The sequence below is a fragment of the Flavobacteriales bacterium genome (assembly GCA_016715895.1).
Lineage (GTDB): Bacteria > Bacteroidota > Bacteroidia > Flavobacteriales_F > PHOS-HE28 > PHOS-HE28.
In genome coordinates this window covers 1-52,065 of record JADJXH010000005.1, presented here as the reverse complement: position 1 = coordinate 52,065, position 52,065 = coordinate 1, and the positions used below count along the sequence as shown (strand labels likewise).

Sequence of the window (52,065 nt, the reverse complement as noted above, 5' to 3'; positions counted from 1 at the left end):
GGGTTCAGGTGATGGGCAAGGCTGGCCAGATAAGGCCGCGCCCGCTCCCAGTAGTTATCCGTACTACTTGCCACCAGATAGATCATTGATTAAGTCCACCCACTGTCGCGCCGATTGCTCGACGTTGTAATTGGCGGCTACGTACTCGCGCCGGTCGTGCCCGGCTTCCATCGCGTTTATGGCGTTCGGCAGGTCGTAATAGCTTTCGCCGGTGATGACCTGCAACCCCGCCGCCAACCCCGTGACCGTCCTGTTGTTGCTCTTGACGCGCCCCCACGGCCCCGGATAGGGCGGCAGCAGGGCGATATGATGCGCCGCCAACGTCTCGGCCTCGGTGTCCAGTGTCCATCGCTCGTAAGTGACCGGCAGAACCGCGTCGAGACCGGGGAAATGTAGATCGGGCGCGTCGTCGAAAATGGTCAGCGATATATCATGGCCGTCACCCCGCCAGCGCATCAGGTTGACCACGGCGGCGAAAAGGGCGAGCCGGTTGGCGGCTATTCCGTACCAGATGAGCTTCACCGGCTCGCCGGGCACGTAACGAAGCGGCGGGTCGAAATGCGATAGCTCCACCCGGTCAGGGATGACTGTCATCTTTTTGGTCTCTGTGCCATTTACAGCCGCCCACGCCCCCAAGTCAACGGCCAGCGGTAAGCTGGAGGCGACGATCCAATCGACGTTGTTGACCGCCTCTATCGCGCCTGTCTTGTCAAACCACCACGAGGGGTCACATACATCCCAGACGACAATCCTGCCCAACGCCCGCAACTCGACGGCCAGCGTCGTGGCAATCAGCTTCTGGAATACGTACACCGCCGCATCGGGTAGCTTGCCCTGCTTCACCTCGGCCATCGTGACCACGGTCGCATCGGCTATATACCGCGCGGGCCAGTAGGCACGCATCCGGCTACTACCCCATTCGACCGGCCCCGCCGTGACGAAACAAATGCTATTCATGTTTCAGGGCCTCTATGCGCTCAGCCCACAGAACGCGCCCGCGGTCGGTAGCGTCGTAGACCTCGCGCATTGTGGTCGCGTAGGTGCTCGCGCCCTGCGCCGCGTAGTCCGACGGATGCAAGACGTAATTCAGCATGTGGCCGGGTCGCACGTCGGGGTCGCCCCATAAGTCGTATCCCGCCGCCCGCGCCATGACCGGGTAGCGGATGTCACTGCCCACCGGCCGCCGGTCGTATTGCCCCCGCAATGGGCGCAATAGTTGCTGAAGTGTGTCAACGTCCCCCGCGGCCAGCGCGCCCATGACCTCGGTCAGGTCATAGGGCCACATTGCCATTTCATCCTCGATGACATCCCATTCGCCGCGCAGTACCTTTTGCCGCGTATCCTGAACCACGTCCCGATGAATCAGGACACAGCCCCAGCCCGACGCCCCCAACGGGTGCAAACGCCCCTGCTCCGGGTCTTCGAGAAACGGACGCAAGGGCCACTCGTCACCGGGATGGAACCAGACCGGCAAGAGCGGGCTGTGCCGCCGTTGCAGGTAGTAACCGCTCACATACGGCACGCCGTGCGACCGCAGCTGCTCCAGTGTGTCGGGCGAATAGACCATGTCGCCGTCGAGCATGAGCAGCCACTCATGCTCGCTTGCTATGAATCTGTTAAAGTGCTGCTGCCGAACCTCGTAACCCTTCGTGCCCCGTCCAAAATGGAGGCTGTCGCCGGGTCGTTTGTCCAGCAGTTCGATGCTGTCGCGGCATTCGCCATATTCGATACCGCCCTCAGCAACTCCGATATAACACGTTCCCATTCCCTGCTCCTAAGTCTGGGCCGCGGGGCTGTGGCCACGTCAATAGCGCGGAGCAGGATACGGATTGACGTAACCACAGCCCCGCGGCCCAGACCAACCCACTACTCGATCACGTCCGACCAGAAGTAACCGAGGTCGGCGGCCACCACGCACTGATCCCACTGCTCCTTGTGCTGCAGAACGTCGGCATGACGCGCGTCGTCACGATAGCGATAGATCGTGCCCTCGCCGCCACCGGCGGCCCACGTAAACGTCTTGCCCGCCGTGGCGTCGAAAATGCCCGCGCCGGGGTTGTTGTAAATCAGCAACGCCTTGTCGGCGATGATCGGCGAGGCCGTGAAAGTGCTCGCCTCGTTAGTGGCGTCATAGTTCGCGCGGCAAACCAGAATCTGATTGACGCCCAGCACCGCCGTCAGCGACGACGCCACCAGCGCGTCGGTCGTCGCCATGACGTATTTCAGGCGGTCAACCACGTCGGGATGAATCATCAACGCGCGGTAAGCGTCGTAACCGATGATCAGCGTGTTGGGCACGTAGCCCGTCGCGCCGGAGATCGCGTCAGACGCCAGCAGGATGTCGCCAATGGGGTCGCCGGAGGAAGAATTGTCCCATTTGCGAGCAGAGGTTAAATCCGTGCCCCAGACGCCGGTCTTCATGAAGTCGGCGGCGAATTGCAACTCCTTGCGGAGCAGCGACTTCTGAGCCAGAAACTCGATGGCCACGCGCTCCAGTTCCATCGGAATCTGCGAGTTGGCGCGAACCTCGTCAGCGAGAGCGTAGTCGGCGGCGAATTGACGGGTCGCGTATGTCCCCTTATCCACGCCGAACTCCAGCCGGGCAAACGGGTCGCCGGGCGCGCGGTCGCGCAGCCCGTCGGTGAAAAAATACTTCTTGGTCAGCTTGGCAAAAGAGCCGCTGTCCGAACTCACCGGCACGGAAGGAAACGCCCGACCGGCGACAAAGTTGGCCGCCGATTGCCGGTAGCCGACCATCATGTTGGTCAGCACCGGCTCGACCAATTGAACATCGTTAATCGTTGGAAGTGCCATGTCTTAACTCCATCCCTCCTAGTAGTTCGTCAGGGCGACGAAGACCTCAAACAATTTGCCGCTTGCTCCGACGGTCACGGCGCGACCAATCATCGATGCATTGGCCGTGGTACTCACGATGCATTGCCCCGTCGAATTGCACGTCACCCACGAGCCGCGAGGAATGTCTCCGCCCGCGTAGGCTTTGGTCATACCGGCGGCCACGACCGAAGCCGCCTCATTGGCGACCGGGTCATTTTGCAAAATACCGATATTGGCCGCCGTCTTTGCCCCGACCTTGACCTGACCGGTCGTGTTAAGGGCCACGGCGTGGTACTGCTTGCCGGAAAGGTCGGCGGCCGCCGTCAATCCGTGAATCCGAAGATTGTCTCCGCTGTTCGCTGTCATTGTTATTCTCCTATCGGTAGGCAGCCGCGATCAGGTCGGGCTGTGTCGCGCGTACCCGCGCCATTGCTTGCACATAGTCCATCTTCTCGGCTGCCATCACAGACTTGATGGCCGCGTCAAGTTCCATCACGGGGTCGCCGCTGGGGGCTTGTCCCTCGTGCCCGACGTTGGCCGTCAGCGCACTCACGCGGGCCTGCTCAGCCAACGCCTTAAACCGGCGCATCAACTCGCTGGCCGTCTCGTCGGACAGCCCGGCCAGCAAGGCGGGCAACCCGTCGTCATCGGCCAGCGAGGTCTCGGCCAGTTCGGCGGCGAAACGCTGGACACGCTCGGCCTGCGCCGCTTCGCTTTCCATTCGGGCGATTTTTGCCGCGAGGTCGTCGCGCTCGCTCTCCACCGCCGTCAGCCGGTCGGTGTCCACCGTCGCCACAGGAGCGGGCGGGGGCGTTTCCTCAGGCACGCGGCCCAAAAGTCGATCCAGCCAGCCAACCGGTACAGTTACGGTTTCTCCACTCATTTTCTGTTCTCCTTGTGTAATGTCGGCTGTATACAGGGCCGCCGCCTCGCCCAAGTGGGGCGTGTGCAGCAGCGCGTCGCCAATGATGAGCGGCCCGTCCTGTACATCCCCCGTCTGCGGGTCTTCCAGCCCGCCTTCCCAGACAATCTCAGGGCTGTGGTAGCGAAACGCCCCACGAGCCAACGCCGCCGCGCCTTCGTCGTTGTATTCCGGCACGGCATACAATCCGTCATCGCGCACTTCCAGTGCCACGATATGGCCACCCGCCGGGGTCTCGTCCTTGTGCGATCCCAGCTTTATCGGCGGGCGAAAATGCGGCAAACGGAAACGCGCGGCCAGTTCCCGCGTGACCTCGCGCTTGCGTCCGTTCTTCACAAGTTGCCCAAACGGCAACAGGCGGAAGGGTTCCCCCGCCGCCACGGTCACAAAATCGGTAATTACGTATTCACTCATAGTCGTAAAATGAGAAAAGCCCAGAGCCGCTCCCCTTAAAGGAGCGACGCTGGGCTTATAGCCTCAAACTGTTTCCAGTCGCGTCAACGGGCGGCCAATTGGCCAGTGATCAAGTCATCCACCCGTGAGGTATGAGATTTCAATTCATTCTACAACATGACCGCGCCTTGCGTCAAGTATCCTCTCCATCCGCTGCTGTAATGACGTGCATCCGCCCGCAAGCCGGGCAACGAATCTCGATGTACGCGCCGGGCGGCAAATAGCCCACGAACAACAGCCGGGAGCAATCCGGCGCGCGATGCCGGTACTCCCGCCGCATCCCGTAACGCGACGGCGTAACTGTCACCCTGGTGATCCCCGTTGTGTCAATCATCGCCCGTCCAGAAACGCGGCCAGCCTCTTTGACATTGCCTCGAACAATCGTTCAATGCCCGGCTTCGCCTTCTCTCCGACTTTCTTCAGCGTCCACCATCGCCCCTTGTGCATCCATGCCTGGGTATCATCACCGATGACGTATGGCGCATATTCCAGCCGCGTGCCCAGCCGCGCCTCGTAGCCGCCGCCAATGCGCCGCGTCTCGTAAATCTCGGCTTGCCCGTCCAGCCCGATGCTGCGGCCCATCGTCCCTGTGCGAACGTAACCGCTACCCGACGGCGGGGAGGGGTATTGCGGTACGCTGCCCTGAACATGCAACAACGATTGTTTCATCGTTTGTTCCATCTCGCGCTCCAGCCGTTCCGGGTAGTTGCGCATCCGCTGGGCAAGGTCAGGCGGGTTGAATGTCACCTCGATGTCAATCTGTGTCATGGCGTGCCTCCCATCGGGTCGAATAATCCCGCCGCCGCCTCGTCATCCGATAGCGCGGCGAGGACTACAGGGGTTAGCCAGCAACGGCAGCCGGGATGCCCTGGCGGCACGATCACGGTCATCGGCGCCCTCAGGGCTTTGGCCAGTTCGGGGTTGGCGGCCAGCACCGCCGCGGAAAACTCCCAGCCCCCGCGCAGGTCAACGTAGGAGCCGTGCAGCTTGCTGCATATCGGGCATACCATCTCGTCTCGCGCCGTCTGCCAGCGTTTTCCGTCCACCACGCCCGACGCCTTCCACGCCATGACGTTGCCGCTGGCGTAAATGCGCGTCACTTCGGTCACGGCGATCATGTGCGCGCGACGGTCGTCAAACAGCCCGCGCAACCGTAGCTCCAGTTCTGGCAACGGCGCGCCGGATTTGACCCAGCGGGTTATCTCGTCCGTCACGCCGCGCCGGGTCGTCTCGTTCACCGCCCACGCCCACGGGTAGGCCCCCTCACTGGTCAGACCGGGCAAGGGCTTGTCACCGAGATACATGTCGAGCCAGTCCAGCGCGTCCTGATTGTACGCTTCCCAGTCTATCGAGATGCCGCCGATACGACCGGCGTCGCCACCGGCCAGCAGGATGTTCATCGTCAACTCGGCGAACTCGCTGCGCAAGCCCGACAAGTACCGCCGCCACCATTCCACGGAGTAGATGCTATCGGCCATGTTCGCGCCTCGCCTGTCGCATTACATCGTTCTGTTGCCGGGCCAGAAACACCGCCATTTTCTTTTGCCACTGCCTCTCCCACTTCTGCCGGGCCGCGTCATCGCCGTCGGCGGCGTATTCCTCCGGCTCAACCTCGGCGGTCTGCCGGTCAATGGTTGGCATTGTCATTGCCTGTCGCGCTGCCTCGGCGCGGGCAGCCTGGGCCTCGTCACGGTCGGCCTGAATTGTCTCCACGTCCCGCACCGGCAAGCGAAAGATGGAGCGCAACCAGACCTCGTCATCCGCCGACCACGTCAGGAACCCGCTTTGCCCGATTTGCCCCAGCGCGGTCGCGATTTGCTCCGGCTTCAGCCCGCCCGCGGGGCTGTGGGTCAGTCGCACGCCGTGCGGGTCGAGGCCGTTAAGGCTCAACAGCCGCTCGACCGCGAACTTGGTAAACGTCTCGGCCATCGTGTCGGCCACGGCGTTTAACGTCAGGGTGAAGAAGTCCTGCGAGCCGGAGTAGGTGGCCAGCGCGCCGATGTTGTCCATCCCCAACATGATGAACTGCGCCAATGCACTCATCAGGATGCGCTTGTCATAGCGACTAATCACCGCGTCGGTATTGTTCGCCCCCGTGCCGCCCGACGCCGCGAGCCGGAAGTCCCAGCCAAACGGGATGACCAGCCCCGCGTTGCTGTCGTTGCGCACGGACTTGGCCAACTGCCGGGCGCGGCCCACGTCGGTGTCTTCGCTGTCGCTTTCCGTCGTGTCAGCCCCCTCCGGCAACTGGACAATGGGAAGGCCCGCAAGGTTGCGCTCGATACCGATTGCCTCGACGTGCTGAATGTTTTTGGCGTAATACCACGACGGCCACGCCGGGCGCAAGATGCTGAACCCCTCAGGATTGCCACGCGCCCGGCGAAAGCGATAGATGACCATGCGCTCAATAGGAACGGGAGCGGGGTTAAGGTGCGGCCATTGCTGAATGCCCGCCATGCCTCCATCTTCATCGTACAGCCACCGCTGTAATGTGTCATGCCCCAGCGGCCGAAACTTGCGCCACAGGATGCGCCCGTCACGCTGCTGGTAGGTGATTGAAAACATCGACCACCCGTACCACAGGAAGTCGAGCGCGTCAGTCACGTGGTCGTTCCAGCTATGGGACAATGCGCCAAACGATTCGTTGAGCAACTCCAGCCGCGGGTCGTCCTCGCCCTCGTCGCTTATGAACTGCCAGTCAATATCGCGCAGCGGCATCTCGACGGCCAGACGCAACGCCCCAACCGTCGCGCTGTTGTAGAGCATCTCCCTGACCCGCTTGGCCTTGTTCGCCGCGCCACGCCACTCGTCAAGAAATTCGTCGCCCGATTCCCCCCAACCGCTGGTGTTCAATCCTATATCGCCGATGTCGTTATACAGATTTTGCTTCGCCATTAGAACCTCTGCCACCTGCTTTGTTGTGCCGCCTGTCGCGGTATGGGGGCCGGTTGCCTGTCCACGCCGTGCCACGCCAATGCCAATGCCATAACCATATCGTCATGCAAACCCGACGGCGCGCTGTAGCTCATGCCGCCGGCCAGCCGCTTGCCCTCGTAAGCCTGAAGCTCTCCCACCTGAATCGGGTCGGGCAATATCCTGATTGTCCCGTGTTCAAACGCCGATTGCAACGCCTGAATAAGCGGCTGTTTCGTCGCCGCCGACGTATGGAAGGGGACAATGCTCATGCCGCGGCCGCGCAAGTGGTCAATCACCGGCTGGCCGATGCTGTTGTCCTCGATGATCATCGTCTGGACATTCCAGCGATTATAAGCGGCATGAATACGATCTTCGAGCGCGGTATAGCCGACGCGGTTAAACCGGTCAATATAGACCTGTTCGCGCGTCCGGGCGTCAAGAATGCTGATCACCGTGAAGTCAGCGGCGTCGGCCACGTCAACCCCGGCGACATAGGCGCGGCCGGAGACCGGGCCGTCGAGGGGCGTGGCCGTAGCGCATTCCATGACGCGGTGAAAGACGCCGCCTAGATCGTCATGGAATATGCCGAGTATCTCCTGCTCAAATACCCGCTCCGGCATGGACTGCCACATCTGGACAATCTCAGAGAAGGGCACGTCGGGATTTTCCAGCGGGTGCGGGTCGTGTACCAATTCGCCATCAACCACCTTGACGCCCCGCGTCGGTATCTGCCACGCCATGTAATCATCATGGTCTTGTGCCTTGCTAAATTCCTGATGAAACCAGTTACGCCCCTTCGGAGTGCCAATGCCCCACGCCCAACCGCCGGTATCAATCAGCATCGGCCGCAAGACCTCGATCCATGCGTCACCCTTGATAAAAGCCGCTTCGTCCATGACCACGCCATCGGCCGTGTAGCCGCGCACATTGTCGGGATTGTCCAGGCTGCGGAAAACGATAGTGCCGCCCATCTGTGGCAGTTCGTATGTCATCCGGCTCAGGTTGATTGTCCCTGCCGCGCCTAATGCTCGCTTGACTTCACCCATGCCGATACGCACCTGATCATACGTCGGGGCGCCCCAGATGTAAGTGCCGCCCCGGATAGCCGCCTCCACGACAATCGACATGGCGAGGGTTGTTTTCCTCCAGCGCCTCCCCGCCGATAGCCAGTTGAATCGGCGGGCGTGGCTCAATACGTGCCGCTGGCCGGGGTGCGGGTGGGGGAGCTTAATCCTACCCTTCGCTCTCATTGCGCCAATCATTGATGTATTCAACCTGGATAGGTGCGCCGTCCACACCGGTAACCTCTTGCCGTTCCCCCCAGCCCCGCCGCTTGGCTTCGGGCGATGCCTTCAACGTCCAGATGACGGCCGTCATGTTGCGGTCAAGAACCTCAGCCCGCAATGCGCTCTCGGCCATGTCCACCAGTGATTCCCGCTCTTCCTGCAGCACCTGCTGCAACGCCGGAGACCGCGCAATGCGGGCGTGGAGCGACGTCCGGCCGATGCCCAGCCCACGCGCCGCCGCTGTGACGTTGCCCGCCGCCTTGCGAATGGCGTCCTCGATCTGGACAACCGATGGCCGCTTTTTTATGGGGTGTGTGATTTTGTCAGATTTCGCGGCCATTAGTCGATTAACTCCGGCGTGATACCGAAGGCATCACTGTACCGCTGCAACGCCACCGCCACATACCCCGGCGAAATCTCAACCCCCCGACACACCCGCCCCGTATTCTCCGCCGCAATGAGAACAGTCCCGGAGCCTGAAAACCAATCCCCCACAATCTCGCCCTCACGGCTACAATGTATGATCGCGAACTCAGGTAACCTCACTGGTTTTTGACTTATATGTATCCGGTTAGCTCCCGGCGATGCCTCGGCTTGTGGGATATCCCAAACATCGCCTATGCTCCGATCCTCGATTTTCCAAAGCTCATAATCCTTTATTCTGCTTGCGAATCTGGCGTTAAAACCAGTGTTCAACGCATACAGAATGAATTCGTGCTGGGGCCGAAAATTCGCCCCCATCCTCATCGCACCATGAACCCAGACAATCAGATTCTTGGGATCAATCTTTCCCAACCCAAACAGCATCGGATAACTACGCCAATCACAACAAATAAATAAGGCCCTTCCACGCTCCACACAGGGCAAGGTAGCATCTAACAACTTCTCATAAAACGGGCGAATCATCCCAAAGTCTGTAATCTCTAGTTTTCCTGTCGAACTTGCAAAAGTAGCAAATGGGGGATCAGTAAACACCATCCCCGCCATCTTCCCCCCCATCACCCGCTCCACCACATCCCCATCCGTACAATCCCCACAAATCAACCGATGCTCCCTCCCCGCCGTCCGGCTCGACAATCGCCATATCTGCCCTGTTTCCACCCCCCACTTCACCCGCAGATCCTCCGCCCGGTCAATCTTCGGCTCGGCGTCCTGCGGGTCTTCCTGTGGCGGGTACAGCCCCGCCCCCTCAGCCAACTCCGCCAGCATCTGCTGCACCGCCGCCTCGCCACTCTGCACGCTCGATAGCAGCGCGTCAAGCGCCCCGGCGTCGGCCGTCGCCATTGCCGCTAAAGGGTCGTGGGTAGCGAGAAGGTAGTCGGCCTCGGCGTCGTCAACATCCAGCACCAGCACCGGCCACGTCTGCGGGGCGGCGTCTTTGCGTAGATGGCCGTCAATGACGACCAGCGCCCCGCCCTGCCGCTGGCTGCGGTAGGCTAACAGAGCGCCCGCAATGCCGACTTCATTGAGGACGCCTTTCAGCGCCTCAGCCTGGGCAGCCGGATGTTCTCTCCAGTTGCCGGGGTGTTCCGTCAAGTCGGCAGTCTTGATATATTCAAGTCCCAAGATGCGATTGCGGTAATTTGTCATAGCATAACGTTACGTCAAGCGCCCCTCCCTGCCCGTATTATGCCACATCCCTACATACAGCGTCAACACAAGCCTGTCTATCACCAGCAGGAACACATATACAGATGTGTCTATATGTACCATTTTGCTCATATTGGCTATTGACAATCATATCGAAATGACATATACTGTGTACATAGTTAAGCGAGCAAAAGGAGAAACGAAATGACGCAGGTAACATTCAGTGACAACCAATTTCAAGCAGCGCACGGACGCAAGCCGAGAGGCACGGGCAATTGGTGGTTTCGTTTCAGTGGCAACGGGCGCAGTGAGCAAAATTGGCACGGAACATTCAGCGAGGCAAAGAAACAGGCTATGGCCTTCGCAAAACAGAACGGCTTTGACCGGGTGGAAGTGGGTAGCTGAGATAGGCAGACAGGTAAATAGGAGAAACGAAATGCACGAATACAATGGCAAGAAATACGCGACCGCAGGAACCTTGGAGGGTGTGGTAACCCTCAAGGTGAAAGCACAGGAGCAACTATGACCCGCAAGCGCGATCACAATGAACGGCTACACTTTGCGATAGAGGAACTAAAGATGGCCGGCAATGACTATCAGCCGACCCGGCTGAGCATCCGGCGGGCCATGATGGAGAAATACGGGTGCAGCCACGCCGCAGCCTATCGGACAGTGACGAAGGCGGCGCGTATGCTGAAGGGGCAGCCCGTCGCGGGGTGGGGTGGGCGGCGCGAGGGAGCGGGCAGACCACCCAAGGCAAGTGAAGAGAGTAGCGCGAGTTAGCGGCTAAAGTCGTGGTGATAACAACACAAAGCGGCTACTTGGGGGAGTAGCCGCTGCGCGACAGGGGGACGGCGAGACGCAAACTGAAGCATCTAAGTATTTGACAAAGTACCATGTTGTATTATATAATAACCTTAGTGGGATAATCCACATGGAGGTGTTGTCAATGGCAAGAGAGAAAGCCCTCGATAGGGACCAAAAGAATATCCGCCTATCCTCAGCCCTTCGCGCTGAACTGAGCGCGACCGCCAAGCGAGAGAAACGAACCGAGAGCGCCGTCATCGAAGCCGCCCTGGAAGAATATTTCCAGCGGGGAGAATCAACCGGCCTCCCCGACGAACTCATCCTCGCTGTTGAGGAATATCTGGCCCGGCAAGGGTATCACCCCGCGACAGGGTGAGCAAGTTGAAAGGCAAGGTGAGACCATGAGATTGGCAACACGCCATGACGCAATCCAGATAAGCCGCGAGTGCGATATTTGCGGCGAGACGTTTCAGAGCAAAAACCCACAGGCCGCGTTCGCAATGGCCGCCGGAAAGCTGCGCGTCTGCGATACCTGCCGCCGGGCCGGGGCGCGGACACAACTCCCATACAGCGAGTACATCAAATCCGACGGCTGGAAGGAGCGCCGTCTGCGGGCGCTGGCTCTGGCTGAGAACCATTGTCAGGTGTGCCACGCGGAAGCGCGGCTCGACGTCCACCACAACACGTATGAGAGGTTAGGCCACGAACGCGACGCCGACCTCGTGGTGCTGTGTCGTGGATGCCATGACCTATTCCACAATGACGGCCGTCTGCCGTACTAAGGGGATGGGTTATGAGCGTAAAGGTAATGAGCGCCGTATGGGAATACGGCCCAACAGATTCAACCCAGCGATTCGTGTTATTGGCATTGGCCGATAACGCCAGTGACGACGGCGGCAACGCCTATCCGTCGATACCGGAGATAGCTCGCAAGTGCGCCCTGTCTAAGCGAACTGTCATCCGCGCCCTCGATGCGCTTGTCAAATCCGGCTATCTGATTCGCCGTCGCCGCCAGGACACGTCCAACATGTACCAGATAATCCTCACATCGTTGGTAAGTGACAAAATGACACATCCCGTAAGTGACAAATTGGCACATTCCAGTGTGCCAATTTGTCACATTGGAATGTGTCAGGATGACACCCCAGGGGGTGACACTGTGTCACCTAAACCATCCATTAACCATCCGATTAACCATCCTACTACTACGCCGCCCAAGCCGGAAGAAGTAGAAGTAGTTTTAGATGCCCCGGTTCTCGCCCTTGCTGAGCACTTCGCCACGAAAGCGGGAATCGTAGCCGGCGTGCCTGATGTCCATGCGTCGATGTACCAGGACTATTGGAAACCAACGCTGAGCGCCATCTTGAACCGGGTTGGCGGCGATGAAGAAATGGCGCGGGTAGTGGTTGACGCCTCGATTGCGTTTTGTTGGGGGAAGGGTACGAACACGAGCGGGAAAACCTACCCGCTATCCAACCCGCACAGCATCAGGAACATCTACATTAACCGGGCCTCCGAACTGTCGGCGCACGCCGTCACCGCCGACGACGATTCCATCTGGCAGCGCGCTATTCAGGCTATCACCCGCCGCGACTACTCAGACGAGCGGCTCAAAGCGGCTATCCGGGCCATCGGCGGCAGCGACCGCATCGCCACCGCCAACGGCAAAGACACCGACTATCTCAAGAGGAATTTAGGCAATGAATATCGACGAATATCAGCCCCCGTGTGACGTGGAGGCGGAGCAAGCCGTGCTTGGCTCATTGCTCATCGACCCTGACGCCTATTACGACGTGGCCGAAATCCTGGAGCCGACCAGTTTCTACCGGCCGCCGCATCAATGGATTTACGAGGCCATCGGCAACCTGTACGGCCGCAGTGAGCCGCTTGACCTGTTGACCCTGTCCGCAGAATTGCGGCGTATCGAGCGGCTGGAGGATAGCGGCGATCAGCCCTATATCCTTGACCTTCTGAATACCGTCCCCACGTCGATCAACGTCGCCCACTACGCCGGTATCGTGGCCGAGAAAGCCGCCCGCCGCCGTCTGATTCACGCCGCCGGACAAGTCGCCAAAGTCGCCTACAACCAGGCTCTGCCGATTGATGAGGCGTTCGCCTCCGCAGAGGCGGCCGTATTCGACGCCGGCAACAATGCCAATCGGGGAACCGTCCTATCACCCCGGCGATACATGAGCGACTACATCGACAGCTTCATGGCCGATGTCGTGTCAACCGATACGCCGCGCATTATCGGCAGCGGCCTTCTTGACCTTGACCGCTTCCTCGGCGGGTTTGAGCGGCCGCATCAATACCTCATTGCCGGGCGCACGTCGATGGGCAAGTCGTCACTGGCGCTGGGCATCGCCCTGCACGCGGCCATGAAACAGGGCAAGCGGGTGCTGCTATTCAGCCTGGAGATGAGTCAGGAGCAAATCACAAACCGGCTCGTATCACTCATGACACGCATCCCCGTGGAACGCCTGAAACCGGCCCGACGGCGGGAACTATCCACCCAGGATCAGGCGCTCGTCATGAAGGCCGGGGGTAAGCTGGCCGATAGCAGTATCTACATCGACGCGACGGCGGGCATACGGCCGTCGGATGTACGCGCCCGCGCCTCGCGTATCTTCGCCGCCCACGGCCTCGACATGGTGATTGTTGACCATATGCACATCATGCCGGCCAACCAGCCGACCGGCAATGAGGTGCAAGACCTGGGCGCTATCGCAATTGACCTCGCCAACATCTATAAGTCGCTCAACGTGGTGGGATTGACACTGGCGCAACTGAACCGGGGCGTTGACGCGCGGGCAATCAAGCGGCCTATGCTCTCGGATTTGCGACAGTCCGGGCAAATCGAGGAAAACGCCTATGCCGTGCTCTTTATCCACCGCGACAGCTATTACGACGATACCGCCCCTGTTACCGACGCTGAGGTCATCATTGCCAAAAACCGCGACGGGGCAACGGGCAGTGTCACTATCGGATGGAAACCGGAAATGGCGACGTTCGTCAGCCGGGCACATCCGGGAATGGAGACATTATGAGTAAATCGACAATATCCCAGGCCCTCGCCGTGACGCTCTCCGGCGCAGACGGCCCCGACGAGACGAAAGACGCCACCATCGCCCGGCTTCAGCGGCTGGTCGTCAGGCTGTCGGCGCGGTTGTGGGAGGTGCCGTCATGGCGTGTCAGGGCAGGAGGGAGGTGACGCGATGAGCCGCCTGTTGCCTGCGGCCATGCTGCTGGCCGCGCTCGTTGCGCCGAGGACGTCGCCACAAACCGGCTACGTCTCGCGCTATGACCCCGGCGTGTTCGAGGGGGTTGTCGCCCATCGGTTCGCCAACGACTGGTGGCGCAACACGCCGCCGGACGACTGGCAGACTGTTGCCGGTTACGCGGCGACAACCGATTGCGATCAGGTTGGCAAGGTCGTGCTCATGCGGCCCGTCGGTGCAGAGACGTGGGAGCGGGTGCTCGTGGGCGATTGCGTCGGCGACGTCCAGACGATGGACTGGATGCTGGACAACAACATTGTGGCCGAACTGGACTACGAACTATTCACCCGCTGGGCATCCGAGTACGGCCTGCCGCTGGCTGTGGAAATGCGATCGGAGGGAGTCCGTTATGATTACGCTCTGTGGAGGTATTTATGAATCACAAAATTGAGGTGAGTCGTTGCCGCATTCTGAGCGGCTACATGGCGTTGGCGCGGGACAGGAATAACCAAATTATACAGGTGATTTTCGGCGATTCGCCGGACGCGGCGCGGGGCAGGATGCGCCGATGGTTCAGCCGGGCGGGAGAATCGAGATGAGCGCGTCCGGCCTGGAGGAGACGCTATTGTTTTATCTGCGCATTAACGACATGCCGGCGCCGATGACTGAGTACAGGTTTCACCCGCGTCGTCGCTGGCGGTTTGACCTGGCATGGCCGGAGCATCGGGTCGCTGTCGAGATACAAGGCGGTATCTACATGGCGAAATCCGGCCATAACACGGCCGCCGGAATCACCCGCGATTGCGAGAAGGGCAACGAGGCAATTGTCACTGGTTGGAAGGTACTGCATGTTACTAGGGAGCAAATCGAGAACGGCGCGGCGATTGACTGGATACGTCGGGCATTGATGGAACAGGCGACCGAGCCGCCGCCATTCTGAGGTGTAACATGAGCGACAAAAACGCATGGCGGCGCTGGTGGTTCCAGACCGACGAGCTACGGGCAATGCGCGACCTGAGCGCGGCACTGACGGCGCTGTCGGCGTTAACCGCTGAATGGGAACCGGCGTGATTAGGTTCCATTTTCGGCGGGCTTCACGACGCCAATGGCACGCAACGCCGTTTCAACCTCGCCGCTATCGGCGCGGTAAGCCTCGGCCAGCGATTCAAGCATGTCACGGACGGACGGCTGGCCGTAATACGTACCATGCCGACTGACCTGGAAGGCCAGAGCCTTAGCCAACTCCATAAGCGAATCCCTGGCCTCTACGGCAAGAACCGGCCGATAGTCTTTAATCTCTTGTTTTGCATCTCTAGGTGACATATGTACATAGTAAATCAATCAATCTTGAAAGTCAATAGTTTTGGGTATTGACAACTATGTACATAGATGCTATACTATGTACATAGTTAGGAATTAAGCGAACAGGAGTACACAGAGATGATAACACAACCCGCAACCCAAGACCTATCCACCGCCATCCAGACAGCCGCCGCCCGCATCGCCGCCCGTCACCCGCACCTGGCGAGCATGGCCGACAAAGCGGCCGAGTACGCCGAGCGCGATAACGGCGTGCTCGTCCTGTCGGCCAAGTTGGTACACGTCCGCAACGCCGCTGGCACGACCTACCGGCTCACATACACCCCCGACAATGGCTGGCAATGCACCTGTCCGGCGTTCGCCCGGCGCCCGGCGGTCATCAATGGCCGCTCCTACTGCAAGCACATCATGGCAATGGCCATCCACGAACGCATCAATGGAGGCCTCCAATGAACGGACGTGACGACGAACTGGACATCTACGGGCCGCAAGACGACGACGAATGGCAACAGCAGGCCGAAGAAGAGGCCGCGCTGGCTGACTACTACGAGACCCTGTACTGGTTTCTGGCCGGTACGAGATAAACAGCAACCACAAGGAGAATCTATCATGACACTGGCCATCATCGAGGAGGCGGAGGCGACTATCCGCGACACTATCAAAGCCCCCGGCCTTACCCTTGAGCGCGTGGTCGAAGTGTGTGGCACATACGGGGCATCTTTTTCTTACCGGGTCAATCCCACGGCGACGATGGGATTTGGAACGCCATGGTATCGCACATTATCCGAACTGCTCAGCTCAGTCCTGGACACGCTGGAGCACATTCAATCAAAAGGAGAAATAGACGTGAACATATTTTCGACAGATTTATTCGAGTGGTTGTCGGCTGAAATGATCGGCCACAACAAAACAGTCTCGATGACTATCAAGGATGTATTCGAGGACAAGGTCGGGGGGCCGCGTGGCGAACAGACGAAAATAATCGTTTCGTTTGTTGAACGCCCAAAGAAGCTCATCCTCAACAAAACCAATGCTCGGGCATTTGCCGCGTCTCTGGGTGCAGAGACAGACCGCTGGCGTGGCGCAACGGTTACGCTAGGCGTGGATATGGTCAAGGTCGGCGGCGGGAATGTTCCGTCCATCCGCGTCAGAGGGGCAACCCCGGCGGCGGCAAAAACGAATGTGCGCCAAAACGCTGTGGATGTCCAGAGTAACGGCGTCGCCCCGTCCGCACAAGACGACATGTTCGGGGACACGCCCGTCGCCGTCGTCGCCAACGGAGCTTACGAGGAATAAGCGCTAACCCCGCTGCCCGACTCGTGACGTGGCTTGTACCGGCACAGCATCGGCCACGGCAATCATGACCAGCTAGACGGTCAGGCGGCGGGGGACTTCAGGAGACAACACAATGACCACAATCTTTTTATCCTTCCTCGGCATTCTCGCTTTCATCGTCCTCCTGTTCATCATCGAGCGGATTTATTACGCGCTCTTTCCTGAAAAGGACGAGCGATAAGGTTGATTCACTCCGGCGGCCAGTCAAAGCCACCGGATGAAAACCGGCATGGGGCGACTTGCCCGTAGCCGGAAAGGGCGCGGACTGTCTGGCATGTGTTCCACGCAACGGTAGTTAAGAGACCGCCGCCTGAGTCGTATTTGCGCCCGACGGCTCAGGCGGCAAAGCCGGAGGCAGACGAAATGAACTGGAACGAAACGCGAAGACAACTGATTGAGTTGGGAGTACCGGAGGGACGGCTGCCGGAGGAATGGCAACCATATATTGATTTGAGCGGTCTTGACCTTTCCGGGGCAGACCTTTCCGGGGCAGACCTTTCCGGGGCAGACCTTTCCGGGGCAAACCTGCGCAGGGCCTACCTGCGCGGGGCAGACCTGAGCGAGGCCGACCTGAGCCGGGCCGACCTGAGCGGGGCCAACCTGAGCAAAGCAAACCTAAGCAAGGCTTTCCTGAGCGAAGTAAACCTGTTCGATGCCAACCTGAGATGGGCCAACCTGAGCGAGGCCAACCTGACCGGGGCCAACCTGAGATGGGCCAACCTGAGCGGGGCCTACCTGCGCGGGGCCGACCTGAGATGGGCCAACCTGCGCGAGGCAGACCTGAGATGGGCTAACCTGAGTGGGGCAACCCTGAGCGAGGCTAACCTGAGTGGGGCAACCCTGCGCGAGGCCGACATGGTCAATATTGATCTGACCGGGGCCAACCTGACCAGAGTTATCACCCAGCCCGTGGCACGTAAAGAACAAAAATGAGGCAAATCATGGAACTGTTACTGCTCATTGCCGGGGCCGCCGTCGGTCTCGGCATTTTGTACCTGATATGGCGCGGCCTGCGGGGGCTGATCGACTTCCTTGAAAACGACGGCCCCGACTACCACGACGGCGAGTGGTAGCCGCTCGAACAGGAGGCAATGTTGGAGCAGTACGAGTACACCGCACCCGCCGCCCGTCGCGTCAGCTACTCCCGGCAGCCGTCGTCGCTGTCGAGCGACACGCCCGGCCCGTTGACGGTGGCCACGCTATGCGGAATAGCGGCCACCGTCGGCGCGGCCGCCGTGGTCATGCTGATCCCGCTACAGGCACGCTGGCTCTGGATCGCCGCCCTGTTGGGCGCGGCCGCGTTTCTGGCCGCGCTGATATGGCGGCTTCAGGTACTGGACACGCTATCGGTCATCGAACGCGAAACGACAATTACAGGCACAGAGCAGGCCGTCCGCCCCGTCATCCATGACCGCGCCGTGGGCAACGTCATCCGGCGCGGCAACTTCCAGATGAGCCGCGAGCAGTGGATGCGGCTCTACGAACTGGCCCGCAACGGTCGCCCGCTGACCCGTGACGCCGCGCGAGATGCGGACGCCATGCCGCGCGACCTGTATATTGAGTGGGCTTCCACAATGGCCGAAATGAGACGCATCGGGCTGATTGACGACGAACACCGAATGACCGACGCATGGCGTGACTTCCACCGCTCCATCGTCGAAAATACCACGCCGCCCGCCGCCCGCCCGCCCGCGTCTGTAATAAATCCCACCGACGCATGGCGGGGCAGGGGGGTGGAATGAACCATCAACTAACCGAAGCCATCCGTCTGTTGGCCTACGCCGTCAACGTCATGCTGAGAGCTGACAGCTCACCCCAGCGCGTTACCCCCAACATCACCGTCACCCGGCGCGACGGCTATACCATCATCGCCTTCGAGGAAACCCCCGGAGAGCCGCCCGGCGACGTACCGCCGCCGATTGACCGGACGCATTTGCGCCGCGACCCGGCGCGAGGAGGGTGAACACTTGACAGACGCCACTGTACACGCACTGTACGGCCTCAGGACGCGCCTAAATGAACTACACGATACATCCGGCCTGTCATGGCGACAAATCGCCTTACAGCGCGAATTTAGCGGTATCAGCCATAGCACCTTGCGGGCCATTGCCGTGGACGGGCGCGACCCGCGCGACCCAAAGCACCGGCGCATGTTGGGACTGCCGCCGCGAGCCGTGCCGGTCGTGCCTTGCGAGGAGTGCGGGCGCGTGCACACACAATACAAGCAGTGCGACCGGCGACCGCCGCCTGTCGGCAAACGGCGGTTCTCGTTCTGGGTAGACGCGGCTGACGTTAAACGACTGCGCGAAGTAGCCGACAGTCACCCGGACGGTCGCACGGCGTGGCTGTTGGAGCGGGTGGCTGATTTTGACTGACCGACCTGACTTATCCCGTCCGCGCTCACGCGGCGAGGCGGGGCACATTATGAGGAACAAAATGACAGAGATGGATTTAATAAACGATGGATTGGCAAAGTATGAGCAGGCCCTCGAAGCCGGCATGAGTCGCAATGAGGCGAAGCAATACGCTTACTCCGAGATACCGGAATTGCGCAAAATTATTGGAAAGCGGGAATGGCTAACGCATTGGGGCAACGGTATCAAGGCGATCAATATATCGCGCGACCTTACACCTCAAAGAGAGAAAAAGCCTGCCCCGCCGCCGATGTTGGACTTTTCCGACGACACGCCCAAAGAAAACAATTCGACCGGTTTAGTTCGCACTTCGACAGGAAAACTCGCCATTACCAAAACCGTACTGGCCGCGCTGGAGCATACGCGCCCCGCCGTCGGAGACGAGGTATGTATGGGCAACCTGGAGATGTGGGGACACATTTTAGGCGTAACGCCAGAGGCGTTGTCCTGGCTATTTCGTCATTACACGGCCCGACCGTCAGCGGCAGAGCGTGCCGGTTGGCGTTTTGAAATCGTTAATCCGTCCAGGTACCGATTTACCGTGCGAGTAGTGGCCGCGCCAAAGAACCCACCGGTTAGCGAAAAAACTTACACGTCTGCCGAAGTTCAGGCCCTGTTTGCTGAGTTTATGGCGCAACACAAAACACGAGGGACAAAGTGACAACCCATGGACACGCATCCGAAATGCCCCCTGACGAGGACACCCATGACTAACCTAACCGTCAACGACCGCGTCCGCCTCCCTGACGGGCGTCTCGCCAAAGTCATTACCGCGCCGATAGGCACAAACAAATTCGTAACCGTGCTGGTCGAAGATGAACCCGGCGAGGGCCGCGCGTACCAGGTGGACGCAAACGAACTGGTGAAGATATGACCTTGAAAGCACCCTATCCGTGGTTCGGCGGCAAGAGCAAAATCATGCGCGAGGTCTGGAAGTGGCTCGGTGACACGCCAAACTTTGTTGACCCGTTCCTCGGTAGCGGCGCGTCCGTTCTCGGTCGCCCGCCGTGGTACGGAACCAGCGCACGAGCAAGCAGCGACAACGACATCCGCGCGTTCCACGACCGTTATCTGGCGGGCGAACCGGTGGCGACCCTTGCCGAGGAAGCGGGGGTGAAACCAGTGACCGTCCACGACTGGTTCAGGGGCTTGGGGCTGCCCCTGAAAACAACGCCTCCGGCCAAGCGCACCTGCTCCAACTGCGGGCGTGTGGTTCAGGAACTGCGACATGGTCGATGCAATTCCTGCTACCAGTGGCATCGTACCCATAACGAGGAACGTCCGCTCAAGGCGGATGTACGCGAGCCTCTCCGACGCGCACGCCTCGCGCCCGATGACGTGGTACTTAAGCTCCACGCCCGGTACATGGACGGCGAGGGTATCACCGCGCTGGCCACCGAAGTGGGCATAGGGCGCGTCACCCTGTGGCGACGTTTTGCCGACCTTGGGCTGGAGCAGAGGGGGCACAACGTCCCGCGCCCATGCTCGATGTGCGGGCGCAAGATGGTTCTAAACGAACATGGCATTTGTCGCTCGTGCACCCGTGAAGCGGCGCGGTTTCGCTGTCCCCGGTGCAGCATTGTCGTGCCCGTCGAACTGGCAAAAGGGGAGGTGTGCGACATGTGCAAGGACGACGCGGCTCACCGCGCCGCTATCGATGGGTACAGGCGGGTGAAGTCGAGGAATGGGTGCGGATGATGGACGACGGCCTGACCGCCCTCGACGCCCTAATCAACCAACACGCCGCCCGGCTCGTTCATCTAGCGATGCAATTCGCCGCCCAACACGGCGAGCGGCACGAACTGGAATTCGAGCGAGTAGAAATCAGCCGGTGGCGCATTGTGATCCACATGCGGCCGAAACCGGCAGTAGTTGAAATGGAGAAACAACCATGACGAAACACACAACAACAACCAGCGCCGAAACGATGGACTGGATGGAACGAGCAGCAGCAGCCGAGGCAGAACTCGAATCCGCGCTGGCCGTCGTTGACCTGTACCAGCGACGGGCGTTTGATGCCGAGGCCGTGGCGGACGCGCTCCGGGCGCAACTGGCCGACATAATGGCGGGGGATGCCTATAGATATGTCCGCGAACACCCCGAAATTGACGCGGCTATCGACCGAGCGTTTGGCCTAGATAAAGAGGAATGATCATGACATACAAATACATTGACAATCCGACCGACCCGCAGCCTGAGCGCGGCCTTGAATCGGGCGCATCTTTTCCGTTCGATGCCAGCGACGAATGGATGGAGCGCGAGGACAGAGAGCTTCCCCCTCCTCCGCCGGTCGATTGGGCACACGCCGCCGCTCGCTGGCGACCAAAATAGATTATGGCCTTCACGCAGTTGTGCTTAATAACCGGGTTCTATCTTTGTGACAATTGCGGGCAGTTGTGCGACCGACTGCGCAAGACACGCCGTTTTCGCCTGTGCCAAGATTAATGACCGGCGGGCACAAGGCTACGGTCGAATTGCAATGCAGGTCACTGACAATCGCCAGAACAGTTGCCACAGGCACGCCCCATCTGAAAGGCGGCGGTCAGGTAAATCTTGACCGCCGCCGTCAGTTCGTAAAACGTTCGCTCACTGCTCATGACCGTTTGCAGCACGGCCAGCGTCGCCAGAAGCTCAAGGTTGGCGTCATGGGAAGGCGTGACACCGGCGCGGCTGTACCACTCCGTTACCACGGCCTCGGCCTCGGTCAGATAGTCCCTAAGCTCTGTCGGCTGGTCGTGCTGCATCATGGTCAGGCGAAGATGTCGCGCCGCGTCATGGAATGGACTGCCTGATTGCCCGCCGAGGCCAGCAGAAGCACGACCAGAATCTCGCCCAGCGTGCCCCACGGATTCGCCGGGCACGTGTTGCCCCAAAGGTAGCAATTGCCCAGCACCAGCCCGCCGCTGATGAGAGCGACGAGCGCGGCGTTAATCGTGGTCTTCTTGGCCGACGACAGAGCCTCGAACCATCCGGCCACGCCGGGCAACCACTCCAGGACAATCGACAGGATGGCCGCCGCAATGACAGCCGGGGTTACAGTCTCAATACTCATCTTTATTTCTCCTTGCCGCATGGCGGCTAAAAATACGGTCTTCATGATGATGCCAGCCCGCCCCCTTTCGTTGGGGCGACCGGCCCGGCGTATACACGCCTGCGGATTTCAAGCTGTCTCTGATTGCACGCTCCGACCAGCCCGTGGCCCGTGCAATGTCACTGACATAATCACCGCGCTGGTAGGACGCGACAATCGCGGCCACCTGCTCGTCGGTCATCTGCCGCCGTCTCGAAGCGGGCACGTGGTTGTAGATCGTGCCTTCGCCCACTCCCAGCCGCGCGGCAATGGAGGCGACCGGCACACCCCGCTCGTACCACGTGCGCATCTTGTCACTCATAGCAGGTGTGACGTGGGTGCGTTCGGGCCGGAACAGGTCGCGCTGCTTCAGGTAGTATCGCACGCCGCCATGAGACCGCCCGACGGCCTCGGCCACCTGCTCGATGCTCATGCCGTCGTAGTACAGCCGTTCTATCTCGGCGCACTCATCAGGCGTCATCCGGCGCGTCGTATAGCCGCCGTTGCGTTTCAGCCAGCCGGTCACGCCGTTGGCCGTCCGGCCTGTGTAGGCGGCGATATAGGCCGGTCGCACGCCCGCGTCATGGAGCGCGGTCATCGTCGCGCCCTCGTCATCACTAATCCGTGTCGGGCGCATAAACGGCCACCATCCGCCACGGCGTGGCGTCCCAGTCAATATCGCCGCGCTCGTCAACCTTGATTTTGTCCGGCGGCACATAGCGGACTTCGAGCGTGTCACCCGACATAATAGTGCGGGCGATGACGTGGATAACCCGCCGTGGCTGTTGCTCCGGTTCCGGTAGCGGCTCCTCGACGGCCTTGACCAGTGACACGTGGCCGATGCGATAGACCGACCCCTTATCAGCGTAAGGGGCCAGCCAAATGCGCAGCCGCCCGTCGTCCAGCACCCCTTTCGGCGTGGTGAAGTAGGTGGCGAATGACTTGGCCTCCCTGTCCACGTCCGCGATGTAGTTTTGCAGACCGTAGGAGCCATGAGGCGCTTTGTTGCGATGCACGTGAACGGCCAGCGTGTGCGGCCCTTCCGATGACGCCGTGAACGTCAGCAGGTAGCGCGTCTCCGGCTCCAGCGTTAGGCCCGCCTGATATAGCTGGATGTTGTCACTGCGACTTGCCACCGTCAGCCGCGCCATGCCATGCTCAATGTCGAAGCTGCTCCCCTTCGGCGCGTGGAACTTCCAGCCGGTGAAGCCGTCGCTAAAGTCGCCATTTACCAGTATGCTCAAAATTTTCCCCTCGGTGGCCTGACCTGATACATGGCGGCCACCAGTTTGTCGAATTCCCCATGCCGTTTGGCGTAGGCTATCAGTGCCCGCGCCTTGCCGCTTGCGGTCGCCTCACCCAGGTCGTCGGCATTGACGCCCAGCCGGAAGGCAAGGTCATCCAGTTCATTGCTGTCGAATTCCTTCGATAGCCGCGTGTACAACTCTTTGGGGTCAACTGTCGGCGTGTCGCTTGCGCCGTCCGTCGTCGCCACGGGGTATTCCGGCTTGTGGCCGAGGCCCATGAGTTGCGACGACAGGATACTGACGCCCAGCGTCAGGTCAGCCACCTTTGTTTGCAATCTGCTAATTTCGGCGTGCATCGAGGCTACCTGTTCCGATAGCCCCCGGATGGTCGCTTCCATCGCCGCGTAGGCCGTAGGATCGTTCCGCTTGCGGGCGATGTACAGTGCCGACCAGCCCGGCAGGGAGATCAATGCGACGAACATAATGACCGCCGCCCATGCTTCATAGTCCACTGTCATTCCCCCTGTTCGGTTGCCAGATGTAGATGACCAGCCCGCCCAGCACCAGCGACACGCTATGCAGCCACAAGGCCGCGCTCAGCAGTATCGCCGTCTCGCCGGGCGGCAGGATGCCCGTCAGTACTGCCCCATAGAACAGCACGCCGTTAAGCGACCACGTGAGGGGCATGATGACCTCCAGCCGTCGCGCCGGTTGCTTGCAATACATCCAGACGCACAATACCAGCGCGGCCACGAATTCGACCAGCAGCAGGTATTGCAACAGGTAGGTGATGGTCATCATGTGCCCCTAACTCATCGCTCGGTCACGAAAACCGTGATTGACCGGTCGTCGGTACGCCCGCCGGTCGTTGTAATGCGGTTGGTCGCCACATACGTTTGACCGGGCGTGCCGCCGGACAGCCAAACCGTCGTTGTATTATCCGCGTCCAGCGCGTCGCTGTCCTTCACCAGACCGGTCGTAGTAGTCCACGTCGAGGTAGCAAGGTCATCCCCCGTCGTCAACCACTGCGACCAGTCCAGCGTGTAGTCCAGCACGGCGTTGGCGTCTTTCGTTGCCCGAAACGTCTGTGCGGTCATGGCGTTATCCTTATGCGTTGGCAGCCGTCAGCGTGACCGTGATGGTCAGCGTGTCATTGTCGTTTAGCGTCCGGTTAGCGGTGAAAGCCGCGCCGCCATAGAGCGTGCCGGTTGTGCCTGACTTGGTATTGTTAGTCACCAGAAACGCCCCGCCGATAACGGTGCTGTTGGTCGAGATGGTAAAGACCGCCTTCGACGCGCTGTTATCGACCGACCCCGCGCTAACGCTTCCCAGCGTCAGCGTCTGCCGGTTGGCTTCGTCATAGGCCGCAACCTCAGTCCATCCGGCATGACTGCTCATCGTGTCCCCGGCCGCGAACGTGGGGGAGCCGGCGGTAATGCCGACGTACCATGCCGCCGTATAGGATGACCCCTTGAAATGCTTGTCAAGGCTGTCGTTCAATCCGGCGGTCGTCACCAGATTCGGGACGCTCTCGCGCCACAACTCATTGCCGTCCTTGTCGTGGGCAACTATCTCATACAGCGTACTGCGAACCATCGAAGATTTAATACCGTCCATTTTTACTCACCTCTGTCAACTGTAAATTTGCGCGTTTCCCGCGCGACGCTAAATGTTCTGCTTTCTGTATCTACAATGTATACCCTGTCTTCGTTATCTATAACGAATATATGCCGGTGTGTGATTAGTATCGTGATACCAACTCCCACACTCCGGTAAACCGATAGTCCTATCGCGCCAGCCAGCCCCGCCGACGGGGTGACAGACGCGGTATCAACCCGTTCCAGATAGAGCGCGGCCAAAGCCTCGGCCAGCCCGTCGGCGGTCATGTCCTGCGACCGGGCCAGCGTGAACAATGTGTAAATGGCCGTCTGCGTGTCGGCGGCCAGTCCGGCGGCTTGCCCCAACGCAATGCCGACGGCGGCGTTCAGCACGTCCGCAACATCAAGCCCCTGCGCGACGGCCAGCGTGAGGGCTTCGGCGGCTGCTCTTGCCGCAACCATGTCGAGGGCGCGGTCGATGGCCAGCACCACGCCGTCCCGCGCTGTCGCCGCGCTTGACTGCTCCACTGCCTGCGCCCGCAACAAGGTGAGCGCGGTCAAGACCTCAGCCGTCCCGTTGGCGGTCAGGGCCGCAATCAGCCCGGTCGTTAGTGCATCCGCCGCGTTCGCACTTGCGCCGCTCTCGGCTATTAGTGCCCGGCCCAACGCAACAGCCTCGGCCAGCCCTGTCCCCGCCGTCGCGCCAACATCCCGGCCCATAGCCAGCAACAGGGCCTCGGCAAACTGACGGATTGTCGTCATGTCCACGGCGCGGGTGACGCTCAGCGTGGTCGCCTCGTCCACCCCGGCCACGGGCGTAATGATGACGCCGTGTTCCCTGAGCAACGTGCCCGCCGCGCTTGCCGCCGCCGTCGCATCGTCTGACAATGCCCGTGCCAATGCCAGCGTCAACCCGACGTAACCGGTCGCTTGCCCGGCGTATCCGACGGACAAGGCCCGCCCCAGCGTCATGGCCTCCAGGACGGTGAAACCGTCCTGAACGGTTACGCTATATCCGATGGCCAGCGTAATGGCCTCGGCCAGCGATAGCCCGCCGGTCGTTACCATATCGCGCAAGGCCGCCAGCACCACACCGTCCGTTGCGCTTGCCGCCCCGTCTCCGGTCATGGTCAACGCCCGGAGAATCGTAAAGCCGTCCGCCGCGCCTGCTACCCCGTCACTGCCTGCGCCCCGGCTCGTGTCCAGTGACAAGCTGCCCGCGCCGCCCGCCAGTGCTACCGGCGAGAAGCCCAACGCTCGCAGAACGGTCGCGGCCTCTTGCGCTCCCACGATGTCCCCGCCGGTCATGGCCAGCAGACGGCTGATTGTCGCGCCCGCGCCTACCCCCGCCGCGCCCGGCGTGCCCGCGGCCAAGCCACGCCCCACGGTCAGCCCGCCAAACGCCCCGGCTAATGCGCCCCAGTCTCCCCCCCTCTTGGCGGCAATGGTCACGCTCTCGGTGACATTTAGGGATGACGTGTAGTCGATGGTGATGGACGGGTAGTCTCCGGTTCCGCCGTCGTAGGCTCTGATGATCATGCCTGATCCGCTTAGGGTGTCGAGGATGATGGCGATGTCGTTACCGCTGCTCCATCCGGCGCGGTCGATTATCTCCTGTATGACTGTGGCGATGTCCGGGCTGTTGCACCATGTTGCTGTGCCGATGTTGGTGGCTGTCCAGTTGACTTTGGCGGTGGTGAGGGTGCGGCCGCTGATGTCGTTATTGGTGGTGGTGAAGGTGGCGGCGTCGTCGGTATCTTCGCCGTAGATGTCAAGGTCGGGGTCGTCTTCTGTGGTGGTACGGACGCTGATGTAGGCGCTGTTGATTGTGCTGCCGGCGGGGATGGTGACGTTAGTGAAACGGAGGCCGATCCATGTGTTTGTGGCTCCGCTGTTGATTGTGGAACCGGTGAGGTTCATTGTGCCGGAACCGCCGGACTGGCGGGCGTCGTCGGAGGAAGCGGCGACGGATGTGTTGAACGTAGCCATGACTAGCTATCGGCAATACAAAGCAGGTTATTCCGTCGCTTCGCTTTCTTCGGGAACGAGCAAGGCTTCCAGCGCGGCAATCTGCCCATTCAGGTAAGCAATACTGCCGTTGGCTTCCTGAATCAGTTGGTCGCGTTGCGCCTTAAGTTCTTCTACTCTTGCCTTAATCTTTTCTTCCGTCATGCCAATTTTTCCTCCAGTTCTTTAATTTTTGTCGCCAGTTGCCAGACCGCGCCGGTCAGCAGCCGATTGAGCGCGGCGCCATTGATGAAGCCGCCGTCGCTAATGATTCCGGCGTCAATCAGGTTCCGCCGATTGGTCGTAATGAACTTGTCCCACACGCTGTCAATCGTGCCGCCCCACATTTCGCGGGCCAGGGCACGCAGTAACCCCACGTCGTCATGCTCGTCGTAGGCCGCCCCCGTGCCGTCGTAAGCGAAGTCGCCGTTGCCCTTGACGATGAAGCGCGTATCGAGATTATTACGTACAACGAAAATATTGTCGCTGGAACCGTAGCTCGTTGTGCCCGTACCGCTCTTCTTAAACGCGCTGACATGCACCGCGCCGGTCGCCGCCGTGCTGGTCGCCGTGTTGGTCGTCGTTCCGTATCCGGCCAGATTTAGCCCAACAACCGTTTCCGTCAGGCCGCGTATCAGCAGGCCGCCGTCGCTGTTATTCAGCTTCCCGAAGTTGGCATACGTCGAGGTACTCGCAATGGCGGTCATGCCGTGGGCGATGTCGGTCGTGTCCTGTAGAACGATTTGCGCGTTGTCGCTGTTGCCGCCCAAGTTGAGGGCGATGACGCCCACGGGAATGGCGGGTAGAGCAGTGGGGTTGTAGCCGACGCCAAGACCGCCGCGGCCAATGTAGAAGCTGGGATAGGACGTGGTAGCCGTCAAGTAAAGATACTTGTCGGTTGAGTTGAGCGAAAGCCTCACGTCCGCGCTATACATCGTTGCTTGAGAGACAGCGAGGGTCCGCTCCGCGAGGAATCCAGTATAATTGTCTCCACTATCAGCGATACGAAAATTGGCTACATTATAATTGACAATCTTAGCAACGTATAAGCCACCAAACGGCGCTCCGCCGGGTGTTTCGGAAAAGATAATGCCCGCCGAATTTTTAATATCTCCCGCATTGGCTATCTCAATCCCCCGGTCATGGCGCAACGTCACACCCTGGTTGCCATTGCTGTCAAACATGGCCAGCCGCCCCTCGCCGCTTTCGTTCCATATCTTCAGGCCCGATTTTGGCGCGGCAAACGTGCCGGTAGAGGCTTGCCAGATACCGCCGTTCGTACCCAGCGACAGGGGGCGGGCAAAGCTCGACGTGCCGTCGGACTTTAGCTCGATGACGTTCTGGTTGTCGCTGTTGCGGATGGCCAGCGTGGAGCCGTCCCAGCGCAAACCGACGCCGGTCGCCTTGCCCAGCCGCATTTTGTACGTGCCCGCGTCACGGCCTACCCAGAAGCCGTCACCGCCCGCCTCGTAGCCCGTCGGCAAGGGGTGGCCCACGGCCAGCGAGGGCACGTTCGGATCGAGCCGGATGGCCTCGAACGCCGTGTCGCCGATGATGTACTCCCAGCGCAAGCGGAGCCGCGCCCCGTTCCATTGCGCCTGTGTCGCGTTGTTCAGGCGGGCGGCATCGCCCACGGTGACGGTCGTCGTCGTGTTGCTCGTGGCCGTGTAGACCAGCACTTCGCCCGATAGCGGCGTCAGTTGGTCAGCCGTGAACACCTGCGCGTACAGCTTGACGGAATCGCCGGAGAAGTTGACCGTCTTGATGGCCGCGTAGAACGTCACCATGACCGTGTTGCCGTTCCACGTCGGGTTAGTCAGCCCGACAAACAGCACGCCGTCGGAGCCGGGCATATTGGCCACGTAGTCGCTGTGGTTGGGCGACCCCGCCCCTTCGTCGATGGTTGACCAGTAGTTGCCCGCCGTCGATGTAAGGCCCTCAGCTAAATGATCTTCGTTGGGCACTAAGGAGCTATAGGCCGATATTGTCCGGTAGTGCCTAACATCGATGGCCGACAGTTGCAGCGTGCCACCACGGGCCGCGTAGAGCGATACGCGCGTGCCGTGAAATTCGCGCCGCAAGTTGCTCAGGGTGATATGGTTGGTATTGGTCGTGCCGACGCGCAAGCCGAACTCGGATTGTCCCGTCACCCCCGATAGCTGCCCCAGCCTTATCTGGTGCGACCGGTTGGCGTCCGTGTAGGGGTCGGCCCCTTGCCATGTGGTGATGCCAAGATAGGGCGCGCCCGCCGGGTCGATGGCCGTCTGCCATAGCCAGCCGTCGCCCGATATGCCGAAGTCCATCGCCATGCTGCCGCGCTGCGCAACTTGCCCCACGGCTGACCCCGCGCTGCGTGTGGTGAATGTCCATGACTGCTCACCGGCGGCAAGGTCGGCATATCCGGCCACCTGGCCCCATGCATTTTGTACGCTTAGTCCCCCGCCGGAGCGGTTCATGATGCGCAACAGCACCCAGTCCTCGTTAGCAAAGACCGGCAGATTGTCCAGCCCCGGCGCGTCCTCGACGTACAGCGTGCCGGTCGAACTGACCGCCGGAATGGTAAAGCCGCGCGAAACCAGAGCCATCGATGGGGTGATGTACTCGCTACCCACTTTCACCCGCGCGGTGTCGGCGATGAACGCGGCCACGTGCAATTCGTCGGCGTAGATGCTGCGGAAGTCGGCGGCCCCGGCATAGGTCACACCCCAGCCCGTGCCGAGGAAGCCGCTCGACCAGTGATTCGTCTTGAGCGTCGTCGCCGACAATAGCTCAGCCGTGTTGCCGGTGGGGTTGATGTTCAAACTCCCCGCCGGTTTCAATGTCAGATTGCCGACACTCGTGTCAACCTGGGGGGTCGTCACTTTGTCGGCCACAAAGTACCGCGTCGTCAGGTCGCCTGAGCCGTCGCCTTGCAGAATGGTATTGGTCGTCGTCTTGGCGTTGGCCGTGGTCGTGATAGCGTGGGTGTGGCCCGTCGCCGCTCACGGCGTTGGTCGTGGCCGCCGTCAGGGTGGAGGGGTTGAGATAGACGCCGGTCGCGTCAACCTTGACGCCGCTGTTGGCCGGTCGCTTGACCGATACCGCTTGCCCGCTCACGTTGATGGAATTGTCGCCCGCCGTGACCGGCGCGTGGTGAGCCGAGGCGTTGGCGGCATGGGCCGAGATGTCCACCCCGTCTACCGTCTGCGTGCCGCTGAATCCGATGTTGCCGGTCATTGTGCCGCCGGTCAGCGGCAGGTAGGAGCCGACAGGCGGCGCGCCCCCGCCGCCAGGTAAAGCCCCCGACCCGGAGCCGAACGCCACGGCCATGTTAATCAGTTGCGGCGATGCTGCCTTGCTCGCTATCCGTTCTACCGTCGCCAACCGCTTGCCGATTTCAGCGCTGGGCGTCGGCACGGAATATGTTGACGGCGTCAAGGTCAGGGTCGTAATCGGCGCGCCGGGATAATCTCCATCGGGCGATGATTCCCGCCGCACGGATTGCACATACAGCGACGCGGGGCTGGTGTAATCGATGGTATATTCACCCGTTGGCGACTGGAAATATAGCTCAACCTTTTGCCCCGGCCGGATGCCGATAGGCGAGATGCAGCGCGCCGTTATCTCTCGCGCCGCGTCGGTGTGTTCGTTCAGGTAGTTTATCGCCAGATTTAGCAGCCGGTCGGCGGCGGACTGGATGCTGGCGACGTTATCCCCTTCGATTGTCACCTCGCTAAACGTCACCCGCCGCTGGTACAGCCCGATGGAACCGTTAAGCGCCGTGTTGGTCACGTATGGCGCCGCGTACAGCCCCAGCCCCGTCGTCGTCACACTGAAGCCCGCCGCTGACGCCGCCGACAGGGCCGCCGCCGAACATGAGAATAATGTCACCCGCGCGTCACCGGCCACGGGGATGACCTGCGTCACCGGGTCGTAATGCCCGGCGTGGCGCGGCCGCTCGATCATGATGGCCCGATTTTTGTTGGCGGTGTCGGTCGCCATGTCGGCCTGCGCGGGCATGACCAGCCTGACCGTGCCCGACACGCCCGCCGCGTCCGGCGTGCGCCGCCAGACTATCTTGCGCTTTGGCCCCTTCGGCGATGCTTCGGCGGACTTTAGTCGAAACTGCTCACCGGTCTCGTCGGCGATGGAGCGCAATACGTCGTAGACATTATCGCCGCCGCCGGGATAGCGCGTGCCCGTTGCCGTGCCGGAGCCGGTCTCGAATTCGACCGTCCAGCCGGGCGCAAAGCCGGTGATGATCTGGGTGATGTCGTTGGTCGCCGGTTGGCTGTAATCCTTGACCTGTACGGCTTTGCCGGAGTTGGCGAGGCTGGGGATTGAATCGCGCAAGGTGATGATATTGCCCGCGTCGCCCGTCGGCCCTTCGTCAATCAGCGTCTGGTGGCTGCCGCTATTCAGGGTGACGGTGATCTCTTGCCCGGCGGCCAGACCGGCGGGCGCATTTACTTTTATCTTGCGAATGCGTATCTCGATATTGTTGCCGCTGGTGGCTGTTGACGGCAGACGGTCAACCGTGTCCAGATATTTATTGCCGCCTTCCTCTCGAACGGCGCGGATCATGCTGATGAACCACAGCAGGTTATCCATCTTGACGCGCAACTCGCGGCCCACGTCGGCGTCGCTCGCGGCACTGACCCGAAATGAATCCGCGCCCGCCGTGGCCGTGGCCGACAGGGTGCGCCCGGTGTCAGGCGCGGCGGCCGCTTCTGCCAGCGTCGTGTTATAGACGGTCTCGGCTCCCAGCGGGCGGTAGATTGTCCACCGGCTTAGATCGGAGTGGAGCAGCGGGCCGCGTATCTCGATCATGTCCGTGCCGGGGATGGTGATGCGCTCGCGGATGACGAACGGCTCGGCAAACGTCACCTCGCCGTCACCCAGGTCGCTGCGCACGGCGTCGGTCTTGACCGCCCAGCACAAATTGCCCTGCGCGGCCAGCGTGTTTAAATTGTTGTTGTTGACGAATACCAGCGAGGCCTGCCCCATGCCGCTGACGTTGTCATCGAATGAACCCGATACGGCCTGATGCGTCGTGCCCCCCTGATTAAGCGGGGTCGAAATGTCGCTCAGTGAGTAGAACCGCGCGGTTATCGGGCCAAAACGTCCCATTACACCCACTCCGTTTTCTTCTGCCAGACGACTGTCACATAGGCGCGCTGGTAGTAGTTCTTGTTCATTGGCGGGGCGTTATGCACGCTGATGTCTTCCTGAACCACGTCTATACACCGCGCGGTGCAGGTGTAAGTCACGTCAGCCGCGGCCCGTTCAATGCCCGTCAGCGTGCCTTCCTTGCCGCGTAACCCTTTCAGCACGGCGATGCCGCTGTTTAGCGCGGTCACACCTCTGGTTGACGGCGTTATCTTGTAGCGTGCCGTGACCTGACCAAGCGACACGTCGGCGTCGGCCGTGCCGTCGGCGTCAAACAACGCGCCGTTCTCCAGCACGCCCATCCGCGTGTAGGACGGGTATGTCTCGCTCATCGAGACCATGCTGCGCCCGGAGGCAACGATGGTCGTGCCGTCGAATGCGGTGATGTCCAGCAATGCCATTTACCAGTTCACCCCCTCTTGCAACAAGTCGGCGTAGAAGTCGCTCAAGCCTTGTTTGATTGACGACACAACCCGGCGCGGGTCGGCGACCTGCCCTGAAAAGTTGACATTCAGGTTGATGGTCGTATCGCCGGATTTCCCGCCGCCGGAGCGACCATGAGGGATAATTGTCCCCGCCGTCCACGGGACGAATAGCTCAGGGCCAACCTCGCCAACCCAATATGGCGAACCTTCACTGACAGGCCCGCCGCCCGCCCGGTGAGGAATTTCAGGCGTCCCGGACGTTACGTAGTCAACGATAACGGTGAGGTGACTTTGATCAATCAGCACGTTAGCAGCGTTAACGAGTTTTGTGTCAGGTACGTAAGCTACAGTCGCGTCAATGGCCGTGATAGCTTTTTGAATGGTATCGGTCGCGTCCGTCACTGCCGTATATTCTGCGCCGAATGTGATGAGCTTCTCGTTGTTGTCGGGTATGCCGTCAATCAAGCCCAGCGCGGTCTGCAAGGCTGACTGTTCCGGCGTAAACTTGACGCCAACCTCAACCTCTTGCACCCGTTCTTCTGCCGGAAGCCACGCCCATGAATCCCGCGCCGGATTTTCGACCTGCTTTAGCTCAACCTGTATTTCAACCAGCGACTTGGATTGCAGGTCGCTAATGAGCGCGTCATAAGCGTCTATGAATCCGCTCACGTCCAGATTACCGGCCGCCAGTTGCCCGAACAGATTTTGTAACGCCAACTGAAAGATGCCCGCCTTCGCCGCGGCCTCGGCCGTCTTTTCGTCAATCACACCCATTTGCACGCCCATGTCGGCAAGGATGGGGACAGACAGGCCGAACGCGCCCGCCATGTCAAACGCCGATTGTCGCATTGCGTCTACATTGCCAAAGTCCGGCATTGCGTCCGGCTTCAGTGCGGCCATGAATGCGCTGGAGGCTTGCCGCGCGGCGTCCGTGTAGGCCTCCTGTATAGCCGCGGCCGCCTCTTGGTGCTCCTGCGCAATCTTGTCGGCGGCCTCGGCGGCCTCGGCTTCGGCCGCGTCCAGAATGCCCTGAATGTGCGCCCCGGCCACGGCCCATATTCCCGACTGGGTGGCCCCTTCCACCCCGGAAATATTGAAGTCGCTTAGCTCAGCGGCGGCCAGTGCGGCCTTCTTGGCTTCGTCTGTCCACTCGGTGACAGAACGAATCTTTTCTTTGGGTATCCCGCCCCATTGTTCCATCTGACGCAATTCGGGGTTGGCATAAGCGGCGGTGTCTTTCAATGCCGCAATATCGGCTTCCAGTTGCTGAATAACCAGAGACAATTGCTCGACCGATAACCGGCCGCTCATGTCGAAGATGCCTTTGTATCTTTCCTCGAATTCCGCCATGCTGCCGCCAGCCGCCAGAAACGCATCACGGAGATTGTCCATCTCCATCCGCATGCCTGACGCCGTGACACCGCGCAAGATGAAGCCGGAAGTAATGGCGGCATATTGCCCGGCCCATTCCGCGGCATACTTCCAACTGTCGCCCATCGCCATAGCTCCACCGGCGAGATCTTGCATGTCACCGGCCAGCCCTTGCGCGAATGCGATCTTGAACGCATTGCCCGCGTCCTCGGCCGCCGTCGTCAATTGCCGCATGGCTTTCTCGGCGTCGCTTAACTGGATGATGTCCAGCTTCTGCTCGCCCATCGTAATGACGGCCTCGGCGTAGGCTTCCTTCGCCGACATGCCCGCCGCCTCAAACTCTTTCGCTTTGGCCTTGACTTTGTCCAGTTCCAGCCCCAGCGCGTCGAGACGCAAGCCGGACATGTTGTTGAGCTCCAGGATGAGGTGCTGCATGTTCCAGCCGAGTTGACCGGCCACGCTGCCGAGCCGCACGGTCTGGTCGTGGGTGCGGGTCAGGCCTAACGCCATCAGCTCGCTGGCACTGGCCATCAGTTGCGCTTGCGAGACCATCCCTTGCGTCGCCGCCGTCAGGTCGTTGCGCAATGCGTCCGCCGTTGTGCCGATGCTTCCGGCCAGCCGCTCGAAGTTGCCCTGAGCCGTGGTCAGAGCCGCGCCCTCGCCCAACGCACGCCATGCCCCCTGCACCGTGCCGGTGAAGGCGTTCATCGCCGCGCTGGCGACTTGCATCGCCGAATTGATGCCCAGCGCGGACATACCCAGCTTGCCCAGCTTGTCGCCGAAGCTCTGGATATTTTGACTGCCACGGTCTACGGATTTTACGGCTACAACAACTTCGGCCATTAGACCCTCACCCCTATGGCGTCAAGCCATGCCAGCATCCGCCCGTCGTCGGGCCGCATGTTGTGAATGGCGTCGCCGGTCAATCCGCGCACCCGTTGCACTGTGTCGTAGACATTGCCTAGCAAGTTCATCGTGTACATCGTTTGCGCATCCTGATCCATCATGCCGCCCGCTTCCGGTAGCGCGTGATACTGGCGGCACATCCAAAATAATCTGAGCTCCGGCGGCGCGCTTTCGTCGTCGCCGTCGGCCAAATCGACCACGCGCTGTATCAGTTTTTTTCAGGCGCGACCAGTGCCAGCATGTGCCCGGCGACGCTGTTGGCCGTCCATTGCACAATGTCGGCGATACGCGCATCTGTCTCCGTGTCCATATCCAGCGCGGCCGGGTCGGGTATCAGGGCGCATTGCCAACCCTCGATGATCGGCAATGCGGCCACCCAGTAACGGATAAAAGCCGAGTCGCTTGCGACCCGCCCCAGATGTCCGCGAAAATTCAGATTGTCGCGGACGGTGAATCTGTCCGGCAGACTAAAGGATACGCCCAGTTCTTCATTCTCGTAATGAGCCACAATCCCTACTCCCTTTGTTCACTAGGCCGCCGCGACACTGGTCGTGCTCAGCCCGTTCTCCGCCGCCAATGTGGCCGAGAAGGAATGCCGTTGTCCGACGTTCTGGCTAAGTTGCACGTTGGTTACATACACCTCACCAACGCGATATTTCCCGGTTGCATATTTGATCTCCAGCGTCTTGGTCACGCTCGTGCCGTTGACCAACGGGGCGAAAATGGGATATGTGGTCGTGTTAAGCGCGCCGTTAATCTGCGTCTCAGTGCCACGGGCCAGCCCGGCCAGCGACCGCTCGCGGGTATCGCCCAGTCCTGTGTCGTCAATCCGGTTAGACCCGCCGCTGTCGGAAACGCTGTTGATGTATTGACTAATGTCGGTGATTGCACCGGCTGCATTGTCAATCCGCAACCCGCCGTTTTTGCTAGTCCAGTTTGGCATCGTTTTCTACCTCCATGTTCAATAAGGCGCGGATCGCTGCCGCGCGTTGATGATGATATGTGTCCATGTTGCCGCGCGCCTCCAGGTGTCGGGCCGCGTCCTCGTGGTATGCGAGTTCGGTTTCCAGATTAGCGCGTGTCTCAGCCGTCAATGAATCTTTCTTCTTGCCAGTCAATGTATACCTCCCAGACTGCCCACATCGGCCCGCCTTCCCGCAACCAGCGTTGTTGCATTTCATTGCCGCCGGTTATCCAACCCTGTAACGCCATGCCGTCAAGCGGCGGGTAATGTTCCAGATAATCGATTAGCCGCCCGACCAGTTCCTGCAAGGCGATAGCGGTCGGCGCGTCATCAACCCATCGCCGCCATACTTCGACAACCGTGCGCCATGTCGTGATGGCTGCCCCGGCCGACAGGGATGACGGTTCATTGCTCCACGAGCCGGGTTTCAGGATAGCGTAGTGTGGCGCGTTCCCACTGTTAAGCGGTTTCCAGTCGGCACGCGATACATTGCTCGCGCTAAAGTCGGGCATGTCGGCGATGATGGCCATAATCTGTGCCTCTCCGGCTGCGTAGCTCATATGTCGAATTGCCCCCGCGTGAAGATAGGCGTGGGGTCGCCGGTGAAGAAGGTCAGCCCCGCATGAGCGCGTCCGGGCGTCAATTCGCCCTGTTGCCGCAAGGCCTCGGCAATGCGCAAGGCAAGGTCGTCACCCATGTCGTCGGGCCTGAGCGCGCGGATGCGGCTGCCCTCATCGTCGTTCCAGCCCGTGCCCCGCTGCGTTAGCTCCACCTCGGCCGCCGCCTTGCGGATGACCCATTGCGCACACATTTGTTTGGCGATGACGTTCGTGACGGGCACGGCGATGCCACGGTTCAGCAGGGCCACGTTTAGCGTCGCCGACCATCGGTCAATCATGCCTTCCACGTCGTCGAGCGTAGGACGGGTGGAAGCGTCAAAGATGCCCGCGCCGTCCAGCAAATGCCGTGTCAGTGCGCGTACATTCTCGACTGTCCCGTAGCTGTCATTTCTCAGTGACATTGCCCTTACCCTTGCCCTTTGCAATCGGCGGTTCTGGAGTCACCGCCCGCAGGGCTACAAAGTCATTGTCAATAATCTGCCGGTCGAATTTGCCGCCGCCCGGTTCCCATACGTCACCCGGCTGGTATTGCCGGTTGTCGTAGCGAAAGACGCGCCGGGCGATATATTCCATCGTGATACCCATTAGCTACCTCCAGTGAATCGTTCCTGTACATGTGTCCATAACACCGGCCAGCCCCGGTACAGAACCGTCCGGCCGTCGCGGGTCACGCCGTCGGGCACGCCGTAATGAAAATGACAGTGCCAGTTGGGTGATACCGTTATGCGCGTCAATCCCGCGACGGCCGCCGCGTAGCTTATGAGCCACTGGACGCGCGACTTGTGCTCGAATATCGCGTCGGTCAGGTCATGCCGTGCCATATACTCCCGATATAGCTTCTGCCACGCCTCCCGCCGCGCGGCAATCCAGCCTCCGTTAATGCACGCCATTGCCGCGTAGCCGGGCATGACGCGGTCGATTTCCACATCGCTGTAAGCCGTGCCCATCCGGCGGGCCTCGTCGGCCAGTGTGTCGCCGGGGCCTGCGTTCATCCCCGCCGCGTAGCTGGCATCGGTCAGGGCGTCGAGGCTGGCCATCTCGGCGGTGTTTAGCGGTCGCTGTAACATCATGTCGCAATCGGTACAAACGATTATGTCTTGTGGGTCGGTCGTCGGCATGTACGGCAAGAAGGAGCCGTGCTGTATTGACCGTAGTTGTGTCTCGCCAACGTTCCGGTCAATTCGCCGCGTGCCTAGCCCCATATCAACTACCCACTGAGGCGCGTCGCAGCCGACACTGAAAATAACCGGCACTATCTCCGGGTTCAGGTGATGGGCAAGGCTGGCCAGATAAGGCCGCGCCCGCTCCCAGTAGTTATCCGTACTACTTGCCACCAGATAGATCATTGATTAAGTCCACCCACTGTCGCGCCGATTGCTCGACGTTGTAATTGGCGGCTACGTACTCGCGCCGGTCGTGCCCGGCTTCCATCGCGTTTATGGCGTTCGGCAGGTCGTAATAGCTTTCGCCGGTGATGACCTGCAACCCCGCCGCCAACCCCGTGACCGTCCTGTTGTTGCTCTTGACGCGCCCCCACGGCCCCGGATAGGGCGGCAGCAGGGCGATATGATGCGCCGCCAACGTCTCGGCCTCGGTGTCCAGTGTCCATCGCTCGTAAGTGACCGGCAGAACCGCGTCGAGACCGGGGAAATGTATATCGGGCGCGTCGTCGAAAATGGTCAGCGATATATCATGGCCGTCACCCCGCCAGCGCATCAGGTTGACCACGGCGGCGAAAAGGGCGAGCCGGTTGGCGGCTATTCCGTACCAGATGAGCTTCACCGGCTCGCCGGGCACGTAACGAAGCGGCGGGTCGAAATGGGATAGCTCCACCCGGTCAGGGATGACTGTCATCTTTTTGGTCTCTGTGCGATTTACAGCCACCCACGCCCCCAGGTCAACGGCCAGCGGTAAGCTGGAGGCGACGATCCAATCGACGTTGTTGACCGCCTCTATCGCGCCTGTCTTGTCAAACCACCACGAGGGGTCACATACATCCCAGACGACAATCCTGCCCAACGCCCGCAACTCGACGGCCAGCGTCGTGGCAATCAGCTTCTGGAATACGTACACCGCCGCATCGGGTAGCTTGCCCTGCTTCACCTCGGCCATCGTGACCACGGTCGCATCGGCTATATACCGCGCGGGCCAGTAGGCACGCATCCGGCTACTACCCCATTCGACCGGCCCCGCCGTGACGAAACAAATGCTATTCATGTTTCAGGGCCTCTATGCGCTCAGCCCACAGAACGCGCCCGCGGTCGGTAGCGTCGTAGACCTCGCGCATTGTGGTCGCGTAGGTGCTCGCGCCCTGCGCCGCGTAGTCCGACGGATGCAAGACGTAATTCAGCATGTGGCCGGGTCGCACGTCGGGGTCGCCCCATAAGTCGTATCCCGCCGCCCGCGCCATGACCGGGTAGCGGATGTCACTGCCCACCGGCCGCCGGTCGTATTGCCCCCGCAATGGGCGCAATAGTTGCTGAAGTGTGTCAACGTCCCCGGCGGCCAGCGCGCCCATGACCTCGGTCAGGTCATAGGGCCACATTGCCATTTCATCCTCGATGACATCCCATTCGCCGCGCAGTACCTTTTGCCGCGTATCCTGAACCACGTCCCGATGAATCAGGACACAGCCCCAGCCCGACGCCCCCAACGGGTGCAAACGCCCCCGCTCCGGGTCTTCGAGAAACGGACGCAAGGGCCACTCGTCACCGGGATGGAACCAGACCGGCAAGAGCGGGCTGTGCCGCCGTTGCAGGTAGTAACCGCTCACATACGGCACGCCGTGCGACCGCAGCTGCTCCAGTGTGTCGGGCGAATAGACCATGTCGCCGTCGAGCATGAGCAGCCACTCATGCTCGCTTGCTATGAATCTGTTAAAGTGCTGCTGCCGAACCTCGTAACCCTTCGTGCCCCGTCCAAAATGGAGGCTGTCGCCGGGTCGTTTGTCCAGCAGTTCGATGCTGTCGCGGCATTCGCCATATTCGATACCGCCCTCAGCAACCCCGATATAACATGTACCCATTTCCCGCTCCTGAGTCTGGGCCGCGAGGCTGTGGCCACGTCAGTAGCGCGGAGCGGGTAACGGCCTGACGCAACCACAGCCCCGCGGCCCAGACCAACCCACTACTCGATCACGTCCGACCAGAAGTAGCCGAGGTCGGCGGCGACCACGCACTGATCCCACTGCTCCTTGTGCTGCAGAACGTCGGCATGACGCGCGTCGTCCCGATAGCGGTAGATCGTGCCTTCGCCGCCGCCGGCCGCCCACGTGAACGTCTTGCCCGCCGTGGCGTCGAAAATGCCCGCGCCGGGGTTGTTGTAAATCAGCAACGCCTTGTCGGAGATGATCGGTGTGGCCGCGAAAGTGCTCGCCTCGTTAGTGGCGTCATAGTTCGCGCGGCAAACCAGAATCTGATTGACGCCCAGCACCGACGGCAGGGATGAAGCCACCAGCGCGTCGGTCGTCGCCATGACGTATTTCAGGCGGTCAACCACGTCGGGGTGAATCATCAACGCGCGGTAAGCGTCGTAACCGATGATCAGCGTGTTGGGCACGTAGCCCGTCGCGCCGGAGATCGCGTCAGACGCCAGCAGGATGTCGCCAATGGGGTCGCCGTCGGAAGCGTTGTTCCATTTGCGGGCAGTGGCTAAATCCGTGCCCCAGACGCCGGTCTTCATGAAGTCGGCGGCGAATTGCAACTCCTTGCGGAGCAGCGACTTCTGGGCCAGAAACTCGATGGCCACGCGCTCCAGTTCCATCGGAATCTGCGAGTTGGCGCGAACCTCGTCAGCGAGAGCGTAGTCGGCGGCGAATTGACGGGTCGCGTATGTCCCCTTATCCACGCCGAACTCCAGCCGGGCAAACGGGTCGCCGGGCGCGCGGTCGCGCAGCCCGTCGGTGAAAAAATACTTCTTGGTCAGCTTGGCAAAGAGCCGCTGTCCGGAATTCACCGGCACGGAAGGAAACGCCCGACCGGCGACGAAGTTTGCCGCCGATTGCCGGTAGCCGACCATCATGTTGGTCAGCACCGGCTCGACCAGTTGAACATCATTGATTGTTGGAAGTGCCATGTCTTAACTCCATCCCTCCTAGTAGTTCGTCAGGGCGACGAAGACCTCAAACAATTTGCCGCTTGCTCCGACGGTCACGGCGCGACCAATCATCGATGCATTGGCCGTGGTGCTCACAACGCACTGCCCCGTCGAGTTGCTCGTCACCCACGACCCGCGAGGAATGTCTCCGCCCGCGTAGGCTTTGGTCATACCGGCGGCCACGACCGAAGCCGCCTCATTGGCGACCGGGTCATTTTGCAGAATGCCGATATTGGCCGCCGTCTTTGCCCCGACCTTCACCTGCCCGGTCGTGTTAAGGGCCACGGCGTGGTACTGCTTGCCGGAAAGGTCGGCGGCCGCCGTCAATCCGTGAATCCGAAGATTGTCTCCGCTGTTCGCTGTCATTGTTATTCTCCTATCGGTAGGCAGCCGCGATCAGGTCGGGCTGTGTCGCGCGTACCCGCGCCATTGCTTGCACATAGTCCATCTTCTCGGCAGCCATCACTGACTTGATAGCCGCGTCAAGTTCCATCACCGGGTCGCCGCTGGGGGCTTGCCCTCGTGCCCGACGTTGGCCGTCAGCGCACTCACGCGGGCCTGCTCAGCCAACGCCTTAAACCGGCGCATCAACTCGCTGGCCGTCTCGTCGGACAGACCGGCCAGCAGGGCGGGCAATCCGTCGTCATCGGCCAGCGAGGTCTCGGCCAGTTCGGCGGCGAAACGCTGGACACGCTCGGCCTGCGCCGCCTCGCTTTCCATCCGGGCGATCTTGGCCGCCAGGTCGTCGCGCTCGCTCTCCACCGCCGTCAGCCGGTCGGTGTCCACCGTCGCCACAGGAGCGGGCGGGGGCGTTTCCTCAGGCACGCGGCCCAAAAGTCGATCCAGCCAGCCAACCGGTACAGTTACGGTTTCTCCACTCATTTTCTGTTCTCCTTGTGTAATGTCGGCTGTATACAGGGCCGCCGCCTCGCCCAAGTGGGGCGTGTGCAGCAGCGCGTCGCCAATGATGAGCGGCCCGTCCTGTACATCCCCCGTCTGCGGGTCTTCCAGCCCGCCTTCCCAGACAATCTCAGGGCTGTGGTAGCGAAACGCCCCACGAGCCAACGCCGCCGCGCCTTCGTCGTTGTATTCCGGCACGGCGTACAAGCCATCATCCCGCACTTCCAGCGCGACGATATGCCCGCCCGCCGGGGTTTCGTCTTTGTGCGATCCCAACTTCATCGGCGGGCGAAAATGCGGCAAGCGGAAACGCGCGGCCAGTTCCCGCGTGACCTCGCGCTTGCGTCCGTTCTTCACAAGTTGCCCAAACGGCAACAGGCGGAAGGGTTCCCCGCCGCCACGGTCACAAAATCGGTAATTACGTATTCACTCATAGTCGTAAAATGAGAAAAGCCCAGAGCCGCTCCCCTTAAAGGAGCGACGCTGGGCTTATAGCCTCAAACTGTTTCCAGTCGCGTCAACGGGCGGCCAATTGGCCAGTGATCAAGTCATCCACCCGTGAGGTATGAGATTTCAATTCATTCTACAACATGACCGCGCCTTGCGTCAAGTATCCTCTCCATCCGCTGCTGTAATGACGTGCATCCGCCCGCAAGCCGGGCAACGAATCTCGATGTACGCGCCGGGCGGCAAATAGCCCACGAACAACAGCCGGGAGCAATCCGGCGCGCGATGCCGGTACTCCCGCCGCATCCCGTAACGCGACGGCGTAACTGTCACCCTGGTGATCCCCGTTGTGTCAATCATCGCCCGTCCAGAAACGCGGCCAGCCTCTTTGACATTGCCTCGAACAATCGTTCAATGCCCGGCTTCGCCTTCTCTCCGACTTTCTTCAGCGTCCACCATCGCCCCTTGTGCATCCATGCCTGGGTATCATCACCGATGACGTATGGCGCATATTCCAGCCGCGTGCCCAGCCGCGCCTCGTAGCCGCCGCCAATGCGCCGCGTCTCGTAAATCTCGGCTTGCCCGCCCAGCCCGATGCTGCGGCCCATCGTCCCTGTGCGAACGTAACCGCTACCCGACGGCGGGGAGGGTATTGCGGTACGCTGCCCTGAACATGCAACAACGATTGTTTCATCGTTTGTTCCATCTCGCGCTCCAGCCGTTCCGGGTAGTTGCGCATCCGCTGGGCAAGGTCAGGCGGGTTGAATGTCACCTCGATGTCAATCTGTGTCATGGCGTGCCTCCCATCGGGTCGAATAATCCCGCCGCCGCCTCGTCATCCGATAGCGCGGCGAGGACTACAGGGTTAAGCCAGCAACGGCAGCCGGGATGCCCTGGCGGCACGATCACGGTCATCGGCGCCCTCAGGGCTTTGGCCAGTTCGGGGGTTGGCGGCCAGCACCGCCGCGGAAAACTCCCAGCCCCCGCGCAGGTCAACGTAGGAGCCGTGCAGCTTGCTGCATATCGGGCATACCATCTCGTCTCGCGCCGTCTGCCAGCGTTTTCCGTCCACCACGCCCGACGCCTTCCACGCCATGACGTTGCCGCTGGCGTAAATGCGTGTCACTTCGGTCACGGCGATCATGTGGGCGCGACGGTCATCGAACAGCCCGCGCAACCGGAGCTCCAGTTCGGGTAACGGCGCGCCCGCCTTAATCCAGCGGGTTATCTCATCCGTCACGCCGCGCCGGGTCGTCTCGTTCACCGCCCACGCCCACGGGTAGGCCCCCTCACTGGTCAGACCGGGCAAGGGCTTGTCACCGAGATACATGTCGAGCCAGTCCAGCGCGTCCTGATTGTACGCTTCCCAGTCCATCGAGAAGCCGCCGATACGACCGGCGTCGCCACCGGCCAACAGGATGTTCATCGTCAATTCGGCGAACTCGTTCCTGAGGCCGGACAGATACCGCCGCCACCATTCCACGGAGTAGATGCTATCGGCCATGTTCGCGCCTCGCCTGTCGCATTACGTCGTTCTGTTGCCGGGCCAGAAACGCGGCCATCTTCTTTTGCCATTGCCGTTCCCACTTCTGCCGGGCCGCGTCATCGCCGTCGGCGGCGTATTCGTCCGCCTGGCCTCGGCGGTCTGTTGGTCAATGGTCGGCGCATTGCCTATAGCAATTCGCGCCCGCGCGGCTTGAGCCTCATCGCGGTCGGCCTGAATTGTTTCCGCGTCCCGCACCGGCAAGCGAAAGATGGAGCGCAACCAGACCTCGTCATCCGCCGACCACGTCAGGAACCCGCTTTGCCCGATTTGCCCCAGCGCGGTCGCGATTTGCTCCGGCTTCAGCCCGCCCGCCGGGCTATGGGTCAGTCGCACGCCGTGGGGGTCGAGGCCGTTAAGGCTCAACAGCCGCTCGACCGCGAACTTGGTGAACGTCTCGGCCATCGTGTCGGCCACGGCGTTTAACGTCAGGGTGAAGAAGTCCTGCGAGCCGGAATAGGTGGCCAGCGCGCCGATGTTGTCCATCCCCAACATGATGAACTGGGCTAATGCGCTCATCAGGATGCGCTTGTCATAGCGACTGATCACCGCGTCGGTATTGTTTGCGCCCGTGCCGCCCGACGCCGCGAGCCGGAAGTCCCAGCCGAACGGGATGACCAGTCCGGCGTTGCTGTCGTTGCGCACGGACTTGGCCAGTTGCCGAGCGCGGCCCACGTCGGTGTCCTCGCTGTCGCTTTCCGTCGTGTCGGCCCCTTCGGGCAACTGGACAATGGGCAGGCCCGCCAGGTTGCGCTCGATGCCGATAGCTTCCACATGTTGGATGTTCTTGGCGTAATACCACGACGGCCACGCCGGGCGCAAGATGCTGAACCCCTCAGGATTGCCACGCGCCCGGCGAAAGCGATAGATGACCATGCGCTCAATAGGAACGGGAGCGGGGTTAAGGTGCGGCCATTGCTGAATGCCCGCCATGCCTCCATCTTCATCGTACAGCCACCGCTGTAATGTGTCATGCCCCAGCGGCCGGAACTTGCGCCACAGGATGCGCCCGTCACGCTGCTGGTAGGTGATTGAAAACATCGACCACCCGTACCACAGGAAGTCGAGCGCGTCAGTCACGTGGTCGTTCCAGCTATGGGACAATGCGCCAAACGATTCGTTGAGCAACTCCAGCCGCGGGTCGTCCTCGCCCTCGTCGCTTATGAACTGCCAGTCAATATCGCGCAGCGGCATCTCGACGGCCAGACGCAACGCCCCAACCGTCGCGCTGTTGTAGAGCATCTCCCTGACCCGCTTGGCCTTGTTTGTCGCGCCGCGCCACTCGTCGAGAAATTCGTCGCCCGATTCCCCCCAACCGCTGGTGTTCAATCCTATGTCGCCAATGTCTTTATACAGATTTGCTTCGCCATTAGAACCTCGTCCCCTGCTTTGTCGTGCTGCCTGTTGCGGTATGGGAGTCGGCCGCTTGCCCACGCCGTGCCATGCCAATGCCAATGCCATCACCGTGTCGTCATGCATCCCCGCCGGTGCGCTGTAGCTCATGCCGCCGGCCAGCCGCTTGCCCTCGTAAGCCTGAAGCTCTCCCACCTGAATCGGGTCGGGCAATATCCTGATTGTCCCGTGTTCAAACGCCGATTGCAACGCCTGAATCAGCGGTTGCTTCGTCGCCGCCGACGTGTGGAAGGGCACGATGCTCATGCCCCGCCCGCGCAAGTGGTCGATCACCGGCTGGCCAATACTGTTATCCTCGATGACCATCGTCTGGATGTTCCACCGCTCATAGGCGGCATGAATACGATCTTCGAGCGCGGTATAGCCGATACGATTGAACCGGTCGATGTAGACCTGTTCGCGCGTCCGGGCGTCGAGGATGCTAATCACCGTGAAGTCGGCGGCGTCGGCCACGTCTACCCCGGCGACATAGGCGCGCCCGGAGACCGGGCCGTCGAGGGGCGTGGCCGTAGCGCATTCCATGACGCGGTGAAAGACGCCGCCCGCGTCGTCGACAAACTGCACTATCAATTCCTGTTGCGCCACCGTTCCGGAAGAGATCGCCCATATCTCATCCAGTTCCTCGCGTGAGATTGATGGGTTGACGTCACTCGACATCTGCCACCGTGCGCCAGTCCGGATAGCCGCTATCGGCGGCCCGGCTCCATAACTGCCAAAATCCGTTGCGCCCGCCCAGGGAGTCGAAAACAACCATCCCGTGCCGCGCAGATCGGCCAGCGTCGGGCGGATGACGTAATTCAGGCGTCCATCATTAACGGAACGAACGCTGCCTCATCGACAATCACCAGTTTATATTTCCGGCTACGTCCCGCCTGTGGATTGTCCAGCGACCAGAATTCCAAAACGCCGCCCGTCGAATTCCAGTCGCCGCTCCTCCGCGTCTGCCGGGCGATAATCGGGGTAAACAACCGCGTCGCCTCCCGCCATACCTCCAGCATGAGCTTGTAGGACGGCGAGAACCAGCCGACAGGATGAGCCAGCACGTCCGGCGCGGCTTTACCAGATGGACGCCTAGCTGCGTCTTCCCGCTCGGCGGCCGACGCAAACGACGTTAAACCGCGCCGACTCCTCAATGACCTGAGACTGCCAGGAAACAGTGGCGACAATTCAGATCGACCGCGCTGGACGGCATGCGGTTAAACGAAAACGGGCCGGTATCAATTCGCGGCGTCGGTATCGCCATCATTTCGCCCGAACGCCTCAACAATCTCTGGCCTTGTCTGCCATAACCCCGTACAGCAGCACGGCCGCCTCGCTTCCACTGGCTGTTTTTGAGCCACCTGGGATCAGCAAAGACCTCGGCCTGAGCCTCCAGTGCCGCCAGATTGGCGCTCGGTAAGCCATGAGCAAATCTCCTATCTCAATCTTTTTTTCTGATCAACACCTGCAATGCCGCTCCCCTGGCCTTCCTCGAGCGAATAGTCGCGGCCGGAATTTGATACTCGGCTGCCAGCGCGACGACAAACTGCCCGGTCAACAATGCCGCCGTACAGCCGCCTTCGTTTCCGGATCGTATTGCCGCTTTGCTAACATGGTTCACTCTCAAAACGGCGGCCGTGTCGTTGCCGGTTCAGGATACATAAGACGACACAACCAGTCAGCCGCCGACCCGTCCTGAATCTGGTCCGCCATCACTACTCCGCATCTCAGCAACGACGGCCTCGTTGCGCTTCTCCTGTCACGGTGATCCCCGCCGCCGTGTTGTGGCCGCTCTTAACCATGTAGATGCCGCCCTGCACCTCGACGGCGATGCGCCGGTCGGGCCATGCAAAGATCAAACCGCCACTTTTGCGTTTCGGTGGAACCGGTGTTCCGTTTCCCTGGCGGGATATTGTTAATCATCATGTATTGTGACAGTATACCCTCTAATTCGCTTTTACCCATATTTGCCCCATTATCCTTATCCCTAAAACCGCTTGTAGCGCGTTTTGAGGGCCTCTACGTGCCTTGCGCAACATCCGCTGCTCGGCAACAGGCGTTTTCTCTGCCTCGTTCAGCCACGCCAGCCGGTGGCTGTACCGGCCGTTTAACAGGGTGACGAAATGAATAAACTCAGTCACCGCCGGAGAGCCTCGGCCGCGATCCACCGTTCGCCCTGTCGCCCAAAGAAGTGCCACCAGCGGAAACGATCCATCGCTACGGTCGCCTGTAGGGTGATGGGCGCCACTGAACCGGGCAACATGGCCTGCGTAGCTCTGATATTCCTTACTGTACACTCCGACCGGTTTCCCGGCTTGCGGGTTATCTTACGCGCCATGCTGTTCGTCTCCTAGAACGGAATAAGCTCGTCGGGTGTGTTCAGGGCGACGGGGGCCAGTTCGTGGTCAGGCTGAGCCTCGGCCACCGGCGCGGGTGTTCCATTCCGCCGCCACTCGTCAAAGGGCTTCGCTCGTGTAAAAAGTTCGGCATACTCGGCCGCCTTCTCCGGCCCGACGAACGCCATGCTGACGGCCTTGATAGGGTGGCCGGTCGCCTTCTGCTGACGTTGGCCGCCGAGGGTCAGGTCGATGGCTTCGCCGACTTCGAGATGAAGGCGCCAACACGGGGGGCGGTCGTCTTGCCGGTCGATGTCTTGAGCGTCTTGATATGTTCCACAAGCGCGGCCAGATGCCGCCCTCGAAACGCTGCATCATGGTAGGGCCGCCCAGCAGGTTGGCCCATGCCGCCCGCGCCGTCCAGCTTCGCGCGCCGAACGTGTGAAGCTCATCCCCTTCATGCCTGACCTGGAGCCGCGTTTGCATCTCGCCGTCCACCATGTCGGCGCGTTTCGTCCTGATTGGATAGCGGTGAATGTCGTCCCACGTTGCGCGTCTGTCACTTCCTTGCATTGCCTGCGCCGCGCAGGCACGATGTCAACGTCTTGCTCTCCTTCTCGCCGATGTAGAACCACGCCGCTTGTGGCGTTGTAACCGATAGAGGTCGTATTGCCAACGGTCAACCTCCTGCACACCTCCCCCCCCGCGAATCCGTCCATATTGCCGTTGTCGATTTTCATTTGGATTCTCCTTTACGGTCATTTACTCAGTCGTTTGTTAAGTCATTCATTCAGTCCCATTCGTTTGGTCGTTTTCGGTTCGTTCAATCGGCCTCCAATTTTTAACATTGCCGGCGTTGCCGGTGTTCTTTCTCGTTGCCGGCAACTCCTACACCATCTGCTTGAGATGTAGTAAATTGTAAAAATGCGTCATTTTCGACGTCACATTCGGGGTACAAAGACAAGGCGACGACAGTGGCAAAACTGCCAACAAGCAGATTATACTGGTAAAAACGTCGTCAAACCAGTTGCCTTTTTCCCTGGCAACAGGGTGACAACGGACGGCAACATATTATCGTCTTTTTGATAAAGGTTACTTGAGTTCTCGAGGGAGTTCTGGGGTCAGTTGCCGTGGTTAAAAGTCTCCTTCCTCTGCTAATAAGTTGAATGGTCTTGGATTAGTTTACCGATCATCAGCTTGCGAGACTGCGCCGTCTCTTTTCGGCGTTCCTTGTCAGTCCGTATGTTCGTCAAGTACCGTAGTCAATCGTTCGGTTTGTTTCGATTTTGGTCGCCGCGCAAACCGGTTGTCAAGTTCTCCGGTGTCCATCGTGGACATGCTCCAGTCGCCCGCGTCGTGCTCTATCTCGTAGTTCTGGAGCAACAGATTCATCCGCGGCCATTGACCCATGTGTTCACCGTTCAGGTTCACGCAGTATCTCCTGCTCGACCCGCGTCAGATTTCCACCGCCTCGCCCGCCCGCCAGGCGCACGGGATTCAGCCTGGAGTTGGGCGCGGTCGACGTCCGTCTCGCGGCCCAGTCGATGTCGGGGTGGATGACGGCCAAAACGGCGGTTGCCGGTCGGGTCGCTTCGGAAACCGGATCCGTCGGCGTTCCCTCCCTATCATCAGAGCGGCGGCGGGCTTGTCGAAGTCATAGCGGCCGTAAGGCTCACCTTTTTCCACTTGCTCGCGGCTGACGAAATTGCATCGGGGGCCTGACCGGTCAGGCGCGGCAGCGGTGGTCGAACTCCAGTTCGCCACTTCCCCAGAACCAGTTGTTGATTAGAAGGATAGGGTCGTCTTTGTTGTCCCTGGAGACTAATGGGGCCTTCATTGAACAGATAGAAGTGGGCAGAGCCAGCGCACCACCTGTGCGCTTGCCCTGCCCTGCCCGCTGACAACCTCTAGCATGAGGTTCTGCCGCCCGTCCAGAATCTTGGCGGTGGAACCAATCAAGCCTGCGCCAGAACATCGCCGCGCTGTCTCGGACATATCGAGGTGGTGCATGGAAGCGCGTCAAGTGGCGCCGCCGTCCTGTAACCCCTCCGGATAGTGCCTTGCGCCGGATGATGGCGATTCTCGGCCGCGCGGGTATGAAGAGGGCCTGCGCGTGTGGCCTTCGTTGCTCATGCCGTGGTCAAACAGCCGGTCCAACAATACAGATTGGTCGATGTCGGTCAGGGGCGTGGCGGCGAAAGGCCGTTCTGATTTCAAGCCGTTCGCTCGTTGTGTTCAGCTAATTCCACCCGCTGGCCAGACAACCCTTGAAACCGTAGTCTTCGGTTTCAGGAACGTGCAGACGTAGGGAACTCGCTGCCTTGTAAGCGTTCGGCCGAGCTTGCGCCAACCCCGGCCGGTCTTTTCCTCGACGTAAGCAGAGAACTTTAGGTCCTCTCTGAATGTAATGACGATCATCGGATTTGACGTCGTCGGTCGTGGCAGGATGTCTCCTACCTTCTTTACCCTTCAAGTGCCGGCGGCCGGGTTGCGCCATAGGTCAGGCCGTCCCGGATTGTCCGCTGTATTTCCTTGCGGTGGTCGGGTTCCGGTCTGCTCTTGCCTCCGCTTCCAGTTCGGCTTCCACGTCAATGCCGGATTAAGCGCGCCCGACGCCGCCAGCCGCCCAGTACCGATGGCCGCCCTGACTAGCGCGCTGTGGTCATCCTTCGCCCCTCGGCGCGTCTTTCTGTGCTTCAACTGTTTCCAACTTGGCATTTTGCAACGAGGGCGACGGGGCGGGCGGCGGCGCGTTTCGACCGGCGATGGTTGTCCGCAATATGACGGGATGAGCCGCGTCATACTGAGCGGTGATGTAATCAATCGTGAACACTGGCCAGTCATTGACCAGTTCGTTTTAGCGTCCGCCCTTCGACCAGTAGGCGAAAGAGCGGGTCTTTACAGGCCGGATTCTTCACGCCGAACCGTCCGACGGTTGCGAATCCACCATGCCTCGCCTGATAGATGCGCCGATATTCGACCGGCGACGTGACAGGCTGCTCAGTGTGAACACCGCCCGCGCCCGTGGCGCGGCACTCGGTATGGGAGACCGTTGTAAAACCGAACGATGCGGAACATCATCGCGGAACGTTCCGTCGCGCTTAATGATGTAATCAGAGCCTGCTTGTCTCGTCCGCCGCGTCAAAATCGAACGCCATGTGACCGCTTTGCTAACCAGTTGTCCTTTTCAACGCCGGGGCCTATAGCCGCCGGAGATCGTAAACGAATAACCGCGCCAGATTGCTGACTAGCGCTCGCGCGACGTTAGTATCTGTTTAGGCAACGTGGAATCAGAAGTGCGACCAGGTTGATTGCCAGGACCTTGTTGATTAAAGCCTCCGAGATTATCTCATCAAAGCGAAATCATTTTCAAGCATATCCATCTCCTCTTGATTGAAACCGATGAATAAATGCCTCCTGCTATCCCCGTCGGTCGGGCGAGCTTCACGCCACCCGGCTAGCGGTCGAGAGGAGACCTGCATCAGGGTGAAGGACATCATCGCCAGACAGGAGGTAACGGGCCTCGACCATGCTCCCGCGGCATCCGCCCGCTATCCTCCTCATTTACCCGCTGCCCTTCAGGTGAGGTAATACACGTGTCTGAAGAAACAGCCGGATAGTCATGATGTACGTAGTATACAGCAATGAGCAACATCTGACAGTAGATGGGAACAATATCGGGCAATCCGGGCTATTACTTGTTTTTGGGTATTGACAAGTCTTATTAGTCATGCTATACTATTGTTAAAGATTGGGCGGGACAAACTTAATCGAGAGGGGACTCGAGATGAAATATACAGAATGGATCAAGGACAATCCCGGCGGCTAATTCCGACTACGTACAAGCACGCTCTGCCAGCGGCTGGCACTATGGCCTGACCGGCGCGTTCGAGAATGTTCAGCCCGGCAAACATCATTATTTACGCTATCGACCGGCTGCGTACGCGGTACTACGACGACAAATATAATCCATCGTGGGGCGACTCAACCGATAGCATGGGTCCAGCGACGATAACGGCAAAAACCACGCGAGCATCAATATCGGCGAACGATACCGCCCTGCTGCGGCTGGCCGATCCTGAAGCGCGACTACTTTGAGAATAACGCTGTGGCTTTTGCCTCCCCTGTTAGCTGGAGTGTTATAGCAGATATTGACAGTGACTAAACGAGGTTATATAATTATTGGCAAGCGTTATAAGCAACAAGAGGAGAAGATTGGACACATGCGAAAAACCGTACGAATATGACAATGTGATTATAAAGGCGTCGCTCTACCAGGTGAACAGTGGGACATCGTGAGGCCGTCGGCAGGCGATGCGAAGCTTCCTGTATGTCCACACGCGCTTCACGACTCATCGTGAAAGAGTATGATCGGCTAATGGCCAGACCAACAGCCGGAAACAATAAGGCCTACCTCAGAATCAAAGAGGAAGCCGTAAAGTGATGACCGTGACGGCACGATACGAAAGGGGCTCAACACGGGCGACTACAGCAACGTCACCTGACCGCCGAGGCGACCGTCGCCCTCGACAAAGACGACGACGAAAGCGGTGCTGGCCTACGCTTTTCATATCTGCCGGAGCAAGTAAAAGCAGCCGCGCCATTCGAAAAACACGTCGCGGATGAATTTAATCAAGAGGAGACGATGCAATGAACGGACATGACGACGACGAACTGGACATCTACGGGCCGCAGGACGGCGACGAAGGCCAACAACAGCAGGCCGACGACGACAGAACTCTGGCTGACTACTACGAAACCCTGCGCTGGTTTTCTGGCCGGTACAGAAAATAAACCTGAGAATATCATGACAAACGCATTGACGCGCGGCGCGCAACGGTACCTTCTCGGCATCTTTGGCGGCTCGGCGGTTTTACGCCTGATGAGTTTAATCTGGACA

At 60.4% G+C, this 52,065-nt stretch carries 58 protein-coding genes; 16 read left to right on the top strand and 42 right to left on the bottom strand.

All coding sequences use genetic code 11. From position 1 onward, the window contains the following. Positions 1–63: 63 nt before the first annotated feature. The 11 genes from IPM49_18625 to IPM49_18575 form a co-directional block, all read right to left on the bottom strand. Entirely contained in the window at positions 64–852 is a 789-nt protein-coding gene (locus tag IPM49_18625; protein MBK9276535.1) for a hypothetical protein, read from the bottom strand. Between the two features lie 97 nt (positions 853–949). Further along, positions 950–1,765 carry a hypothetical protein gene (locus IPM49_18620; GenBank protein ID MBK9276534.1) on the bottom strand — a complete coding sequence of 272 codons (816 nt, stop codon included), beginning with the start codon at positions 1,763–1,765 and terminating at the stop codon, positions 950–952. Between the two features lie 101 nt (positions 1,766–1,866). Beyond that, positions 1,867–2,814, bottom strand: a complete 948-nt coding sequence (locus IPM49_18615; GenBank protein ID MBK9276533.1) for a major capsid protein — start codon at positions 2,812–2,814, stop codon at positions 1,867–1,869. Positions 2,815–2,832: 18 nt separating this feature from the next. After that, positions 2,833–3,201, bottom strand: a complete 369-nt coding sequence (locus IPM49_18610; GenBank protein ID MBK9276532.1) for a hypothetical protein — start codon at positions 3,199–3,201, stop codon at positions 2,833–2,835. A gap of 10 nt (positions 3,202–3,211) precedes the next feature. After that, positions 3,212–4,171, bottom strand: coding sequence for a hypothetical protein (locus tag IPM49_18605; protein MBK9276531.1), 960 nt, complete (start codon positions 4,169–4,171; stop codon positions 3,212–3,214). 369 nt (positions 4,172–4,540) lie between these two features. After that, positions 4,541–4,978: an HK97 gp10 family phage protein gene (locus tag IPM49_18600; GenBank protein MBK9276530.1), complete on the bottom strand. Its 438-nt coding sequence runs from the start codon at positions 4,976–4,978 to the stop codon at positions 4,541–4,543. Next, complete coding sequence (locus IPM49_18595) at positions 4,975–5,637, bottom strand: hypothetical protein (protein ID MBK9276529.1); 663 nt, start codon at positions 5,635–5,637, stop codon at positions 4,975–4,977. The genes IPM49_18600 and IPM49_18595 overlap by 4 nt, the downstream gene beginning before the upstream one ends. Before the next feature lie 40 nt (positions 5,638–5,677). After that, positions 5,678–7,105 carry a hypothetical protein gene (locus IPM49_18590; protein MBK9276528.1) on the bottom strand — a complete coding sequence of 476 codons (1,428 nt, stop codon included), beginning with the start codon at positions 7,103–7,105 and terminating at the stop codon, positions 5,678–5,680. Then, on the bottom strand, positions 7,105–8,253 hold the full coding sequence (locus IPM49_18585) for a hypothetical protein (GenBank protein ID MBK9276527.1): 1,149 nt from the start codon (positions 8,251–8,253) through the stop codon (positions 7,105–7,107). The genes IPM49_18590 and IPM49_18585 overlap by 1 nt, the downstream gene beginning before the upstream one ends. Before the next feature lie 106 nt (positions 8,254–8,359). Then, entirely contained in the window at positions 8,360–8,752 is a 393-nt protein-coding gene (locus IPM49_18580; protein MBK9276526.1) for a hypothetical protein, read from the bottom strand. Then, a complete protein-coding gene (locus IPM49_18575) occupies positions 8,752–10,002 on the bottom strand; it encodes a DNA modification methylase (protein MBK9276525.1) in 1,251 nt (416 codons plus the stop codon). The genes IPM49_18580 and IPM49_18575 overlap by 1 nt, the downstream gene beginning before the upstream one ends. Positions 10,003–10,936: 934 nt before the next feature. Here IPM49_18575 and IPM49_18570 point away from each other — a divergent pair. The 6 genes from IPM49_18570 to IPM49_18545 all read left to right on the top strand — a co-directional run bounded on the left by IPM49_18570 (position 10,937) and on the right by IPM49_18545 (position 14,967). After that, positions 10,937–11,185 carry a hypothetical protein gene (locus IPM49_18570; protein ID MBK9276524.1) on the top strand — a complete coding sequence of 83 codons (249 nt, stop codon included), beginning with the start codon at positions 10,937–10,939 and terminating at the stop codon, positions 11,183–11,185. A 25-nt stretch (positions 11,186–11,210) separates the two neighbouring features. Then, positions 11,211–11,591, top strand: coding sequence for a hypothetical protein (locus IPM49_18565; protein MBK9276523.1), 381 nt, complete (start codon positions 11,211–11,213; stop codon positions 11,589–11,591). A gap of 26 nt (positions 11,592–11,617) precedes the next feature. Next, entirely contained in the window at positions 11,618–12,541 is a 924-nt protein-coding gene (locus IPM49_18560; GenBank protein ID MBK9276522.1) for a helix-turn-helix domain-containing protein, read from the top strand. Beyond that, positions 12,510–13,856, top strand: coding sequence for a replicative DNA helicase (locus IPM49_18555; protein ID MBK9276521.1), 1,347 nt, complete (start codon positions 12,510–12,512; stop codon positions 13,854–13,856). The genes IPM49_18560 and IPM49_18555 overlap by 32 nt, the downstream gene beginning before the upstream one ends. Positions 13,857–14,048: 192 nt before the next feature. Then, on the top strand, positions 14,049–14,465 hold the full coding sequence (locus tag IPM49_18550; protein MBK9276520.1) for a hypothetical protein: 417 nt from the start codon (positions 14,049–14,051) through the stop codon (positions 14,463–14,465). A gap of 157 nt (positions 14,466–14,622) precedes the next feature. Further along, a complete protein-coding gene (locus tag IPM49_18545) occupies positions 14,623–14,967 on the top strand; it encodes a hypothetical protein (protein ID MBK9276519.1) in 345 nt (114 codons plus the stop codon). 131 nt (positions 14,968–15,098) lie between these two features. Here IPM49_18545 and IPM49_18540 read toward each other — a convergent pair whose 3' ends face one another. Beyond that, complete coding sequence (locus IPM49_18540) at positions 15,099–15,350, bottom strand: hypothetical protein (protein ID MBK9276518.1); 252 nt, start codon at positions 15,348–15,350, stop codon at positions 15,099–15,101. A gap of 207 nt (positions 15,351–15,557) precedes the next feature. Here IPM49_18540 and IPM49_18535 point away from each other — a divergent pair, with 207 nt between their 5' ends. From IPM49_18535 to IPM49_18495, 9 genes are all read left to right on the top strand, one after another. Beyond that, positions 15,558–15,800: an SWIM zinc finger family protein gene (locus tag IPM49_18535; GenBank protein ID MBK9276517.1), complete on the top strand. Its 243-nt coding sequence runs from the start codon at positions 15,558–15,560 to the stop codon at positions 15,798–15,800. 156 nt (positions 15,801–15,956) lie between these two features. Beyond that, positions 15,957–16,643, top strand: coding sequence for a hypothetical protein (locus IPM49_18530; protein MBK9276516.1), 687 nt, complete (start codon positions 15,957–15,959; stop codon positions 16,641–16,643). Positions 16,644–17,045: 402 nt separating this feature from the next. Then, positions 17,046–17,615, top strand: a complete 570-nt coding sequence (locus tag IPM49_18525) for a pentapeptide repeat-containing protein (GenBank protein ID MBK9276515.1) — start codon at positions 17,046–17,048, stop codon at positions 17,613–17,615. 158 nt (positions 17,616–17,773) lie between these two features. Next, positions 17,774–18,424, top strand: coding sequence for a hypothetical protein (locus tag IPM49_18520; GenBank protein MBK9276514.1), 651 nt, complete (start codon positions 17,774–17,776; stop codon positions 18,422–18,424). Positions 18,425–18,453: 29 nt separating this feature from the next. Continuing rightward, the gene (locus IPM49_18515; protein MBK9276513.1) at positions 18,454–18,645 is read left to right on the top strand and encodes a hypothetical protein; all 192 of its coding nucleotides are present in this window, start codon (positions 18,454–18,456) and stop codon (positions 18,643–18,645) included. Positions 18,646–19,118: 473 nt separating this feature from the next. Continuing rightward, positions 19,119–19,757 carry a hypothetical protein gene (locus IPM49_18510; GenBank protein MBK9276512.1) on the top strand — a complete coding sequence of 213 codons (639 nt, stop codon included), beginning with the start codon at positions 19,119–19,121 and terminating at the stop codon, positions 19,755–19,757. 209 nt (positions 19,758–19,966) lie between these two features. Continuing rightward, on the top strand, positions 19,967–20,794 hold the full coding sequence (locus tag IPM49_18505; GenBank protein ID MBK9276511.1) for a hypothetical protein: 828 nt from the start codon (positions 19,967–19,969) through the stop codon (positions 20,792–20,794). Then, the gene (locus IPM49_18500) at positions 20,794–20,991 is read left to right on the top strand and encodes a hypothetical protein (protein MBK9276510.1); all 198 of its coding nucleotides are present in this window, start codon (positions 20,794–20,796) and stop codon (positions 20,989–20,991) included. The genes IPM49_18505 and IPM49_18500 overlap by 1 nt, the downstream gene beginning before the upstream one ends. A gap of 41 nt (positions 20,992–21,032) precedes the next feature. Next, the gene (locus IPM49_18495) at positions 21,033–21,248 is read left to right on the top strand and encodes a hypothetical protein (GenBank protein MBK9276509.1); all 216 of its coding nucleotides are present in this window, start codon (positions 21,033–21,035) and stop codon (positions 21,246–21,248) included. Positions 21,249–21,582: 334 nt separating this feature from the next. Here IPM49_18495 and IPM49_18490 read toward each other — a convergent pair whose 3' ends face one another. From IPM49_18490 to IPM49_18345, 30 genes are all read right to left on the bottom strand, one after another. Beyond that, complete coding sequence (locus tag IPM49_18490) at positions 21,583–21,843, bottom strand: hypothetical protein (GenBank protein MBK9276508.1); 261 nt, start codon at positions 21,841–21,843, stop codon at positions 21,583–21,585. Between the two features lie 2 nt (positions 21,844–21,845). After that, positions 21,846–22,169: a hypothetical protein gene (locus IPM49_18485; protein MBK9276507.1), complete on the bottom strand. Its 324-nt coding sequence runs from the start codon at positions 22,167–22,169 to the stop codon at positions 21,846–21,848. Further along, complete coding sequence (locus IPM49_18480) at positions 22,138–22,764, bottom strand: helix-turn-helix domain-containing protein (GenBank protein ID MBK9276506.1); 627 nt, start codon at positions 22,762–22,764, stop codon at positions 22,138–22,140. Before IPM49_18480 ends, IPM49_18485 begins: the two co-directional genes overlap by 32 nt. Positions 22,765–22,783: 19 nt before the next feature. Beyond that, positions 22,784–23,410, bottom strand: coding sequence for a carbohydrate binding domain-containing protein (locus IPM49_18475; GenBank protein ID MBK9276505.1), 627 nt, complete (start codon positions 23,408–23,410; stop codon positions 22,784–22,786). Beyond that, complete coding sequence (locus tag IPM49_18470; protein MBK9276504.1) at positions 23,407–23,931, bottom strand: hypothetical protein; 525 nt, start codon at positions 23,929–23,931, stop codon at positions 23,407–23,409. The genes IPM49_18475 and IPM49_18470 overlap by 4 nt, the downstream gene beginning before the upstream one ends. After that, complete coding sequence (locus IPM49_18465) at positions 23,915–24,214, bottom strand: hypothetical protein (protein ID MBK9276503.1); 300 nt, start codon at positions 24,212–24,214, stop codon at positions 23,915–23,917. The genes IPM49_18470 and IPM49_18465 overlap by 17 nt, the downstream gene beginning before the upstream one ends. 11 nt (positions 24,215–24,225) lie before the next feature. After that, the gene (locus IPM49_18460; GenBank protein ID MBK9276502.1) at positions 24,226–24,510 is read right to left on the bottom strand and encodes a hypothetical protein; all 285 of its coding nucleotides are present in this window, start codon (positions 24,508–24,510) and stop codon (positions 24,226–24,228) included. A 10-nt stretch (positions 24,511–24,520) separates the two neighbouring features. Next, positions 24,521–25,009, bottom strand: a complete 489-nt coding sequence (locus IPM49_18455) for a hypothetical protein (protein MBK9276501.1) — start codon at positions 25,007–25,009, stop codon at positions 24,521–24,523. A 23-nt stretch (positions 25,010–25,032) separates the two neighbouring features. Continuing rightward, on the bottom strand, positions 25,033–27,000 hold the full coding sequence (locus IPM49_18450) for a hypothetical protein (protein MBK9276500.1): 1,968 nt from the start codon (positions 26,998–27,000) through the stop codon (positions 25,033–25,035). Between the two features lie 27 nt (positions 27,001–27,027). Beyond that, on the bottom strand, positions 27,028–27,183 hold the full coding sequence (locus tag IPM49_18445; GenBank protein ID MBK9276499.1) for a hypothetical protein: 156 nt from the start codon (positions 27,181–27,183) through the stop codon (positions 27,028–27,030). After that, a complete protein-coding gene (locus IPM49_18440; GenBank protein MBK9276498.1) occupies positions 27,180–29,879 on the bottom strand; it encodes a hypothetical protein in 2,700 nt (899 codons plus the stop codon). The genes IPM49_18445 and IPM49_18440 overlap by 4 nt, the downstream gene beginning before the upstream one ends. Then, complete coding sequence (locus IPM49_18435) at positions 29,860–32,004, bottom strand: hypothetical protein (protein MBK9276497.1); 2,145 nt, start codon at positions 32,002–32,004, stop codon at positions 29,860–29,862. Before IPM49_18435 ends, IPM49_18440 begins: the two co-directional genes overlap by 20 nt. 122 nt (positions 32,005–32,126) lie before the next feature. Further along, complete coding sequence (locus tag IPM49_18430; protein ID MBK9276496.1) at positions 32,127–32,567, bottom strand: hypothetical protein; 441 nt, start codon at positions 32,565–32,567, stop codon at positions 32,127–32,129. After that, a complete protein-coding gene (locus IPM49_18425) occupies positions 32,568–34,805 on the bottom strand; it encodes a hypothetical protein (GenBank protein ID MBK9276495.1) in 2,238 nt (745 codons plus the stop codon). It abuts the gene before it with no gap. Continuing rightward, on the bottom strand, positions 34,805–35,068 hold the full coding sequence (locus tag IPM49_18420; protein ID MBK9276494.1) for a hypothetical protein: 264 nt from the start codon (positions 35,066–35,068) through the stop codon (positions 34,805–34,807). The genes IPM49_18425 and IPM49_18420 overlap by 1 nt, the downstream gene beginning before the upstream one ends. Positions 35,069–35,076: 8 nt before the next feature. Beyond that, a complete protein-coding gene (locus IPM49_18415; GenBank protein ID MBK9276493.1) occupies positions 35,077–35,376 on the bottom strand; it encodes a hypothetical protein in 300 nt (99 codons plus the stop codon). Positions 35,377–35,397: 21 nt separating this feature from the next. Further along, on the bottom strand, positions 35,398–35,811 hold the full coding sequence (locus tag IPM49_18410) for a hypothetical protein (GenBank protein ID MBK9276492.1): 414 nt from the start codon (positions 35,809–35,811) through the stop codon (positions 35,398–35,400). Positions 35,812–35,951: 140 nt separating this feature from the next. After that, complete coding sequence (locus tag IPM49_18405; GenBank protein MBK9276491.1) at positions 35,952–36,392, bottom strand: hypothetical protein; 441 nt, start codon at positions 36,390–36,392, stop codon at positions 35,952–35,954. Then, complete coding sequence (locus tag IPM49_18400; GenBank protein MBK9276490.1) at positions 36,389–36,853, bottom strand: hypothetical protein; 465 nt, start codon at positions 36,851–36,853, stop codon at positions 36,389–36,391. The genes IPM49_18405 and IPM49_18400 overlap by 4 nt, the downstream gene beginning before the upstream one ends. After that, positions 36,837–37,025, bottom strand: a complete 189-nt coding sequence (locus IPM49_18395) for a hypothetical protein (GenBank protein MBK9276489.1) — start codon at positions 37,023–37,025, stop codon at positions 36,837–36,839. Before IPM49_18395 ends, IPM49_18400 begins: the two co-directional genes overlap by 17 nt. Before the next feature lie 11 nt (positions 37,026–37,036). Further along, on the bottom strand, positions 37,037–37,798 hold the full coding sequence (locus IPM49_18390) for a hypothetical protein (GenBank protein ID MBK9276488.1): 762 nt from the start codon (positions 37,796–37,798) through the stop codon (positions 37,037–37,039). Further along, complete coding sequence (locus IPM49_18385) at positions 37,776–38,564, bottom strand: hypothetical protein (protein ID MBK9276487.1); 789 nt, start codon at positions 38,562–38,564, stop codon at positions 37,776–37,778. Before IPM49_18385 ends, IPM49_18390 begins: the two co-directional genes overlap by 23 nt. A gap of 97 nt (positions 38,565–38,661) precedes the next feature. Continuing rightward, the gene (locus tag IPM49_18380) at positions 38,662–39,294 is read right to left on the bottom strand and encodes a hypothetical protein (GenBank protein ID MBK9276486.1); all 633 of its coding nucleotides are present in this window, start codon (positions 39,292–39,294) and stop codon (positions 38,662–38,664) included. A 284-nt stretch (positions 39,295–39,578) separates the two neighbouring features. Next, positions 39,579–40,526: a major capsid protein gene (locus IPM49_18375; protein MBK9276485.1), complete on the bottom strand. Its 948-nt coding sequence runs from the start codon at positions 40,524–40,526 to the stop codon at positions 39,579–39,581. Between the two features lie 18 nt (positions 40,527–40,544). Continuing rightward, positions 40,545–40,913, bottom strand: a complete 369-nt coding sequence (locus IPM49_18370) for a hypothetical protein (GenBank protein MBK9276484.1) — start codon at positions 40,911–40,913, stop codon at positions 40,545–40,547. A 126-nt stretch (positions 40,914–41,039) separates the two neighbouring features. After that, positions 41,040–41,804 (bottom strand): hypothetical protein, encoded by a 765-nt coding sequence (locus IPM49_18365; GenBank protein ID MBK9276483.1) that lies wholly within the window; start codon positions 41,802–41,804, stop codon positions 41,040–41,042. Between the two features lie 446 nt (positions 41,805–42,250). Then, positions 42,251–42,502: a hypothetical protein gene (locus IPM49_18360; protein ID MBK9276482.1), complete on the bottom strand. Its 252-nt coding sequence runs from the start codon at positions 42,500–42,502 to the stop codon at positions 42,251–42,253. A gap of 257 nt (positions 42,503–42,759) precedes the next feature. Then, complete coding sequence (locus IPM49_18355) at positions 42,760–43,398, bottom strand: hypothetical protein (GenBank protein MBK9276481.1); 639 nt, start codon at positions 43,396–43,398, stop codon at positions 42,760–42,762. 21 nt (positions 43,399–43,419) lie between these two features. After that, on the bottom strand, positions 43,420–45,507 hold the full coding sequence (locus tag IPM49_18350; protein MBK9276480.1) for a hypothetical protein: 2,088 nt from the start codon (positions 45,505–45,507) through the stop codon (positions 43,420–43,422). Between the two features lie 140 nt (positions 45,508–45,647). Beyond that, positions 45,648–45,848, bottom strand: coding sequence for a hypothetical protein (locus IPM49_18345; GenBank protein ID MBK9276479.1), 201 nt, complete (start codon positions 45,846–45,848; stop codon positions 45,648–45,650). A 5,967-nt stretch (positions 45,849–51,815) separates the two neighbouring features. On the opposite strand from IPM49_18345, the gene IPM49_18340 reads away from it, so the two are divergent. Next, positions 51,816–51,959 carry a hypothetical protein gene (locus IPM49_18340; GenBank protein MBK9276478.1) on the top strand — a complete coding sequence of 48 codons (144 nt, stop codon included), beginning with the start codon at positions 51,816–51,818 and terminating at the stop codon, positions 51,957–51,959. Positions 51,960–52,065 lie beyond the last annotated feature (106 nt).

Coding starts and splice junctions, on each gene's coding strand:
- IPM49_18625 (MBK9276535.1), bottom strand. CDS start 852: ATGGCCGAGGTGAAGCAGGGCAAGCTACCCGATGCGGCGGTGTACGTA.
- IPM49_18620 (MBK9276534.1), bottom strand. CDS start 1,765: ATGGGAACGTGTTATATCGGAGTTGCTGAGGGCGGTATCGAATATGGC.
- IPM49_18615 (MBK9276533.1), bottom strand. CDS start 2,814: ATGGCACTTCCAACGATTAACGATGTTCAATTGGTCGAGCCGGTGCTG.
- IPM49_18610 (MBK9276532.1), bottom strand. CDS start 3,201: ATGACAGCGAACAGCGGAGACAATCTTCGGATTCACGGATTGACGGCG.
- IPM49_18605 (MBK9276531.1), bottom strand. CDS start 4,171: ATGAGTGAATACGTAATTACCGATTTTGTGACCGTGGCGGCGGGGGAA.
- IPM49_18600 (MBK9276530.1), bottom strand. CDS start 4,978: ATGACACAGATTGACATCGAGGTGACATTCAACCCGCCTGACCTTGCC.
- IPM49_18590 (MBK9276528.1), bottom strand. CDS start 7,105: ATGGCGAAGCAAAATCTGTATAACGACATCGGCGATATAGGATTGAAC.
- IPM49_18585 (MBK9276527.1), bottom strand. CDS start 8,253: ATGTCGATTGTCGTGGAGGCGGCTATCCGGGGCGGCACTTACATCTGG.
- IPM49_18580 (MBK9276526.1), bottom strand. CDS start 8,752: ATGGCCGCGAAATCTGACAAAATCACACACCCCATAAAAAAGCGGCCA.
- IPM49_18575 (MBK9276525.1), bottom strand. CDS start 10,002: ATGACAAATTACCGCAATCGCATCTTGGGACTTGAATATATCAAGACT.
- IPM49_18570 (MBK9276524.1), top strand. CDS start 10,937: ATGGAGGTGTTGTCAATGGCAAGAGAGAAAGCCCTCGATAGGGACCAA.
- IPM49_18565 (MBK9276523.1), top strand. CDS start 11,211: ATGAGATTGGCAACACGCCATGACGCAATCCAGATAAGCCGCGAGTGC.
- IPM49_18560 (MBK9276522.1), top strand. CDS start 11,618: ATGAGCGCCGTATGGGAATACGGCCCAACAGATTCAACCCAGCGATTC.
- IPM49_18555 (MBK9276521.1), top strand. CDS start 12,510: ATGAATATCGACGAATATCAGCCCCCGTGTGACGTGGAGGCGGAGCAA.
- IPM49_18550 (MBK9276520.1), top strand. CDS start 14,049: ATGCTGCTGGCCGCGCTCGTTGCGCCGAGGACGTCGCCACAAACCGGC.
- IPM49_18545 (MBK9276519.1), top strand. CDS start 14,623: ATGAGCGCGTCCGGCCTGGAGGAGACGCTATTGTTTTATCTGCGCATT.
- IPM49_18540 (MBK9276518.1), bottom strand. CDS start 15,350: ATGTCACCTAGAGATGCAAAACAAGAGATTAAAGACTATCGGCCGGTT.
- IPM49_18535 (MBK9276517.1), top strand. CDS start 15,558: ATGGCCGACAAAGCGGCCGAGTACGCCGAGCGCGATAACGGCGTGCTC.
- IPM49_18530 (MBK9276516.1), top strand. CDS start 15,957: ATGACACTGGCCATCATCGAGGAGGCGGAGGCGACTATCCGCGACACT.
- IPM49_18525 (MBK9276515.1), top strand. CDS start 17,046: ATGAACTGGAACGAAACGCGAAGACAACTGATTGAGTTGGGAGTACCG.
- IPM49_18520 (MBK9276514.1), top strand. CDS start 17,774: ATGTTGGAGCAGTACGAGTACACCGCACCCGCCGCCCGTCGCGTCAGC.
- IPM49_18510 (MBK9276512.1), top strand. CDS start 19,119: ATGACAGAGATGGATTTAATAAACGATGGATTGGCAAAGTATGAGCAG.
- IPM49_18505 (MBK9276511.1), top strand. CDS start 19,967: ATGACCTTGAAAGCACCCTATCCGTGGTTCGGCGGCAAGAGCAAAATC.
- IPM49_18500 (MBK9276510.1), top strand. CDS start 20,794: ATGGACGACGGCCTGACCGCCCTCGACGCCCTAATCAACCAACACGCC.
- IPM49_18495 (MBK9276509.1), top strand. CDS start 21,033: ATGGAACGAGCAGCAGCAGCCGAGGCAGAACTCGAATCCGCGCTGGCC.
- IPM49_18490 (MBK9276508.1), bottom strand. CDS start 21,843: ATGATGCAGCACGACCAGCCGACAGAGCTTAGGGACTATCTGACCGAG.
- IPM49_18485 (MBK9276507.1), bottom strand. CDS start 22,169: ATGCGGCAAGGAGAAATAAAGATGAGTATTGAGACTGTAACCCCGGCT.
- IPM49_18480 (MBK9276506.1), bottom strand. CDS start 22,764: ATGACCGCGCTCCATGACGCGGGCGTGCGACCGGCCTATATCGCCGCC.
- IPM49_18470 (MBK9276504.1), bottom strand. CDS start 23,931: ATGACAGTGGACTATGAAGCATGGGCGGCGGTCATTATGTTCGTCGCA.
- IPM49_18465 (MBK9276503.1), bottom strand. CDS start 24,214: ATGATGACCATCACCTACCTGTTGCAATACCTGCTGCTGGTCGAATTC.
- IPM49_18460 (MBK9276502.1), bottom strand. CDS start 24,510: ATGACCGCACAGACGTTTCGGGCAACGAAAGACGCCAACGCCGTGCTG.
- IPM49_18455 (MBK9276501.1), bottom strand. CDS start 25,009: ATGGTTCGCAGTACGCTGTATGAGATAGTTGCCCACGACAAGGACGGC.
- IPM49_18450 (MBK9276500.1), bottom strand. CDS start 27,000: ATGGCTACGTTCAACACATCCGTCGCCGCTTCCTCCGACGACGCCCGC.
- IPM49_18445 (MBK9276499.1), bottom strand. CDS start 27,183: ATGACGGAAGAAAAGATTAAGGCAAGAGTAGAAGAACTTAAGGCGCAA.
- IPM49_18435 (MBK9276497.1), bottom strand. CDS start 32,004: ATGGGGCAGGCCTCGCTGGTATTCGTCAACAACAACAATTTAAACACG.
- IPM49_18430 (MBK9276496.1), bottom strand. CDS start 32,567: ATGGCATTGCTGGACATCACCGCATTCGACGGCACGACCATCGTTGCC.
- IPM49_18425 (MBK9276495.1), bottom strand. CDS start 34,805: ATGGCCGAAGTTGTTGTAGCCGTAAAATCCGTAGACCGTGGCAGTCAA.
- IPM49_18410 (MBK9276492.1), bottom strand. CDS start 35,811: ATGCCAAACTGGACTAGCAAAAACGGCGGGTTGCGGATTGACAATGCA.
- IPM49_18405 (MBK9276491.1), bottom strand. CDS start 36,392: ATGAGCTACGCAGCCGGAGAGGCACAGATTATGGCCATCATCGCCGAC.
- IPM49_18400 (MBK9276490.1), bottom strand. CDS start 36,853: ATGTCACTGAGAAATGACAGCTACGGGACAGTCGAGAATGTACGCGCA.
- IPM49_18395 (MBK9276489.1), bottom strand. CDS start 37,025: ATGGAATATATCGCCCGGCGCGTCTTTCGCTACGACAACCGGCAATAC.
- IPM49_18390 (MBK9276488.1), bottom strand. CDS start 37,798: ATGATCTATCTGGTGGCAAGTAGTACGGATAACTACTGGGAGCGGGCG.
- IPM49_18385 (MBK9276487.1), bottom strand. CDS start 38,564: ATGGCCGAGGTGAAGCAGGGCAAGCTACCCGATGCGGCGGTGTACGTA.
- IPM49_18380 (MBK9276486.1), bottom strand. CDS start 39,294: ATGCTCGACGGCGACATGGTCTATTCGCCCGACACACTGGAGCAGCTG.
- IPM49_18375 (MBK9276485.1), bottom strand. CDS start 40,526: ATGGCACTTCCAACAATCAATGATGTTCAACTGGTCGAGCCGGTGCTG.
- IPM49_18370 (MBK9276484.1), bottom strand. CDS start 40,913: ATGACAGCGAACAGCGGAGACAATCTTCGGATTCACGGATTGACGGCG.
- IPM49_18360 (MBK9276482.1), bottom strand. CDS start 42,502: ATGGGCCGCAGCATCGGGCTGGGCGGGCAAGCCGAGATTTACGAGACG.
- IPM49_18355 (MBK9276481.1), bottom strand. CDS start 43,398: ATGGCCGATAGCATCTACTCCGTGGAATGGTGGCGGCGGTATCTGTCC.
- IPM49_18350 (MBK9276480.1), bottom strand. CDS start 45,507: ATGTCGAGTGACGTCAACCCATCAATCTCACGCGAGGAACTGGATGAG.
- IPM49_18345 (MBK9276479.1), bottom strand. CDS start 45,848: ATGCTGGAGGTATGGCGGGAGGCGACGCGGTTGTTTACCCCGATTATC.
- IPM49_18340 (MBK9276478.1), top strand. CDS start 51,816: ATGAACGGACATGACGACGACGAACTGGACATCTACGGGCCGCAGGAC.